At 26.7% G+C, this 57,671-nt stretch carries 48 protein-coding genes and 1 other RNA gene (1 of these 49 running past the window's edge); 13 read left to right on the plus strand and 36 right to left on the minus strand.

Translation table 4 applies throughout. The features are described 5' to 3' along the window. The first annotated feature begins 150 nt into the window (after window positions 1–150). Window positions 151–987, plus strand: coding sequence for a hypothetical protein (locus CJJ23_RS01925; protein ID WP_095334698.1), 837 nt, complete (start codon window positions 151–153; stop codon window positions 985–987). Window positions 988–1,070: 83 nt separating this feature from the next. On the opposite strand, the gene CJJ23_RS01930 is transcribed toward CJJ23_RS01925, so the two are convergent. The 6 genes from CJJ23_RS01930 to CJJ23_RS01955 all read right to left on the minus strand — a co-directional run bounded on the left by CJJ23_RS01930 (window position 1,071) and on the right by CJJ23_RS01955 (window position 9,770). Then, window positions 1,071–3,230, minus strand: coding sequence for a heavy metal translocating P-type ATPase (locus tag CJJ23_RS01930; protein WP_095334699.1), 2,160 nt, complete (start codon window positions 3,228–3,230; stop codon window positions 1,071–1,073). Window position 3,231: 1 nt separating this feature from the next. Further along, the gene (locus tag CJJ23_RS01935) at window positions 3,232–3,450 is read right to left on the minus strand and encodes a heavy-metal-associated domain-containing protein (protein WP_095334700.1); all 219 of its coding nucleotides are present in this window, start codon (window positions 3,448–3,450) and stop codon (window positions 3,232–3,234) included. 416 nt (window positions 3,451–3,866) lie between these two features. After that, a complete protein-coding gene (locus tag CJJ23_RS01940; RefSeq protein ID WP_095334701.1) occupies window positions 3,867–4,571 on the minus strand; it encodes a signal peptidase II in 705 nt (234 codons plus the stop codon). Between the two features lie 4 nt (window positions 4,572–4,575). Further along, on the minus strand, window positions 4,576–7,242 hold the full coding sequence (gene ileS / locus CJJ23_RS01945) for an isoleucine--tRNA ligase (RefSeq protein ID WP_095334702.1): 2,667 nt from the start codon (window positions 7,240–7,242) through the stop codon (window positions 4,576–4,578). A 2-nt stretch (window positions 7,243–7,244) separates the two neighbouring features. Further along, complete coding sequence (locus CJJ23_RS01950; RefSeq protein WP_095334703.1) at window positions 7,245–8,873, minus strand: CTP synthase; 1,629 nt, start codon at window positions 8,871–8,873, stop codon at window positions 7,245–7,247. A 162-nt stretch (window positions 8,874–9,035) separates the two neighbouring features. Next, complete coding sequence (locus CJJ23_RS01955) at window positions 9,036–9,770, minus strand: hypothetical protein (protein WP_095334704.1); 735 nt, start codon at window positions 9,768–9,770, stop codon at window positions 9,036–9,038. 82 nt (window positions 9,771–9,852) lie between these two features. Here CJJ23_RS01955 and CJJ23_RS01960 point away from each other — a divergent pair, with 82 nt between their 5' ends. Then, window positions 9,853–10,746: an ROK family protein gene (locus CJJ23_RS01960; RefSeq protein WP_095334705.1), complete on the plus strand. Its 894-nt coding sequence runs from the start codon at window positions 9,853–9,855 to the stop codon at window positions 10,744–10,746. Between the two features lie 86 nt (window positions 10,747–10,832). On the opposite strand, the gene CJJ23_RS01965 is transcribed toward CJJ23_RS01960, so the two are convergent. From CJJ23_RS01965 to CJJ23_RS02090, 26 genes are all read right to left on the minus strand, one after another. Further along, a complete protein-coding gene (locus CJJ23_RS01965; RefSeq protein WP_095334706.1) occupies window positions 10,833–12,092 on the minus strand; it encodes a hypothetical protein in 1,260 nt (419 codons plus the stop codon). 216 nt (window positions 12,093–12,308) lie between these two features. Beyond that, the gene (locus tag CJJ23_RS01970) at window positions 12,309–12,602 is read right to left on the minus strand and encodes an MMB_0454 family protein (protein ID WP_084232095.1); all 294 of its coding nucleotides are present in this window, start codon (window positions 12,600–12,602) and stop codon (window positions 12,309–12,311) included. Window positions 12,603–12,605: 3 nt separating this feature from the next. Next, window positions 12,606–13,172: an elongation factor P gene (locus tag CJJ23_RS01975; protein ID WP_084232094.1), complete on the minus strand. Its 567-nt coding sequence runs from the start codon at window positions 13,170–13,172 to the stop codon at window positions 12,606–12,608. Beyond that, window positions 13,172–14,224, minus strand: coding sequence for an aminopeptidase P family protein (locus tag CJJ23_RS01980; RefSeq protein WP_095334707.1), 1,053 nt, complete (start codon window positions 14,222–14,224; stop codon window positions 13,172–13,174). Before CJJ23_RS01980 ends, CJJ23_RS01975 begins: the two co-directional genes overlap by 1 nt. Window positions 14,225–14,338: 114 nt before the next feature. Then, window positions 14,339–14,491, minus strand: coding sequence for a 50S ribosomal protein L33 (gene rpmG / locus CJJ23_RS01985; RefSeq protein WP_084232092.1), 153 nt, complete (start codon window positions 14,489–14,491; stop codon window positions 14,339–14,341). Window positions 14,492–14,582: 91 nt separating this feature from the next. Next, window positions 14,583–16,109: a methionine--tRNA ligase gene (metG, locus tag CJJ23_RS01990; protein WP_095334708.1), complete on the minus strand. Its 1,527-nt coding sequence runs from the start codon at window positions 16,107–16,109 to the stop codon at window positions 14,583–14,585. Then, window positions 16,102–16,803 carry a tRNA1(Val) (adenine(37)-N6)-methyltransferase gene (locus CJJ23_RS01995; protein WP_095334709.1) on the minus strand — a complete coding sequence of 234 codons (702 nt, stop codon included), beginning with the start codon at window positions 16,801–16,803 and terminating at the stop codon, window positions 16,102–16,104. Before CJJ23_RS01995 ends, metG begins: the two co-directional genes overlap by 8 nt. 71 nt (window positions 16,804–16,874) lie before the next feature. Beyond that, window positions 16,875–18,374 carry a 2,3-bisphosphoglycerate-independent phosphoglycerate mutase gene (gene gpmI, locus CJJ23_RS02000; RefSeq protein ID WP_095334710.1) on the minus strand — a complete coding sequence of 500 codons (1,500 nt, stop codon included), beginning with the start codon at window positions 18,372–18,374 and terminating at the stop codon, window positions 16,875–16,877. 2 nt (window positions 18,375–18,376) lie between these two features. After that, window positions 18,377–19,117, minus strand: coding sequence for a triose-phosphate isomerase (gene tpiA / locus CJJ23_RS02005; RefSeq protein ID WP_095334711.1), 741 nt, complete (start codon window positions 19,115–19,117; stop codon window positions 18,377–18,379). Between the two features lie 63 nt (window positions 19,118–19,180). Further along, window positions 19,181–19,915 carry a hypothetical protein gene (locus CJJ23_RS02010; RefSeq protein ID WP_095334712.1) on the minus strand — a complete coding sequence of 245 codons (735 nt, stop codon included), beginning with the start codon at window positions 19,913–19,915 and terminating at the stop codon, window positions 19,181–19,183. 2 nt (window positions 19,916–19,917) lie between these two features. Further along, complete coding sequence (locus CJJ23_RS02015; RefSeq protein WP_143823611.1) at window positions 19,918–20,403, minus strand: dUTP diphosphatase; 486 nt, start codon at window positions 20,401–20,403, stop codon at window positions 19,918–19,920. A gap of 1 nt (window position 20,404) precedes the next feature. Beyond that, window positions 20,405–21,184 (minus strand): Nif3-like dinuclear metal center hexameric protein, encoded by a 780-nt coding sequence (locus CJJ23_RS02020; RefSeq protein ID WP_095334714.1) that lies wholly within the window; start codon window positions 21,182–21,184, stop codon window positions 20,405–20,407. Between the two features lie 2 nt (window positions 21,185–21,186). Then, window positions 21,187–22,689 carry an RNA polymerase sigma factor gene (locus CJJ23_RS02025; RefSeq protein ID WP_095334715.1) on the minus strand — a complete coding sequence of 501 codons (1,503 nt, stop codon included), beginning with the start codon at window positions 22,687–22,689 and terminating at the stop codon, window positions 21,187–21,189. An 82-nt stretch (window positions 22,690–22,771) separates the two neighbouring features. Further along, window positions 22,772–24,733, minus strand: coding sequence for a DNA primase (gene dnaG, locus CJJ23_RS02030; RefSeq protein ID WP_095334716.1), 1,962 nt, complete (start codon window positions 24,731–24,733; stop codon window positions 22,772–22,774). A gap of 39 nt (window positions 24,734–24,772) precedes the next feature. Then, window positions 24,773–26,119 (minus strand): glycine--tRNA ligase, encoded by a 1,347-nt coding sequence (locus CJJ23_RS02035; RefSeq protein WP_095334752.1) that lies wholly within the window; start codon window positions 26,117–26,119, stop codon window positions 24,773–24,775. A gap of 58 nt (window positions 26,120–26,177) precedes the next feature. Next, window positions 26,178–27,917, minus strand: a complete 1,740-nt coding sequence (locus tag CJJ23_RS02040; RefSeq protein WP_234805547.1) for a hypothetical protein — start codon at window positions 27,915–27,917, stop codon at window positions 26,178–26,180. Next, complete coding sequence (locus CJJ23_RS02045) at window positions 27,902–29,440, minus strand: MSC_0619 family F1-like ATPase alpha subunit (protein ID WP_095334717.1); 1,539 nt, start codon at window positions 29,438–29,440, stop codon at window positions 27,902–27,904. The genes CJJ23_RS02040 and CJJ23_RS02045 overlap by 16 nt, the downstream gene beginning before the upstream one ends. Window positions 29,441–29,456: 16 nt before the next feature. After that, window positions 29,457–32,498 carry a hypothetical protein gene (locus tag CJJ23_RS02050; RefSeq protein WP_095334718.1) on the minus strand — a complete coding sequence of 1,014 codons (3,042 nt, stop codon included), beginning with the start codon at window positions 32,496–32,498 and terminating at the stop codon, window positions 29,457–29,459. Next, window positions 32,485–33,087 carry a hypothetical protein gene (locus tag CJJ23_RS02055; RefSeq protein WP_095334719.1) on the minus strand — a complete coding sequence of 201 codons (603 nt, stop codon included), beginning with the start codon at window positions 33,085–33,087 and terminating at the stop codon, window positions 32,485–32,487. The genes CJJ23_RS02050 and CJJ23_RS02055 overlap by 14 nt, the downstream gene beginning before the upstream one ends. Window positions 33,088–33,120: 33 nt before the next feature. Beyond that, window positions 33,121–33,954 (minus strand): MSC_0622 family F1-like ATPase gamma subunit, encoded by an 834-nt coding sequence (locus tag CJJ23_RS02060; RefSeq protein WP_095334720.1) that lies wholly within the window; start codon window positions 33,952–33,954, stop codon window positions 33,121–33,123. Beyond that, entirely contained in the window at window positions 33,941–34,540 is a 600-nt protein-coding gene (locus CJJ23_RS02065; RefSeq protein WP_095334721.1) for an MSC_0623 family F1-like ATPase-associated protein, read from the minus strand. The genes CJJ23_RS02060 and CJJ23_RS02065 overlap by 14 nt, the downstream gene beginning before the upstream one ends. Window position 34,541: 1 nt before the next feature. After that, window positions 34,542–36,230: a hypothetical protein gene (locus tag CJJ23_RS02070; protein ID WP_095334722.1), complete on the minus strand. Its 1,689-nt coding sequence runs from the start codon at window positions 36,228–36,230 to the stop codon at window positions 34,542–34,544. Between the two features lie 87 nt (window positions 36,231–36,317). Continuing rightward, window positions 36,318–36,983 (minus strand): phosphate signaling complex protein PhoU, encoded by a 666-nt coding sequence (gene phoU / locus CJJ23_RS02075; protein ID WP_084232075.1) that lies wholly within the window; start codon window positions 36,981–36,983, stop codon window positions 36,318–36,320. A gap of 1 nt (window position 36,984) precedes the next feature. Continuing rightward, entirely contained in the window at window positions 36,985–37,818 is an 834-nt protein-coding gene (gene pstB / locus CJJ23_RS02080; protein ID WP_095334723.1) for a phosphate ABC transporter ATP-binding protein PstB, read from the minus strand. Next, window positions 37,799–39,775 carry a phosphate ABC transporter permease PstA gene (gene pstA, locus CJJ23_RS02085; protein ID WP_095334724.1) on the minus strand — a complete coding sequence of 659 codons (1,977 nt, stop codon included), beginning with the start codon at window positions 39,773–39,775 and terminating at the stop codon, window positions 37,799–37,801. The genes pstB and pstA overlap by 20 nt, the downstream gene beginning before the upstream one ends. Beyond that, on the minus strand, window positions 39,776–40,972 hold the full coding sequence (locus CJJ23_RS02090) for a substrate-binding domain-containing protein (protein ID WP_095334725.1): 1,197 nt from the start codon (window positions 40,970–40,972) through the stop codon (window positions 39,776–39,778). It abuts the gene before it with no gap. Window positions 40,973–41,175: 203 nt separating this feature from the next. Here CJJ23_RS02090 and ffh point away from each other — a divergent pair, with 203 nt between their 5' ends. The 6 genes from ffh to CJJ23_RS02120 all read left to right on the plus strand — a co-directional run bounded on the left by ffh (window position 41,176) and on the right by CJJ23_RS02120 (window position 50,654). Continuing rightward, entirely contained in the window at window positions 41,176–42,507 is a 1,332-nt protein-coding gene (ffh, locus tag CJJ23_RS02095; protein ID WP_095334754.1) for a signal recognition particle protein, read from the plus strand. Between the two features lie 97 nt (window positions 42,508–42,604). After that, window positions 42,605–42,946, plus strand: a complete 342-nt coding sequence (locus tag CJJ23_RS02100; protein ID WP_095334726.1) for an Mbov_0395 family pilin-like conjugal transfer protein — start codon at window positions 42,605–42,607, stop codon at window positions 42,944–42,946. Between the two features lie 3 nt (window positions 42,947–42,949). Next, entirely contained in the window at window positions 42,950–43,978 is a 1,029-nt protein-coding gene (locus tag CJJ23_RS02105; protein WP_095334727.1) for an Mbov_0396 family ICE element transmembrane protein, read from the plus strand. After that, a complete protein-coding gene (locus CJJ23_RS02110) occupies window positions 43,978–46,503 on the plus strand; it encodes an Mbov_0397 family ICE element conjugal transfer ATPase (protein ID WP_095334728.1) in 2,526 nt (841 codons plus the stop codon). The genes CJJ23_RS02105 and CJJ23_RS02110 overlap by 1 nt, the downstream gene beginning before the upstream one ends. Beyond that, window positions 46,475–50,263: a hypothetical protein gene (locus CJJ23_RS02115; RefSeq protein ID WP_095334729.1), complete on the plus strand. Its 3,789-nt coding sequence runs from the start codon at window positions 46,475–46,477 to the stop codon at window positions 50,261–50,263. The genes CJJ23_RS02110 and CJJ23_RS02115 overlap by 29 nt, the downstream gene beginning before the upstream one ends. 1 nt (window position 50,264) lies before the next feature. After that, window positions 50,265–50,654 carry a hypothetical protein gene (locus CJJ23_RS02120; protein WP_095334730.1) on the plus strand — a complete coding sequence of 130 codons (390 nt, stop codon included), beginning with the start codon at window positions 50,265–50,267 and terminating at the stop codon, window positions 50,652–50,654. Here CJJ23_RS02120 and mutM read toward each other — a convergent pair. After that, the gene (gene mutM / locus CJJ23_RS02125) at window positions 50,649–51,473 is read right to left on the minus strand and encodes a DNA-formamidopyrimidine glycosylase (protein WP_095334731.1); all 825 of its coding nucleotides are present in this window, start codon (window positions 51,471–51,473) and stop codon (window positions 50,649–50,651) included. The genes CJJ23_RS02120 and mutM overlap by 6 nt on opposite strands. Before the next feature lie 40 nt (window positions 51,474–51,513). Here mutM and CJJ23_RS02130 point away from each other — a divergent pair, with 40 nt between their 5' ends. Both CJJ23_RS02130 and CJJ23_RS02135 read left to right on the plus strand, forming a co-directional pair. Then, window positions 51,514–52,392 (plus strand): nucleotidyltransferase family protein, encoded by an 879-nt coding sequence (locus CJJ23_RS02130; protein ID WP_095334732.1) that lies wholly within the window; start codon window positions 51,514–51,516, stop codon window positions 52,390–52,392. A gap of 8 nt (window positions 52,393–52,400) precedes the next feature. Continuing rightward, window positions 52,401–53,699 (plus strand): hypothetical protein, encoded by a 1,299-nt coding sequence (locus CJJ23_RS02135; protein ID WP_095334733.1) that lies wholly within the window; start codon window positions 52,401–52,403, stop codon window positions 53,697–53,699. Between the two features lie 16 nt (window positions 53,700–53,715). On the opposite strand, the gene pgsA is transcribed toward CJJ23_RS02135, so the two are convergent. The 3 genes from pgsA to rnpB all read right to left on the minus strand — a co-directional run bounded on the left by pgsA (window position 53,716) and on the right by rnpB (window position 55,220). Then, complete coding sequence (gene pgsA, locus CJJ23_RS02140; RefSeq protein ID WP_234805548.1) at window positions 53,716–54,378, minus strand: CDP-diacylglycerol--glycerol-3-phosphate 3-phosphatidyltransferase; 663 nt, start codon at window positions 54,376–54,378, stop codon at window positions 53,716–53,718. Next, window positions 54,341–54,856, minus strand: a complete 516-nt coding sequence (locus tag CJJ23_RS02145) for an MHJ_0274 family protein (RefSeq protein WP_095334735.1) — start codon at window positions 54,854–54,856, stop codon at window positions 54,341–54,343. Before CJJ23_RS02145 ends, pgsA begins: the two co-directional genes overlap by 38 nt. 77 nt (window positions 54,857–54,933) lie before the next feature. Continuing rightward, window positions 54,934–55,220, minus strand: an RNA gene (gene rnpB, locus CJJ23_RS02150) — RNase P RNA component class B. Between the two features lie 38 nt (window positions 55,221–55,258). On the opposite strand from rnpB, the gene CJJ23_RS02155 reads away from it, so the two are divergent. The 3 genes from CJJ23_RS02155 to holA all read left to right on the plus strand — a co-directional run. Further along, window positions 55,259–55,756 (plus strand): MAG0490 family ComEA-like DNA-binding protein, encoded by a 498-nt coding sequence (locus CJJ23_RS02155; RefSeq protein WP_095334736.1) that lies wholly within the window; start codon window positions 55,259–55,261, stop codon window positions 55,754–55,756. 509 nt (window positions 55,757–56,265) lie between these two features. After that, a complete protein-coding gene (locus CJJ23_RS05330) occupies window positions 56,266–57,057 on the plus strand; it encodes a ComEC/Rec2 family competence protein (protein WP_420329859.1) in 792 nt (263 codons plus the stop codon). Between the two features lie 46 nt (window positions 57,058–57,103). After that, on the plus strand, window positions 57,104–57,671 hold the 5' portion of the coding sequence (gene holA / locus CJJ23_RS02165; protein WP_095334738.1) for a DNA polymerase III subunit delta. It continues 383 nt past the right edge of the window; the window shows 568 of its 951 coding nt (coding positions 1–568); its start codon is at window positions 57,104–57,106; its stop codon lies beyond the right edge, outside the window.

A 57,671-nucleotide genomic window follows, 5' to 3' on the forward strand; every position in this document is an offset into this window, starting at 1 on the left:
CAAAAAATTTTAGGTTGACAATCACCATTCAAATACAGACAAATTTAAAAAACTCTACTAATGCTTTACTCCTTAATATCATTATAAACATTGAATTAAATATTACAATTCAAGTTTATTTACTATAAAATTATTATTAGAGAAACAAAAATGAAAAAACATACTAGAGACATAGATTATTTTGGTAAACCAAGAAGCAATAGAGATCCTTATTCTCATATATCTGATTTGTTTAATGAAAATTTACAATTAACAAAATACAGAAATTTTTCTTCATTTAAGTCAGATTTAAATGCAAAGAAGTATCTTTCTAAAAAAAGAAATTTTAAAAAATTTATTTCGCTTTTAAAAGCAGATAAAAGTTTTTTATGAACAAGATATACCTTGTCATTTATTTTGCTTATTGTTGTAATTCTAACTTGGATTATCGTTTCAACTATGAATTGATTGAATGGTATGCTTACTGAATTTCCAACAATATCTGCAATTTCAATAAGAATTTTTTACCCACTTGCAACTTTTGTTATTTTTTATGCTCTTAGCTCATCACCAATACCTTTTACAATTTTAAGGCCTAATTATTTAAGACAATATTTTAACATGTCAGGTAAATATAAATTGTTTGATAGAAATTCAATAATCTATCATCAAATCATTTGTGCTAAAAATTACACTGAATTTTTAGAAATAGAAATTGATGATTTAACTTTTAGAAAAATTGAAATATTACTAACTATTTTTAGAGGTCTTCATTTTTCATATTTTTCTTGAATTAATTATCTTTTTAGAACCACTTTAATTTATTTAAAAAACAGTGCTTATACAAGATCAAAAGATGGAGTTATTACACTTTATTTGCAAAGTTCTAACTATGATATTGAAAAATTCTTAAATAAATATTTGTCAACTGCAACAACTATTTTAAGTATTATATTATGTCTTCTAGCAGTAGTTTTAATTGTTTTACATGTTAAAAACATAATTTAAAATTTCTCTAATTAATAATATTAAATATTTAATGAAAAAACCCTATTTCTCGGTAAAAAAATAGGGTTTAATTTTATTTAAAATTATTTTTTAGAAACTTTTTTCAACTTATAAATTAGTGAATTTAATAAAACCGAAATAGAACTTAATGCCATTAATAAGGAACCAACAATTGGATTGACAAATCCAAAAATTGCTATTGGTAAAAAAACTATATTGTAAAAAAATGCTCATGAAAAATTGATCTTTACAAACAATCTAATTTGACTAATTATCTTAATTGATAATGCTACATTTTCAATATTAGGATTTACTAAAATTACATCTGCAATACTTTTTGCAGCGTCACTTCCTTCGTTCATAGCAATTTTAAAATTAGCAGTTTCAAGTGCTAATAAATCATTTATGCCATCACCTGCAAAAGCAACATTTTGATATTCACTTTGTAATTTAGAAATTATTTCTGCTTTATTATTAGGAGTAACATTAGCAAAGATTCCATCAAAATTTAGTCTCTTATTTAATAGGTCTGCATTTTTTTGATTATCACCAGTAATCAAAAAAATCTTAATATTTTTTTTCTTTAAAGCAGCTAAAGCAACTTCAACATCTTTTCTTAATTCATCTTCAAAAAAGTAAATGGAAATTACTTTTTTGTTGATAGCAAAAACAATTTCTGAACCACTATTATTTGCTTTTATCTGTTGATATTTTTCAAGTATCTTTTGATCAAAATGATAGTTTAAATTAATAGCAGTTTTTCATGATATAGCATCATAATTATTACTTTGATAAGTAGCAAATAATCCTTGATTTGCTACTTCTTTTATCTCATCAAAATTAATTAAATTTTGATTTTTATTTTGTTCTTTTTGACTTAAATAATTAACAATTGATTTAGCTAAAGGATGCAGTGAATTCACTTCTAAAGATAATAAAAATAATTCTTCTTGTCCTTCATTTATGACATCTTTAACAAGGTGTTTTCCAGTTGTTAAAGTTCCTGTTTTATCAAAAGCAATCGCCTTGATAAGTCTCATTTTCTCGAATGATTCGATATTATTAATACTAATTCCATGGCGCGCTGCCTTAGAAGCACCGACTGCTAGAGCAAGGGGAATTGCTAGTCCTAAAGCACAAGGACAAGCAAGCACTAAAACTGAAATAAGCATCATAATTGACATTGAAATACGCATGCTCTCAGCATTAATATTATTAGGATTTCAAACTAATAAATAGTTAACATTAAGACCTTGATTATTGTAAAGATTATATAAATCATCTCCTAAAAAATAGATGATTAAAAATGCTGCAATTGCAATTACAAAAACAAGCGGTGTAAATCATTTTGCGATCTTATCAGCCATTTTTTGAATAGGTAATTTTTCAGACTGAATAGTTTCGACTTTTTCAATAATTTTATTTAAATATGAATCATCAGCGCTTTTAGTAACCTTAATTTCAATTAAATTATTTAAGTTAATTGAACCCGCAATTACTACATCATTAACTGCTTTTAAAACAGGTAAAGATTCGCCAGTTAAAACTGCTTGTTCAAATAAAGATTCACCCTTAATAATAATTCCATCAAGAGGCACTTGGGCACCTTTAGGAACTACAATTGTTTCACCTACTTCAACTTCATCTAAATCAACTAAAGTAAGTTGATTATTAATAATTTTATAAGCCTGAGTTGCACGCAAAGATTCTAAAGCAGTTAAATCAGATATTGATTTTTTTCTAATTACATTAGAAATCATGTCACCACTTAATAAGATCATAATGATCACAGCACCTGCTTCAAAAGCTACTTCCATAGTCATGATTTGGATGTTGTGTTCAGCATAAACAAATTTTAAAACCATTAAAATGAATGAATAAAATCAAGCAATCAAGGTGCTACTTGCTATTAAAGTATTCATACCGAGATTTTTTCATTTAAAAATCTCGTTATAAGAATTTACATAATAACTTCTACCTAGTCAAAACTGAATTCAAAAAGAAGTAATTGCCATGTAAACTAATAATGCAGGATGTTCAACCTTCATCATTAGACTCATATCATTAGTATCGTTATAATTAACTTTAGCCACGATCATTAAAATAAATAAGGTTAATAAAGAAAGAGCAATTACTCAAGCGAAAATAAATTCATATTTTTTGTTAATCACTTTGTAATATGCTCTAATAATTTGTTTAATCTTTTTCTTGAAAACAATTTTTTTACTAATTGTTTTTTGCATTTTATAACTCGTTATATTCTAGACCAGCTTGGTCTAGCATATCTAAAATTTCTGATTTAGAAATTTTAGATTCATCAAAATTAATTTTGACACTTTTATTAGCAATAATTGAAGTGACTTTTAGAACTTTTTGATTCTCTAAGTCCTTAAAAAGTTGCTCGATTGTTGCCACACAAGAACTGCAGTGTAGTTCTTCAATTGTTAGTTTTAATAGTTGCATATATTTCCTTTGCTTTTTTTATATTAACAGATTAAAAAATAAAACTTTATTTTTTAATCAATATTTAATGCAAAAAGTAACTTTTTTCTTGTGGTGGGTCAAAAACCACAAAAAACAAGTTCAAGCTACTATATAATTAATTTTGTGATCTATCTAAATCGCTTTGCAAAATATATCTTCCATACTATTGACAAAGTTATCGCATAGTATTACTCCATTGCGGAGATAAAAGTTGCTAAAGAACATAAGATATGAGAAAAAAGTTTTTATAAATGTTTCACTAATATGTTCTTAAGTGTGAACAGATCGACATGTTCGCATGCCTTAAGACAAAAAGAGTTTTAAGGGTCTTTTTTTATTTGCAAAAATTACAAAGACAATAAAAAATGCGAGACTAAAATCTCGCATTTAATTTATTATTCATCAGCAGAACCTGAAGTTATTTGACTTTTGAAATAGTCACTGCGTTCTTGATCTTCTTTAGTTTTTGAAGAATCTTTGCGATCAAAAATAATCGAAAGAATTGTGTAAAGTAAGACTGTAGCCACTCCCGCGATAATAAAACTATCTGCAAAGTTAAATGTACCTCGAGATTCATAACCGGGCACAAACACCATATCCCTTACTGCACCTCAAACAAAACGATCAACAGCATTTCCTAAAATTCCAGCAGTTAAGACTCCTAAAAATAGTAGTCTAAAATAATGTCATCATTTTAAGGCTGGATAAAAATAAACTATCGTTGTAAAAATAATGATAGCAATCAAACTTAGAGCCTGAATAGCATCAACATTAATTTCAGCAGAACCTGCAATCGTAACACTATAGTTAAATACTGACCTAATTCCAATTCATGAATAATTAATAGCTTGGGCTTCACCCGCTTCTCAACTACCACGATAGCGACCGTTTGCTGAATTTGAACCAAATTCAAATAGTAGTCCTTTAGTTACCAAATCAATCATTAAAAAGATTGCAAAGAATAAAAAGACAACTGCGTATGAAATAAGAATTTGTTTTCAGTGCTCTTTAACATGATTTTTATTTCATTGCAGAAAACGTTTTCAAATGGCTTTACCACCACCTGAAAAGTTTGCTGCTCATTTTTTAAAGTTAAACATTAAACTATTTTAATACATCTGCACAACGCTTGCATAAATTTTCATTATTTTTATTTAAATGATGATTTCAGCAGCGAGGGCATTTATAAGACTCTTTTACTTCTAATTTAAATGAATCTGCAAAGGTAACTTGAGCAACTAAAAATAACTGATCTAGGTTAAGTTCTTGAATTCATTTTGAAGGTGTTTCAATTGTGATAAAGGCTTCGTTTGAGCGTTTGATCTTTTTATCTTCAATTGCTAGTTCAATTTCTTTGAAGACTTTATCTTTTAGAGCAAAAAATTCTGCTCATTGTTCTTCATAGTTAGTTGTGATTTCAACTTCTTTGAAAAAGTCTTCTATATGAATACTTTCTTTTTTATTTTCTTTTTTAAAGAAACTATAAGCTTCTTCAGCAGTTGTTGGTAAGATAGGAGCAATTGCTATTAAGACTGTATCTAAGATATTAAATAAATTATATTGAATTTCTCTTCTGGTTTTTGAATTAGCTTTATCAGCATATAAAATATCTTTTGCATAACTTAAATAATATGAAGATAAATCAACTAAAAAGTTATTAACTTGTTTTGAAATATTGACAAAAGAAAATTCTTCATAAGCATGAATTACCTTATTTTTAAGTCTTTTTAAACGTTCATCAATTAATAAGTTAATACCTGTTAATTCGATGTTAGAATCATGTTCATAATCTTCTAAATTAGCTAGCATAAACCGAATTGTATTTCTAATTTTACGATATGATTCTGAAACTTGTTTTAATAGGTTCATTGAAATACTTACATCTGAAGAATATTCAACTGATGAAACTCATAGTCTTAAAATATCTGCACCTAAAGTTGAAGTAACTTCTTCAGGAGTAATTACATTACCTTTTGATTTAGACATTTTCTGATTTTTACCATCAAGCACAAAACCGTGAGATAGTAAAAACTTATAAGGTGCTGCTTTTCTTCAAATATATGAATTAATAATTGATGAATTAAATCAACCTCTAAATTGGTCAGTACCTTCTAGATATAAATCAAAAGGTTCTTGACCTTCATGTTCAACTTTGCCATCAACATGAACTCCAATGCTTGTTGAACCCGAATCAAATCAAACATCCATGATTGATTTTTCTTGTTTATAGCCAAGATTACGGTATTTTTCAGGCAATAATTCATCAGTTGTTTTTTCATATCAAATGTCTGAACCGTGTTTTTCAACTAAGTCAATTACATAGTCAAAAATTTCTTCATTATTAACTACATTATCATTTTGATCATAAAAAATAATAATTGGTACACCTCAAGAACGCTGTCTAGAAATTGTTCAAGAACCACGTTTTGCAATCATTTCACTAAGCCTTTTAACAACTCAATAAGGATAGCCCTTAACAAATTCTAAAACACCTAAAATACCTTGTTTAATTTTTTCAATATCAACAAATCATTGCGGTGTTCCACGATAAATAATTGGTTTATGTGTTCTTCAATCATGTGGGTATTGATGTTTAATAATTTCAAAATGAAGTAGTTGATTTTTATCTTGAAGTTTTTGAGAAATTACTTTATTTGCATCTTCATAAAATAGACCTTTAAACTCATTTGCATGTTCATTAAAAGTACCATCATCAGCAACGTGCATGATCTCAACTAATTTATTTTCTTTACCGATGATGAAGTCATCTTCACCAAAAAACGGAGCCATATGAACTAGTCCAGTTCCCGTTGTAGTTTCAACATGATGACCTGCAACAACCTTAGTTTTAATCTCTTCATTTAAAGGATGTTTATAAGTTAAACCTTTTAATTTTGTGCCTTTAAATGGAGTTGAAATTTCTACATTTTCTCACTTAAAAATCTTTAAAATTTCTTCAACTAAAACAGATGCCACAACATAGTTTTTATTATCATAAGTTAACTTTACGTATTCAACTTCACTATTAAAAGCAACACCTGCATTAGCAACTAAAGTTCAAGGAGTAGTTGTTCAAATTACTAAATAGTCTCCTTTTTTTAATAAGTCATTTTCACTGTCTAATTCAAAAGCAACATAAATTGAAGGAGATCTTTTCTCAGCATATTCAACCTCAGCATCTGCTAAAGCAGATAAAGATGAAGGTGATCAATAAACTGGTTTTAATCCTTTATAAACTAGATTTTTTAAATACATCTTTTTAAAAAGTCTAAGTTGTTGTGCTTCAAATTTTGGATCTAAAGTTTTATAAACTTCTTCGAAGTCACTAAGTAATTGTAATTTTTGAAACTGTTCTTTTTGATTTAGTAATTGTCCTTCAGCATATTCAGCTGCTTTTTTTCTTAAACTAACAACATCAATTTCAGTGTGTTTAATATTCATTTCAGTTAACATTTTATGTTCAATTGGTAAACCATGCATATCTCAGCCAGGAATATAAGGAGAATAAAATCCTGCCATATTTTTATAACGAACAATAAAATCTTTTAAAATTTTATTTAAAGCATGACCTATATGTAAGTCTCCATTTGCATAAGGAGGCCCATCATGTAAGATGTAAGGTTTTTTAGATTTATTTTTTTCTAAAACCTTTTTATATAATTTAGTTTCTAACCATTTAGCCCTAAAATCGGCTTCTTTAGCACTTAAATTGGCACGCATTGAAAATTGCGTGTCAGGAATATTAAGTGTTTCTTTATAATCTTTTGACATATTTAATTATTTTCTTCTTTCTCTTTTTCTCTAATAATTGCTTTTAAAAATTCCATAAATAGGGAATGTCCTTTTAAAGGACGATTTGTAAATTCAGGATGATATTGAGTTCCTAAATAAAAAGGATGATTTTTTACTTCAGCTATTTCTGCTAAATTAGTTTCAGGATTTATACCACTAAAAACAAATTCATCATCTTGTAAAATCTCTTTAAATTCTTCAGTAATTTCATAGCGATGGCGATGTCGTTCGGTAATTAAATCTTTTTCGTAAGCTTTATGAGCAAGTGATCCTTCAAGTAATTTAACATCATAATTACCTAATCTTAAAGTACCACCTAGATTTTTTTCTTTATCTTTACCTTCTAAAATATTTAAAACAAAAACTTCATCAGCACCACGAGTTGCAAATTCTGCACTAGTTGCATTCTTATAACCTTTTAATCTTGCTTGTGCAACTGACATTGCTTGCATCCCTAAACAAATTCCTAAAGTAGGCATTTTAATTTCTCTAGTATAAAGTGCAGTTGTCACTTTTCCTTCAAAACCACGTCTACCAAAACCTGGTAAAATAACAACTCCATCATAAAAAGTTTTTAGTAATCGCTTGTTATCATCATTAATACGACTAGAGTCTTTTCATGTTAATTTTAGTTCCACATCAGTATGATATGAAGCAATTTTTAAGGCTTCAATAATTGATTTATATGCATCATGAAACTCAACATATTTACCGATCATAACTAGATGAATTTGATGTGTTTTTTTAGCTTTAATTAAATCAATTAAATGTTCTCATTCACTAAAATCTGCTTTAATAGGTTCAATTTTAAAGTACTTTAAAATCACATCTGCAACACGAGTTCTTTCAAAATATTGGGGTGCAAAATAAATGTTTTCTAAATCAGGAATTGCAATAATTTCTTCTAGATGTAAATTAGTTTTGCTTGCAATTTTTAGCATAATGTCGTGTGGCACTAATTTTTCATTTCTTAGTAAAACTAAGTTAGGACTTAAATTACGAGAACGTAAATTTAACAATGATACTTGAGTAGGTTTTGATTTAAATTCATTTGATGAAGATAGGTAAGGAATATAAGTTACCATTGCTAGAAAAACATCTTCATAATGATTAAATTTCATTTTTGAAATTGCTTCAATAAAAGGATCACTTTCAATATCACCTATTGTACCACCCACTTCAATAATCATAAAATCAGGTTGATATTTTTCGGCAGTTTCATGAATGATTTTTGTAATTTCATCAGTTAGGTGGGGAATCACCTGAACGGTTTTTCCTTTGTAATCACCGTTACGCTCCTTTTCAAATAAGCGCTTATAAATACGACCACTTGTTCAGTTACTATCTTTAGTTAACTCAACATCAATGAAGCGTTCATAGTGACCTAAATCAAGGTCGGTTTCTCCACCATCTTTAGTAACATATACTTCACCGTGTTCATAAGGCGACATTACACCTGGGTCGATATTTAAATAGGGATCTAGTTTTAAAACAAAAATTGAAAAACCTCTAGCCTTTAAAATATTACCAATACTTGCGGCAGAAATTCCCTTGCCTAAACCAGAAATCACTCCACCAGTGACAAAAATATAACGTGTTTTTTTATCCATTGCTCCTCATTTTATAATTGATCAAATTTAAAATATAAATTAATATTATATATTTAAATTTAAAAATATTTCTAGCAGTTGTTAAAGAATTATTGACTTTTTTTCTAACTAATTTATTTACGAAAAAAGCCCTTTTTGGGGCATATTAGTTCAAAATAACTGTTATTTATTTTTTAATTCAATAGTTAAAATATTTTCGTTGATTGCATTTGCTCTGCATTGTCAATGTCTTTTAAATTCTTTTGCAGAACCAGTTAATAAAGGTTTCATAATTAAATGATTATTCAAATAAGTAAAATTTGCAAATGAACTTTCTACTAAAACTGTTTGCTTATCATCTTTTAAAAATTCAGCATTAGAGATATCTGAAGAAAAATCATAATTAATTCTTGCAAAATTTTCTCTTGTAAAAAACGCTTGATCAAGTTTTATTTCTTGAATATTTTCTTCAACTTCAATAATTGGATGAATTGCTAAAAATTGCGTAAAGCCACAATTAATATTGATTGATAATCTTAATTTACTTTTAATAACTTCAAATTTCAATTTAGCAATAATTAAATTATTGGTTTCCTCTTTTTTAAATTTAAAATCAACTTCACAAATATTTTTATTTCATCTAATTTGGTAGTCATTAATTTTTAAATTTTCACTCATGAAAAAATAATCCTGCATATACTCTAAAATGTAATGTGCAGCAACTTTAGGATCCAAAGTAGCAAAAAGTTTTATCGCAGAAAAAACTTTTTCTTCATTAAAAAAGATACTTTCAATTTCACCATCTTGAAAATTAATTTTTCAATTTTCAAGATTAATTTCTTTATTTAAATCAGATTGATTCTTTTCATAGTTTTTATTATTAATAAGTTTTTTAAATATTTCGAACAATTTTTTCACCCATCTTTTATTTTATTAACCAATCATATTTTAAATTAATATATAATTTTTAAAATATTTAATTTAATCAAAGAGGTAATTTATGACAGAACAATTAATCGTAGTTGATATTGGTGGTACAAAAACTAGAGTTGCAACAATTAAAAACAATGTTGTTGAACAACATTGAATTTTTGCAACCGAAAAAAATGATGCTGTTAAAACATTAGATGAAGTAATTAAAATAGCAAATCTTTTAGATGCAAAATATGCAGCAGTTTGTATGCCAGGACCAAGTGATTTTGAAAAAGGTATTTCGCTTGATACACCTAATTTAAGAGGTACATGATTAAACTTTAATGTTAAACAACACTTATTAAAAAATACAAAACTGATTGACATCTTTTTTGAAAATGATGCTAATGTAATGGCTTTTGGAAATCATAAAGCATATAATTTAAATGAAAAAGATGTTACTCAATTTTTTACTATTTCAACTGGTTTAGGTGCAGGTTTAATTATTAATAATAAAATCTTTTTAGGAGCAAATCGTTATGCCCAAGAAGTTGCAAAAGCACCAACTGCTTTTGATAAAACAAATACTGATTTAGGACCTGGTTCTTTAGAATATTATGTTTCAGGATCATGAATTGAAAAACAAGCTCAAAAACAAGGTTTAAATTTATCTACTAAAGAAATTTTTGAATCATATAAAAGTAATTTAGAAAGTAAAAAATTAATTGATAAAGGAATTGAAACCTTAGCATCTACTTTTGCAATTGCAATGGCTTTTATTAATCCTAATTATTTTATTATTGGTGGTTCAGTTGCTCATTATAATTGATGATATGTTGAAGCAGCTTTTGAAATGGCAAAATCAATGACAACAATTCAACAATATGAAAATGTAAAATTATTAATAGATAAATTTGCTGATGATTCAGCACTTATTGGTCTAAACTATTGATTAAAAGATAAACTAGAAAAAAAATATTAAATTCAATTTTTGAATTTTGAATTTAATATTTTATAAGTCTTGGCACCTTATTTATAAGGTGTTTTTTTATTGTTTTAGTTAATTATTTATTCGCTGTAGGGATTATAAAATACAACATTTAAATTAGTTTCTGCTAATTTAAAATCATTAAATTCAGATTTTTTGATCGGAATAAATAAGGTTGCATTATAAGAATCATGAGGTTCAATGGGAATGTTATCTCAAATAGTTTTCCCTTTGGTAAAAATTCTTGGATTTGTTCGTACAAAAGGTGAATCAATACGTCCTCTTTTATAAAGAGTTACATTGAAACTATTATTTTCAATTATTGCATTATAATCACTTGTGTATTCAGTGCCACTTTTAAAATTAGTTCTTCAATCAATTATAGAAATTAAACTTAGAATATTTTTTTTAAAAAAATCGTCATTAAATTCACTGATAGCTTTATCCAAAACTTCATCTTTTAAAGAATTTGGATTTAAAATATTTTTTAATTCATGGCTTGATTTTACTAGAATTGTAGCAAATTGATCATTAATAACTGGCCGATTCTTACTATTTTGAGTAGAATCTAGTGAATATTTTCATTCTGATTTTCTTTCATCAGAATGACCATGGGTTGAAAAATTTAGATATGAACCTGCATTATATTTTCTTTCATAATTTCAAACTGCACGTGTAGTTGTTGTAGTTATTTTTTTAACCTTATATTCAACATTGTTTTCTAAATTAAATTCATCATTATTAATTTCATAAAGAACGGGGTGATATTTAATTTTTCACTCATTGATGGGATCTTTTTGATAATTGTGTTCATAAACAATTTCAATTGTGTTATTATCAACAAAAATATTTTTTAAATTCTCGATGACATTTTTCTTTAGCGTTGATGATGAATTATCATTTATTATTTTTGCACCAATATAGCCACCAAAATCAACAATTAAAGTATTTTTACTAAACCATGTTTTGTTGTATTTGATTTCGATTCGCTTAATTAAGTTATTAATTAAATTTTTCCAGTATTCTAAATTAGAATCTGATTTTGATGATTCGTTATTTAAAAATTTGTCTTTTCATTCTTTTAAAAAACTTGACAATTTTTCTGAACTATTTATTGATATCGGTTTAATTAAAATGGATTTAATATCATTTGAATTGTTAATAGTATCAAAGGAATATTTATCTAAAGCAGTATATTTTATTGTTTTATTATCAATCACTGTTTTATTTTGCCCTAACTCTTCAGTAACGCTAGAACTGCATGCAACCACTATTAATGTAGGTGCTAAAACTAAACAGAATGCAGAAATAATTAAAATTTTCTTTCTTTTTAATAACATTTTGATTCACTTATTTCCTGCTCTTTTACTTTTAAAAAGAAAACATGTTTTCTTAAAATTTTCATACTTACAACCTTCTAAATATTTTAAAATCAATACCAAATTGATGTTTAAATTATATTCTTTTATTTTTTTTATTGGTTTAAACAACAAATAAATAATTTTTTTGCAAATAAAAAATCACGTTATTTTCATAGCGTGATCTAGTTTTAATTTTTAAATTATATTAAGTGAAATGTTTTCTGCTTTTGTACCAATTACTAATTCAACTTGTTCATCAATTCTGCGAAAAGCATGCTTAAGTTCTTTTTCAAAATTAGTAATATTTTTAAATTTAATTGTGACAAAGACATTGCAATTTCATAAGACTTTTGAAACTACTACATCAACTGTTTTAATTTCATAATTATCAAGTGGCAAAGCAGATAATTTAATTGCTTGCTTAATAGCATTAGGATTAATTTTGATCAATGAGTTATTATTATTTTTATACTCTAAATATTGATTCATATCTTAGGCTTTACCAACGTATTTACCTGTGTCACTTGAAATGGTGATCTTATCACCATTTTTAATAAACATTGGTGCATCTAGTTCATAACCTGTTTCCACTTTAATACGTTTTTGTGGATTAGTTGTGGTATTACCTTTATTAGCATCAGGTGCGTCAATTACTAATAAGTCCACCTTAACAGGAATTTCAATATCAAGTAATTCATCTTGATACATTCTTAATTTAATTGTGTCGCCTTCTTTAATGAAATTAAGTTCATATTCAGCACGGGCATAAGGAATTTCACGTGCTTCAAAAGTTTCAACATCCATTAAATAAATATAAGTACCATCATTATATGAATAAGTATGAGGTCTTAATTCAATAAAAGCAGCATTAACACGGTCACCACCTGTATAAGTTTTAACAGTTGTTGAACCACTTCTTAAGTTTTTAACTTTTGCTTTAACTGATGCTTGACCACGCCCTTGTTTTGAATGTTGAGCTTCAATGACTACGAAAATTTCGCCTCCATCTTCAAAAGTAACACCTGGTTTAAATTTATTTACATCGACTACTTCAGCCATTATTTCTCCTGTGACAAGTTTTTGTAACCTTTTTCAGTTACTAAAATATCGTTTTCAATTCTTACACCACCAAGATCTTCAATATAAATTCCTGGCTCAACTGTAATAATATTACCTACTTCTAAAATTGCTTTTGAACTTGAAGCCACATTAGGTAATTCATGTACATCTGCTCCTAAACCATGACCTGTTGAATGAGCAAAGTATTTACCATAACCTTTTGATTCAATATAGTCACGGCAGATCTTATCAATTTCTGCAGTTGCTACACCTTTTTTAACAGCTTCAATACCTAAACGAGCACTTTCAGCAACAATCTCATAGATTTCTAATAATTTTTTATTAGGTTTTTTATCTTTTGTATAAAAGAAGGTTCTAGTAATATCAGCTGCATAACCTTTATATTGGGCTCCAAAATCAAACTTGACAATATCGCCATCTTTTAGTTTTTTATTAGTAGGGTGATGGTGTGGTTCTGCTGAATTAGGTCCAAAAGCAACGATTGGATCAAAACTTTCTTTATCAGCACCTAATAAGCGCATTTCATATAAAAATAAAGCAGCAATTTCTTTTTCGCTAACTCCAACTTTTAAAGCGGCTTTTGCTTTTTCAAAAGCTTTAAAAGAAATCTCAATTGCTTTTTCTACTAATTTAATTTCTTCTTTAGTTTTAACAGCACGTAATTGTTGTCCTTCAATAAAAATTGAAGCAACATTTACACCTTCAGAATGATTTAATAAATGTCTTAATCAATCGTATTCTGAAATTTTTAAATAATCTTTTTCAAGTAAAACTTTTTTATAGTTTTTCTTAACAAAAAACTCTTTTAAAGATTTAGCATTTCATAGTTTAACACTAACGTTTTTAGCGTTTTTTTGAGCATATTCAATGTAACGTGAATCTACAAATAAATAGGCTTTAGTTTTTTCAACAATTAATAGCCCTGCAGTTGTGTCAACTTCAGCAAATCAAAGTCTTGATTTGTCACTAAGTGAGATGTAAGCATCTGCACCTGTTCTTACTAATTCTTGATCTAATTTTCTTCTGTCCATATATTTCCTTTCAGAAGTGTCTTTATTTATATAATCTTACTATAAACAGACACTTTTTTATATGATTATAAACAAAAGGTAATTAAAAAACGCCAATCGGCGTTTTTTAACGATTTATTTTCGTTCTCGGTGCTTTGTACTCTTATTACATTTTGGACAATACTTGTTTAATTCAACTTTTTCGATTGTCTTTTTCTTATTCTTTTTCGAAATGTAATTATGCATTTTACATTCTGTACATTCTAAAGTAAAACCGTCACGTGGCATAAATCCTCCTTCAATCTTTCAGTGGTTATTATATTAACACATTTAATAATATAAATTTAAAAAATATTTTGCTTTTCATAATTGTGAAAATTTATTTCAATCTTGTGAATAAATTCTCATTTTTTCTAAAAATATGTTTTTTGAATTTATCTCGTTTTGAAATTTTTTCAAATTCAAAACTTTTTAAGTTTCAGTTTTTAGCTAAAGTTGCTATTTTTTCAGGTAAGAGAATTTGATACATTGCAGCCATTGCATAAATTCCATTGAAAATTAATAAAAGAATTTGTTCAAGCAATTCATCATCTGCTTTTAACTTTCAAAGTTCATATTTATCAATGATTAAATTTAATTCATTACCTAATTTTAAGACTTCTTCAAATGCTAAATCGAAATTAAATTCATCAGCATGTTTTGAAAATTTTGCTTCAAGTGAATCGATTAATTCATAATATTTTTCAAGTTCATCAACTTTCTTATAAGCCAATGTACGTGTGAAATTATTTTCACTCATTTTTTCAGTTCTACTGATCAAATTACCAAAAACGTTAACAAGTTCAGTATTTACCGCATTTGTTAATAGCTCTTCACTAAAGATTGAATCTCTGCGAATTGATATTTTTGTAACAGTAAAAAACTTAACTAATTCAGCCGAAAATTTCTCAATTACAGCAATTGGATCAACTACATTATTTTTAGATTTTGACATCTTTCCAGTAGGTGTAATAATTCACCCGTGTGTCACTATTTTAGTAGGTGTTTTTACTCCTAAAGACTTTAAAAAGATAGGTCAATAAATGCAGTGAAAGCGAGTGATTTCCTTACCAACTACATTGATTCTTTCGGTTGCATTTTCTCAATATTTTTTGAATAGCGAATCATCTTTTGCATAAAAACCTAAACTAGTTAAATAACTAAATAAAGCATCCAATCAAACATAAATAATGTGTTGTGAATCTTCCACAATCGGAATTCCTCAATCAATTTTAATACGTGTGACTGATAAATCTTCTAGTCCCTCACTTAAGAAATTAGCCTTCATTTCTTTAATAATATTTTCACTAGTTATATGATCTAAATTCAAAAATTCATCAATTAAAAAATCTTTTAATTTATCTAATTTAAAAAAATATGATTCATCAGAAATTTCAACTAATTCATGATTACTAATAGGGTGATAAAACTTACCATCTTTTTCAATTGCATTTGTTTTAGTTACAAATTCTTCATCACTAATTGAATAAAGACCTTTATAAAATCCTTTATAAATATAACCTTTATTAAACATATCTGTGAAGATTTTTTTGACTGCTTTAAAGTGATGAAAGTCACTTGTTCTGACAAAAAAATCTGTATCAATTTTTGCTAGTTTTCAAAGAGCTTTGAAATTATCTGCTTGTAAATCAACAAATTTTTGGGGAAGCATTTTATTAGCAATTGCTGCATTAAAAATCTTTTGACCATGTTCATCAGCACCCGTTAACATGACTGCGTCAAAACCTTTTAAACGCTTATAATTTCTAAGAGCTCAAACTAACGAACTAGTAAATAAATGACCAATATGTAAACTACCATTTGGGTAATAAATTGGTGTTGTAATTAAAACTGTTTTTTTACTCATGTTCCACCTTTTTTGGAATATATAATTCCTTAATATTTTCTAAATAAGAATGATCATTTATATCTTCTGGATGAAGATATAAATTTTCTAAATAGTGCTGACCATAGCCACTGTTATATCGACTTTCAAGCATTACAAATTTTGCTTTTTCATGAATTCTTGGATAAATAAATTGAATTCTTTTGGGCTCAAATTTATATTTTCTTAGTAGCGTAACTAAGTCAACAAAACGCTCTACAGGTATTACAAAATTTAAGTAGCCTTTTTGTTCAATTATTTTTGAACTACCTAAAATTATCTGTTCTAAATTTAATTTAACCTCATGAGTTGCAATTAATTTTGATTCAGATGAATTAGGAATAATTGACGATTCCATCGGATAATAGGGGGGATTGACAAAAATCATTTGATATTTTTGTCTAACATTTTTTGCATGCTCTTTATAAAATAAATTAAAATCCTGATTAATTAAATTAATCTGTTTTTTCATTTTATTAAATTCCAAATTTTTTTCTGCAATTAAAATTGCTCTCTTTTGAATTTCAACTGCATCTATTTTTAAAGCTTCATTTCTAGCAGCTAAAAAGATTGCAAGAGCCGCATTATTTGTTCCTATCTCTAAAGCATATTTTATTTTTTGATTTAAAAAAATAAAGTTTGCAAATAAAATTGTGTCAACTGAATAATTAAACATTTGCTTGTCTTGATAAACTTTTAATTTGCCATCAAAACCTAAATTATTTAAGACTAATTCATCATCATTAATTATTTTATTATTAATGATTCCTCATTCATTTCAGATGATTTTTTAATATCTAAATAATCCAAAATAGTTGGCGAAATATTTGCTAATTTTCCAGGTTTTAATTTTAAAGATTTATCACTTGTAATTAACATTACAGGACTATCTGTATGCTTGGTTGAAGGGTTACCATTTTCATCTTCAGTAATTTCTGCATTACCATGATCTGCTGTAATAAAAACGGTAATATTATTTTCTAAAGCAAAATCTCATAGTCTTTTAATTTGACTATCTAAGAAAGTAACTGCTTCAATTGTTGCTTTTAAATCGCCTGTGTGTCCGACCATATCAGGGTTGGCATAATTTAAAATTGTCAGATCAAAAACTTTAGCATTTTTAATTACTTCATCAGTAATTCCTTTTGCTGACATATGGGGTACATCTGCAAAAGATTCAGCTTTAATTGAATCAACCATAATACGTTTTGAGTTTTTATAAGAGATGTCAATTCCACCATCCATGAAATAAGTTACATGTGCATATTTTTGTGTTTCTGCTACACGTAATTGCTTTTTATTTGCTTGTTCCATTACATAGCCAATTGGTTGTGTAATTTTCATTTCATCGAAAGCAATAATTGTATCCATGTTTTCATATTTCATCATGCTAACAAATTTTTCAATTTTAACTGGAGCATTATTTTTATAATCGTAAATTTTACTTGGTCTAAAAAAGTGAGTTAATTGGCGAGCACGGTCAGGTCTAAAATTGAAGAAAATAATGCTATCATGATCTTTAATCATATTTGCACTTTTATCAAATGCAGGTTCAAAAAATTCATCAGTTATTTGCTTTTGATATTGACTTTCTACATAGTCTAAGGCGTTAGTAAAAGTGTTATTAGATTTACCTAATAAATTGTCATATGCTTTTTGATTTCTTTCAAAAATTTGGTCACGATCCATAGCGTAGAAACGACCTGCAACTGAAGCAATTTTATAGCCATATTGATCACAAATTGCTTGCAATTTAACAATTGATTCTTTAATTGAAGCAGGTGCCACATCACGACCATCACCAAAAACATGGACTGAAACTTTTTTCAGTCCGTATTCATATGCAGCATTTAAAACACCAAATAAATGTGCTTCTAGTGAATGCACTCCACCAGGACTTAAAAGTCCCATTAAATGTAATGTTGAATCTTTTTCTTTTACAGAATTAAACGTTTCTAAAAAAGCTTCATTTTTTAAGAACAAATTATCTTGTAATGATTTATTGATTAAAGATAAACCTGTATAAACAATTTGTCCTGCTCCGATATTAAGATGTCCTACTTCTGAATTACCCATTTGACCTCTAGGTAACCCGACTGCTTCACCACTAGCATCGATTAAGACATTAGGATAGTCTTTAAAAAGATGATCAAAAGTAGGTGTGTTTGCTAGTTTAAAACCATTACCTTGAGATTCTGCTCTGATTCCTAAACCATCAATTACTACTAATATAACTTTTTTGTTCATGATTACTTATTAAGTGTTAATAACTTAATGAAATCTCCTGCTACTAATGATGCTCCACCAACTAATGCACCATCGATATCTTCTTGTGACATTAACTCTGCAACATTTTTTGGATTAACTGATCCACCATATTGCACGATAGTGTCTTTACTTGTAATACGTTTAATAAAACTTGCCATATTTTGTGCCTCTTCAGCAGTAGCAGTTTTACCTGTACCAATTGCTCAAACGGGCTCGTAAGCAATAATAATTTTGCTTAAATCTAGATCACGAAGTGATTGTTTAACTTGTTTTTCAACAACTTCTTTTGAAATACCTGCTTGATATTCATCTAATGTTTCACCAACACAAATAATTGGAGTTAAACCACTAGCGATTGCTAATTTAGCTTTTAAATTAACTTCTTCGCTAGTTTCATGGTGGTATTGTCTTCTTTCAGAATGACCTAAAACAACCATGTCTACATCATAACTTTTTAAGATGTTCGCTGAAATTTCACCTGTGTAAGCACCTTTTTCATGTGCTGATGAATCTTGAGCGACAACTTTAAATTGCATGCTTCTTAGTGAAGGCATGTGTAATTTTGAAAGTGAAACTGCAGGTGCTGCAATTCCAAAAGTTGTATTTTCACTAATATTGTGTTTATGGCTTTTGTAAAGTTCAATAAATTCAGCAGCAAAACTTTCAACTTCGCTGGCAGTTTTATTCATTTTTCAATTGCCAATAATGTATAGTTTTTTCATAAATAACCTCTTTAAATAAAATATTAAAATATATTCCTATTATAGTGCTATTTACAAATAAAATTACTCGAAACTTAAAGAGATTTTTAAAACTTGCTTATCTAAAATCACTTCAAAAAAATGAATGTTAGCTCCAAAAAAAGTTTTAAGATTTTTATAACTATATGGTTCAGGATCATAGTTTAATAAATCATTCAAAACTTTTAAAAAGATATTTTGATTTAAATCGAAATATTTTTGCTCTCAATATTTATTAGTCATTTGTTTTGGAATATTAAAATTGAATCTAATTTGATAGGGGCTAAGATAAACTTTATTTGCTGCTCTAGGTGTTCAATATGTAATTGAAAAAAGATGAATTAATAATCAAGTCAATTCCTTTAAAATTGCTTCTACTTCTGAATCGTTTTTAATTTTTTCAAAATTTTTATTTATTAATTTAGTAGTTAAGAAAATGTAAATATTTTCGTAAAGTTTTAAAAATGTTAAAAGTAAAGACCCACCAAAAGTTTCTCTTGTGGTATTTCTACCAACACGATTTGAAGTTGACAAACGAAAATTTACATCGTTATAAGGTGATATCAAACTTGCTAATCTATTTTGATCTTCGATAGATAAATTTTCAAAATATGATTCAGATATTTTTAAATTAGGCTTTAGATATTTCTGCAAAAAAGGTCTTTCATCAAAAAACCTTTTTATCTCTTCATCAATGTAATCAAGTTCATAATATTTTTTAATTTCATTTGTTGAAATATTTTGAACCTGATTTTTTCTTATTTTTTTGAAATCGTTCATGATTAATAATTTTGCTTTACACGATTTTGATTAACTAAATTCTTTTTGAAATATTCAGTTTCAATTTCTCGATCACTTATTCCAAGCAAACTTGCTAATCCTAAATAAAGTTCATAAGTTAATTTGATTATTTCTTTATCAGGTTTTTCAATCATGATTAAAATATTTTTATAAACTTCTAAAAATTGTTTATTAATATCCTTTGAAAAAATAATAGGATTAAATTCTTCTCCTGCTTCAAAATTAAAAACATAGGTATTTAAAAAATGAATTCCATCTGAATATTCTTCAAGAATTTTTTTACGATCTATGTTTTGATTTTTCTTTCAATATTTAAATGTTTGAACTTCGTTTGCTAGTTCTCCTAATTCAACTAAAAGGGCAAATCCAATTTTTTCTCTGACATCATGAAAACTCGCAATTCCTGCGTTTTTCAGTATCATTTTGTCAAGTTTATTTTGTTCAGTAAGTAATTTTTTTACATTCATTTTAATTAGTTCTTTCTCATTTTTCAAATGTATATGTTTCAACTTTTATATTTGATAATTTTAATTTATTTAAAATTATTTCTTTCATATTAAATATAAAGACTTCTTCAATTCTATGCGAGACTTCAATTACATTTAATTTATTTTGATTATAAAAAATTCATTCATTTCATTTTATATCACTAGTAATTACTAAGTCATCTTTTGATGCTAATTCAGATATTTCTGAGTAATCACCTGAGCCTGCAAAAATTATTAATTTTTTAAAAATAAAATTTTGATCTTTTAAATTTGAATTTAAAATTTTGAAATTTTTAAGATGTAATTTATTTTCAATTTCATTTATATCTTGGTTTAAATAAATTGAGGTAGAATATTTTGATTCAATTTTTATTTTGAAATTATTATCATCAAAAATCTGTTTTGCAATTTGAAAACTGGTTCCTTCTTTATCCACATCATAATTTGTATGAAGTGAATACAAAACTATTTTATTTTTAATTGCTTTCTTATAAATTTGTTCCTTATATGGATAAGCAATGAAATCTCTTTTTCGATAATTATTAAAAATAAAAGGATGATGAGAAATAATTAAATTTAAGTTATTTTCAATTGCATAATCAATTACTTCATTCGTAATATCAAGACATAACAAAATGCCTGATAAGTAATTATCAAGCATTTTTTTGTTTCTAAAAGCGAGCCCTGAAAAATCTCATGGCTCTTGATTTTCTAAAGGATATTTAATTTCAAGTTTTGAAATCAATTCTTCTATTTTCAAAATTAGTCCTTCAAATACTCTCTTAAAATTTTACGTTTTTTAGTTGATCTTAAGCGGCGTAAAATTTTATTTTCCATTTGTCTTACTTTTTCACGAGAAGTATTTAGTTGTACAGACAATTCATTAAATGAATGAACACGATATGGTTTTCCAAATTCGTCATTTCCAATTCCATAACGTTTTTGAATTACAACCTGTTCTTCTTCAGTAAGTTGTTCTTTAATTAAATCTAACAAGTGATTTTTTAAGTCTTCATTATTTGCGTGATCAAATGGCGAAATAACTGAATCATCTTGAATGAAATCACTAAAGAATGAATCATCTTCTTTTCCAACAGTTTTATCTAATGAAATAGGATCAATATTAATTTTTCTAATGTATCTAACTTTTTCAGCATTAAAGTCATTACCGTATGCTACTGCAATTTCTTCATCAGTTGGCATTTCACCTTTTTCTTGTTGCAATTCACGCTCGATTTTAATAATTTTATTAATTGTTTCAACCATGTGAACTGGAACACGGATAGTTCTAGCTTGATCAGCAACCGCTCTAGTTATTGATTGGCGAATTCATCAAGTTGCATATGTTGAAAATTTGAATCCACGAGATTCATCAAATTTTTCAACAGCTTTAATAATTCCTGAGTTACCTTCAGAAATTAAATCAATAAATGGTAAACCACGATTTTTATATTTTTTAGCATTGTTAATTACTAAACGAAGATTTCTTTTAATCAAGGTATCACGTGCTCTTTTACCACGTAAAGTACCTTTATATTTTTTCATATTAATTGCAAGTTGTTTTTCTTCTTCAGCACTTAAAAGAGTACCGTATTTACCAATTCAGCGCATGTATCATTTAACAATGTCATTGGTTTCAGTTAGCTTAGATTTAATTTTTTTCTTCTGAATTCTTTGAATTCTTTCTTCTTTAATATTTTCTTGACTAATTGAAGAAAGGTCACCTTCGCTATCTTCGAATAATGATTCTTCAAGATCTGCTAATTCATCTTCTTCAGAATCTTCATTTTCAGTTTGGTGTAATTTAGTTAGGTGGAATGGATCATCTAATGATTCTTCAGAAATAATTTCATCTTCTTCGTGAAGATCATCAAAATCATCATCATTTTCAACTTCTTCTTCTAGTTTTTTTATTTTCTTAATGTCAATATCGTCTAAATCATCTAAATCTGGTTCAGGAATTTCATCAGTATCTGATAGTAAACTTTTACCATCTGCTGAAAAAAGTTCCTTCTCGATGTCATTTTGGTCAACATCATCTAGATCAGTAAAATCTGCTAAATCATCAATGATTTTAGCATCAATTAATTGTGTAAAAATATTATCAACGACATCATCATCCAAATCTAGTTTGTTTTTTGATAAGTATTCCATAACATCGTCTTGTGAAAGATAATCAGTCTTTTTAGAACTCTTTATTTTTTTTAGTTCCTTAATGATTTGACTATCTGTTTCAAATTGATTTTTATCTTTTTTATTAGGCATTCGACTCCTTAAGTTTAATTATAAATAATTAAATTGTTAAAAATTATATAATATAATCATTTATTTTTTGTCTAAAAATTTATTATAATTTGCTCATTTTTTCATGCAAATATTGCACTCTTTTTCGCAGTTCTTTGAAGACATCTTGAGGATGTTCTTCATCCTTCATCATTTTGTATTCTTCAGCTTTTAATGATATTTTTTTCTTAGTAATTTCAATTTCATTATTTGCTTCGGATTTATAAATGTTGTCTAGATAATCGAAAAATTCCTCTTCATTTTTTCATGAATTTTTTCTGTTAGTGTCTTTATTAAAATTTAAATATCCAATCTGTTTATAAAGTTCATAGGCTTTTGCAGCCTTTTGTTCTAGCAAATTTATAATTGCTTGCGAACCTGCTGCATGATAACCTTTTTCAATTATTTGATAAATAAATCTAACCAGTAAATCTAATTGCATAGGGACAAATTCAAAATAATTAAAAGCAATGTCTTTTGTTTTTTTTATTTCTAAATACTCTTTGAATATTTGTAATAATTTTGTATTAGAAATTAACAATCAAATAATTCTTGAAAATAAACTATTCTCAACTGTTCTTTCTTGAATTAAAATCTGCTTAGATGTTATCTGCTCTTTATCTGTTTGCAAATAATTATTTATATGTACATGCGTATTTATATTTTGGACATTGTTTCTTTGATATGAATTATTATTTACCTCAATTAAAATACTTTGATTTGTTTGCAAAAAAGATTTATAAAATTGAATCGTTTCTCTAGGTGCTAATCTAAGAAATTCTGAAAATTCTTTTTGAAAATTTAAAATATTACTTGAGTTATTAAAATGATATTTTCTTCTTAAATGCTTGTAAACAAAATCAATTCCGGAGATTCTTTTTTCAATCAAATTTTTGATTAAAAGTGCCCCATTTTCAGTATTTACAAGTGTATCAGCATCAATTTTATCATATCTTAAATTATCATCTTCGACTGTAAAAATTGAATCATATTTAACATTAGGATTTTGTAATTTATTTTTTCTGAAATAAAAAATTACACTTACTTTTTTTGAATGAGACAACAAGGTTTTAATTACATTTATAGTTGCATTTACACCTGCTAAATCATTATCTAAAAATAAAATTATCTCTTCATCTTTAATTAATTTTATATGTTCAGAAGTTAGGTTTGTCCCCATAATTGCAACAACATTTTTAATGCCTATTTTTCATAGCGATAAAACATCTAAATAGCCTTCTACAAAAATAACCGACTTCTCAGTTTTAATAAAATTTTTTGCTCTAAAAAAATTAAATAAAACTTGTGACTTTGAAAAAATTAAATTGTCACTGCTGTTAATATATTTAGGGTTTTCATCAGTAATTGTTCTTGCACCAAAACCAACTAAATTATTTATTTCATCATGAATTGGTATTACTAGTCTTTCACGATATGCATCCAAATACGTATTTTTAAAATTTTCTTTAATCAGTCCTGTAATTAAAAAATATTCTAAATTTTTAGTTTTACTTAAAACATATTTATTTAAATTTCCATCTGCATAACCTAGAGAAAATTCAGTAACTAAATCTTTATCTATTTTTCTTTTCTCTAAAAATGATTTTAAAGAATCATTTTTCAAAATATTATTATGCATTTGTTTGTAAAAATATGAAGCAGCAATATTGTTTGCTAGCAAGGCACTTTCTTGCTCTTTGGTTAAGACTTTTTTAATTTCTTCAGTATTAGAATAAGCGTTTCCAATATCAATATTAAATTCTTGAGCTAACATTCTGACTGCTTCAGGAAAAGAAACTTCATGTTTTAGCATCACATAGTTAAAGATACCTCCTTTTTTTCCACATGATCAACATGTGAAAATATTGTCAGATGCTTTAATACTAAATGAAGCATTTTTATCATCATGAAAAGGACATAAACCGATATAAGAATTACCTTTGTGTGTTAGGTTTAGATCTTTAGAAATATAATCTGATAAAGATGTAGTTTCATAAATCTTATTTTCTAACTCTTTATAGTTCATTAAGATCTCCTCCTAAAAATATAAAATTACCAAAAAAATTTAGATACTAATTTTTTTGATAATTTCTTCTAAAGTTAAACGTTCTTGTTGCATGCTGTCACGTTCTCTCAATGTATATGATAAATCATTTTCTGAATCATAATCAACAGTTAAACAATATTTTACACCAAGTGCATCATAACGGCGATAGCGCTTTCCAATTGAACCTGTTTCATCAAAAACAACTTTTATTTTTTGTTTTTGAAGATCTTTTTTAATTTTTAAAGCAAGTTCTGATTGTTTTTTAACAAGTGGCAAAACAGCAAGTTGAATTGGACTTTGCCCAAAAGGAAGTTGAAAGTTAATTCTTGTATCTGTTTCTGAAATAATTTCCTCACTAAATGCTTGACATCATAAAGCTAATAACAAACGGTCCAGACCGATTGAAGGTTCAATTACATGGGGAATAAATTTTTTATTGCTATGTGGATCAAGATATTCAAAATTTTCCTTTGAAGCTTCTTGGTGTTTTGATAAATCAAAATCACCACGGTGAGCCACACCCATTAATTCACCTCAACCTCAAGGAAAATTAAATTCAATATCACTAGTTGCTTTTGAATAGTGAGCTAGTTCTTCATCTGAATGTTTTCTTATTTTTAGATTTTTTTCATCCAATCCTAACGAAATTAAAAAATCGTATGATTTTTTGATGTATTCATCAAAAATTTGCATTGAAGTTTCAGGAGAAGTAAAAACTTCTAATTCCATTTGTTCAAATTCACGAGTTCTGAAAACAAAATTTCCTGGAGTTACTTCATTACGAAATGATTTTCCAATTTGTCCAATTGCAAGTGGTAAATGCGTACGAGTTGAGCGTTGTACATTTTTAAAATTAATAAAAATCCCTTGTGCAGTTTCTGGTCTAAGATAAATTTTATCTTTATTATTTTCAATTACTCCTTGATAAGTTTCAAACATTAAATTAAATTTTCTAATTTCACTTCATTCAACTTTTTTGTTTTCAATAGTTTTAATATTATCTTTAATAATTTTTTCTAAATCTGTTTCATTTAATTTAGCAACATTAATATGAGGCAAATGTTCTTCAACAAGATGATCTGCACGATAACGCTTTTTACTAATTTTATCCTCAATTAAATAGTCACTAAAATTCGATAAATGACCCGATGTTTTTCAAACAAGTGGGTTCATTAAAATTTTAGAATCAATTAAAAAGGCATTGTCATTTTGACTAATAAAAAAATCTTTTCAAGCACTAGCGACATTATCTTTCATTAATGAACCGTAAGGTCCATAATCTCAAGTGTTTGCTAGACCTCCATAAATTTCACTACCTTGAAAAACAAAGCCAATTGCTTTCAAATGGGCAATTAGCTTTTTCATAAAATCTGGTGAATAAGTCTTCATCAAATACCTCTTTAATTTATTTTAATCTTTAAATTTATTTTTTCTTTTTACTTTTAGTTCTTTCTTCAACAACCTCATCAGCTGCTAAAGCTTGAATTTTTGTTTTTTGAATTTCAGCTAGTTTTACATCTAGATCACGGTAGTCTTTAATATAAAGAAAATCAGTTTCATTGATATCTAAATATTTTCCATTAATAATTCTTTCTACAGTTTCTAAAGTGGCTTCTTTACTTACATAAACTCCAGGTCTTTTGGTAAAGTTTTCGGCAACGTGAAAATCCTGTGTAAAAAATGCACTCAGTTGTAAAGCTTTTTTAACAATAATCTGATTAGATAATTCTAGTTCATTAATTCCTAAAATTAAAATCATATCTTCTAATTCACGATAACGTTGAAGCATTGATTTAACTTCAGTTAATAAATGAAAATGTCTTGTTCCAATTTTTTTCTGTGATGTATTTACCGAGTTAGAAGATAAAGCATCAATCGCTGGAAAATAGTTTTCTCCGGCAATACTTCTTGAAAGTAAAAGCGTTGCATCTAGGTGCGCAATGATCGCTGCTGAAGCAGGATCATTGATATCATCCATTGGTAAAAAGACAGTCTGAAATGAAGTAATTGAGCCGTTTTCGTTAGCCTTAATTCTTTCTTCAACTGAAGAAATTTCACTAACTAAAGTTGCTTGATATCCAGCTTCTGAAGGCTTTCTTCCAAGTGAAAAAGATAGCTCACTTCCTGCTTGTACATATCGATAAATATTATCGATAAAACATAAAACATTTTTTCTCTCAACATCTCTTGCATACTCAATTGCACTTAAGGCAACAGGTACAATTCTTTGTCTAGCACCTGAAGGTTCATTCATCTGTGCAACAAACATTGTGGTCTTATCTAGCAAATTAGATTCTTCTAATTCGATGTATAATTCCTTACCTTCACGAGTTCTCTCGCCTGTACCTATGAAGAAACTTTTTAAATTTTGTGTCTTCTTAGAAATGTTAAAAATAAGTTCTTTTATTAAAACTGTTTTACCTACTCCAGCACCACCGAAAATCCCGATTTTACCGCCCTCAAAGATAGGTAAGAAGAAATCAATAATTTTAATTCCTGTTTCAATAAACTTATTTTCGATATTAAAATTATCTTTACTTTTTGCTAAAGAATTAATTGAAATTTTTTGAAAATTATCTTCAAAAATTTCGTTTGCATAACTTGAAGCAAGTGAGTCTGCAGAGATTTTATTTTCCACATATTCTAAATCATCACCTAGTTCATCAAACATTTTCATGTGCGGATTTTCTTCTTCATCTTTGACGTTACTAAAAAATTCTTCAGTATCCACTAGTCTTTTTTCTAGATCAAATTCTTGTGGTTCTTTATCTAAATAAAATTCACCACTTCCAAAAGTTTCATGTGGATTTAAAATATTTCAGTCAATACTTTTATCAGTTTTATCTGGTTTTTTAGTCTCAATTTTTCTACGTTTTTTGACATTTAAATTTTCGCCAACAACATTGAAAATATAACCATTAGTTCCTGGCCCTACCGGCACCATAAAACCTTTTTTAGTATTAATAATTACATCACCAATAGCAACATTTTTATCAATTCAAACTAGAATAGTTCTCACTGTTGAATCATTTAAAATCTGCTCAACTATCATCGCTGTTTTTGAATAAGTTGATTTTAATAAAACTCCAATTTCAGGTAAATGTTCTGGTGCAAACTTAACATCAATTACGTCAGATGAAACTGCTACTACTTGTCCGTTCATACAATGTCCTTAATTTTTTGATAATCTTCAGGAATGATAGGTAATGAATTTGCATTGAAATTAACTTCATAATTATCATCTTTTAGTTTGTCAAATTCAATCATTAAATTACTAATATAAGCCTTTAATAATTCTTCATCAATTTCCGTTTTGGCTGATGAAACACCTTCCATTAAAGCATTTCCTGTAAAAGTATTATATAAAACATAACGAATAAAACGTACTCTTTGAGTTGTATCTGACAAATTTTCTAAAATTTGTCAGTCAATAATATAAGCTAAAATTAAAATAAAGGCTCTTGAATAAGTTACATATTCTTCTTGTTTTAAAACTCCAAATAAGGCTTTACCTTTTGAAATAATTTCTTTAATAGCATCAGAAAAATCATAGTTAGTTCCAGCGAAGCGATTATTATGTTGATAATGCGTATAAATTCTTAAAATCTTACTACTAATCTTGGCAAGTACTTTTGATTGTACTTTGCTTCCTGTACGAGAAACTGAGCGATTAATATCAACTGCTGGCATAATTCCTGCTGCTTGCATGTCACTATTTAAAACAATTTGTCCATCAACAATTGAAATTACATTTGTTGATAATAATGATGTCACATCATTATTTAAAATCTTGACAATCGGCAGCGCCGTAATTGTTCCTGGAGTTTTGAATTTACCTGCTCTTTCTAATAAAGATGAGTGACTATAAAATAAGTCACCAGGAAAAGCTTCTTTTCCAACAGGTTTATTAATTAATAAAGCTGCTTCTCTTAAAAAGTTAGCATGCGAAGTTAAATCATCAAAAATAATTAAAACATCTTTGCCAGTTGCACGAATATTTTCAGCATGAGTCATCGCTACATATGGAAGTAAATATTGCTCATAAGAATTATCGCTAGGTGCATATAAAATAATCACTTTGCGCATCATATTATTTTTTGCTAAAGTATTATAAATAGTTTTTAAATCAGTTAATTTAGTTCCGATCGCTACATAAATAACTCTGATATCGTTATCTTTTTGATTCAAAATAGTTGTTAATGCTAAAGATGTTTTACCACTTTTAGCATCACCGATAATTACTTCACGTTGCCCTAATCCAATTGGAATTAAAACATCGATTGCAAAAATTCCTGTTTCTAATGGTTGATCAAGAGGTTCTCTTTCCATCATGTTGGAAGCGATATTAAAAATAGTTGATGAAGCAGGGTAAAATGATTTATCTCTTTCAGGATCACTGCGGCGACTTGTGTAAATTGTTTTACCTCTGATGTCGATAATTTTATGGTAAAAACCACGGCTGGTTTTTACTTGAAATTCATTTAGATGAAGTTCAACACTGTCACCTGCTTTAACTTTTTCAATTCCGTTTTTATCAACTAATAAAAAGGCTTCATCTTCATCAGCACGAATTAACATACCCTCAACTTTTTCTTCACCTAGATGAAAAATTTGTCCATAACTGTATTTAAATTTGCCACCGATTTTAACGATGTAGTCTTTAATAGATTTAATTTTTAATTTCATTTCTTACGTTCTCTTTCTATAAAATTCCTGCAATTAAAAGTGCTAAGATCACAATTCCCCCTGCAGAAAAAGTTGCAATTGCATAGGCAAATGTACGAACTGTATTACGGTTTAATTTCATTTTTAAACCTTTTGTAATACGACCTCTAAAAGCCACAATTAAAGCCAAAGCAGAAATAGCGCCAAGCACACCAATTCCTACATAGCGACTAACCACAACTGCATAGTCAGCAACTTTTTTAAAGTTACTTGTATTAATATTTGCAATTGTTTCTAATAATTTTAAAGCTTGTTGTGCATCAATATCACCGTTACTTCATAGTGCAGCAACAGGTAAAGCATTATCAACAAATTCTTTTAATTTATAACCTTCTAAAGATGAAGTTAGCGAGTCAATAACCTTAGCTTCTGATTCGCTTAAATTTTTAAATAACGATGAAGCCGATGAAGGATCAATTCCTGCTTCAACTAATTTTTCAACCATTTCTTTTTTAGCAAATTCAAAAGCATTTTTAGTTGATTCTTGAATTGCTGCAGCTGTATTATTTGCACTATATAATTGCATTAAATTTGAAATATAAGTTGTTCTAAAATCTAATAAAACTGAATTTTTATGTTCATCTTTTATTTCATCAACTGATTCAATTTCCGACTTAACTAAAGTCTGAGCAACACTAATTTTATAAGTTAATTCAATTTCACTTTTATGTTCACTTAATTGTTTTGCAAATAGTTCACCATATGAAGATCTCATAGTGCTATGTGCTTCATTTTGAGTTGCTCTAAAATAATTTAAATCTTCATCTTTTAAACTATCGGTGTCTAAAGTATTTTTATCCTTAATAGGATTTACAACTACAGGATCACTTGGTTGTGGTTCAGGATTTGTTGGTTGATGTTGTTCAAAAAATTTCTGTTTTGAAAATGGCTCACTAGTGATTGTATAACTACGTTTATAAGTTTCATCATCTGTTAAATTTACAGTTACATTATGCACAAAATAAACTTCATCTTCATTAGTAGTTGTACTAGCTAGGCTGACTTTTTCTAATGTGTAATTATATCTTTCATCAGTGTTTTTTATTTCAAAATATTTAGTTGCATTTTCACTGTTTAGCTCGGTAAAACCAGTAAATTTAGCATCTTCTTTAATAGCAGGTAATAACTCTGGAGCCTTTTTAAGTAAGGCTGTTTTATAGTCTAAATTATTTATATAAAAAGTAACTATTGAAGGGTTATAATTTTCTATATCAGTTAAATTTTTGAATTTAATTTTGACAGTATTTTTAATAATTTTATAGTCATGATTTTTAGTAAAATCTTCATCAGTATTTACTTTAATTTCTTCAATTGTAAGTCCTAAATCAGCTATTACTTGTTGCACATCAGGTAGTAATGTTAAATCAGTTTGCTCAACATTATCATAAGTTAAAACTGGTTCTGAATTAATCAGTGTATAAAAACTATCTTCTGTTAATTCTTCTTTTGTAAAGAAGGTTTTTATAATATGTTCAATGGTTTGCTCAGGTGTTAAAACTCTATTAATAATATTATTTAAAGTTAATTTAAATTCATCTTTTACATAATTTCCTAAAGTCAATTTGTTATACATTACAGGTAATAATACTTCGTTATCACCTCTTGTTGTTTTTTCAACTTTATAATCTGTTGCTTCTAATTTTAAACCATATTTATTATTAATTCTGACTTCTTGTTTTATAACTCCATGCATTAAATCTTTGCTATAAAAACGTCAATCAAAAAATGTTCTTACACCATCTTTAATAATTGCATAATTATGTTTCGGAAAATCATAACTAAAGTATGTATTTAAATTATCATCTGCAGTTACTTCTTCAACTTTAGCTTTATCTTTTTGATATTGATCATTTAATAATTTAAGAATATTAGTATAAATAGTTTTAAAATCTAAAAAGTCAAAAGCCAAAGTATTTTCATTACTGATAGTTGTCATTTCTGTAATAACTTTTTCATAATCAGCCTGAGTTAAAATAGCACTATAACCTGTTTTATTACTTCATTGAAAATCAGATAAATCTGTTGTTGAGTTTGTAAAAGATTTAAAGTTTTTATATAAGCTTGCATAATCAGGATTTTCAACTAATAAAGGAGTGATTAACTTATCTTCTAAATTTTTAAAAACTGCTAGAAATTGATTTTCAATTTCTTCACTAGTCATCGTGTTTAAAACGGTTTCTATTTTAGCAGATTCAGTTATTGTATAAAGTGTTTTATCAAAATTATCTGCAGCAATTAAAGTTGTTAAAGATGCAATTAATTTATCTTTAAAACTTTTATAATGAGCTGAATCTTCTAGACTTAAATTATAAAGTAAATAAGTAAAATTTCATTCTGCTGTTTGTTCCTTGCTAGTTGGAAAACTTGATTTAATTGATTCATATCTAGTTTTTAGTGCTGAATTTAAATGAGATAAAAATTTAGTAATTTTTTGATCTAATGACAGATTTGTATAATCTAAATCACGCTTAGAATTTTCATTTGCGTTAGATTCTTCGCTAGATGTGCCTGAAGATGAATTACCTTGGTTCTCTCCTGAATTTGAACCAGATGTTTCACCTGTTGAGCCATTTGGATCGCTTTGCTCTCCTGAACCTGTGCTAGCAGAATCACTATTATCTGAGTCATCGCCTGAAGAAGATGAACCACCTTCAATTTCATCTGGATTTTTAGGATTAACTGTATCAGTAGAGTCTTTTTCTTCAGATGAAGTTGCTGTATTTGAATCACCATCTGCAGAACCTGACTCAGTATTACATTCTCCTGATGCTGTATTTTCACTATTTGAAGTGCTAGAAGATGAATCTGCATTATCACTGCTATTTTCATATTTTCCCGAGGTTTCCCCTTCACCATCACCATCTTTTGGGTCACTAGTGTCACCATCATCTTCAGATACTTCTTGAAAGTTCGTTGAATTAATTTGATTCAGATTTGCTGAAATAGCAACAACAGATACTGCTGAAACTAGAGTTGTTGCAGATAAAAATAATAATCCTATTTTTTTACTCTTTTTCATTTTTCTTCTCCATTGTTAGGTTGTGATTTTTCATTAAGGAATAGTGAAGGCTATTTCGCCGTGATTCAGCTGCTTCAATTATTTCTCTAGTCGTTAGACCTATTTCTTCTTGCGATGAATATGCAAGTTCAATTTTTTTGGTCTTTCGATAGATTTCATTTAAAACATTTTTTGAATAATAATGACCGTTTGAATTATTTGCAATTGGAAATAATCTTGTTGCTTTTCTAAAGAAATAAATTAAAAATTCATCATCATTATATTCCGCAAAAACTTCATCAATAATTAGATATTTTAAGTTTTCTTCTCAAGGCGTTTCACTAATTTTTAATAACACAGTCGGTGCCGTTAAAACACCTTTACCACCTGAAAAAGATAATGATTGAACATTAAGACTTGTTTGTCATCACAAGTAATATGGTTTTGAAAAATCAATGTCTATATTTGCTTTATTTCATTGCTTAATATTTTTGAATTTAATCATTACTTTTTTAGGCAATGTAATATGACTTTTTAGAAAAGGAAATTTACTCAATTTACGACTAAATGAGTAACCTATTTTTGGAAAATTAATTTTCAAAAATTTCATAATTTCCTCTTTCTTAATTTAATAAAATTTTAATTATTGAGTTGTGATGATAATATCATCCGTAGCAACTTTTCGTTTTTCTTTTAAGATGTCATTTGCTAGTTTTTCAATTTTCTTTTCAACTGATTCAATCAAAGATTTGATACGAGAAATTTTTTGTTTTAAAGAATAAAAACTAGCTTCCGTAATTGCTGCTGCAATTGTATAATCTAAATAAATTAAATTTAAATTATCAATAAAACTTGAAAGGTTTGGATGTATTGAATAATTTTTAATATCAATAGTTTCAGGTGCTTTTGCAACACTTAATTTATTTTGTTCAACAGGCAAAATAATTAGCCTATTATTTTCAATTTTATTAGATGGAAAAATCATTTCAACACGGTTAATTACTTTTGAAACATATAGTTCATAAATTAAAGTTTTAATTCTTGAAACATATGAAACATCAATTCTTTCATACTCATCATAAACTGGGATTTTAGCTTTTTTAGATCATTCACAAGCATAATCTCCCATTGTAATTAATAAGTCATTTTTTGTAATTGTACTTAAAATTAAATTGTCTGTATTATGAAAACCAATTGATGAATATTTTGCTTTTTCAGCAATATAAATAATTAATTTTTTTTGCTGTTCAGGCTTTTCATTTTTATTCAAATTTTCAAAAAATGATGACTTAATATTATACTCACGATTGATCGATCAATAAATTTCTTTTAGCCTTGCTGCTTCAGCAAGTTGGTTTTGAAGATTATCGCTAAGCACCTGATATTGCCCTAAAATCTGCAGAAAATTCAAATTTACAAGACTTCTAATGTTTTGATAATTCTTCATTTTTTTTGCTAATTGACTATATGTTTGCATGAATGAATTTTTCTCCAAATATAGTAATTTTTTTATTGTCAGCTCTTTTTAAAATTACGAATTCATCATTGAAAAAGAAGAGTGCATTTTTTTCATCTATTAATAAATTAATGTAGTTACAAATGGTTTTAAAAACAAGAATTTCTTCTCTTGTTCCTTCATTAGATAAATTTAAAATATATGTACTTGAATCTATATTTTCTAAATCAACAATTTCTGGAATATAAATTTCTTTGCTTTCTTTTCAAGATAAAACTCAATCACCAAAAATAATTGGAACACGGTTTTCGATTGCTTTATCGATCTTTGCTTTGACACTATCAAAAACAGGATCAGATAATTTAAAATGAGTTTTAAAATAAACAGGAATTTTTAAATTATTTATAGTCGTTAAAAAATTCATTTTATTAGAAATTACGTCATTAAATTGTTCAATTTTTTTGCCATGTATTTGAGAAATTTCATTAACTATTTTTCTTCTTTTTCGATTTGAAAAACGACCCTTATTTTTTAAATTATATTGGCCATCATTATCATCGCTAGCAGTAAAAAAATCAGAAATTTTTGTAAGTATTTTTTTAAACATTTTACACCTGTCCTTTAGCTAAAACTTTGTTTTTATCTTTGCCATTAATTTTGAATCTAGTCTTCTTATTTTTGCTTTCATTTGCTAAAACATCTTGTTTTAATTTTTCAATATAGTTTAAATTATTTGCATATACTTTGCTCTTCATTAAACCAATACTTACAAATAATTTAATTAAAATTATTAAGAAAGATATTGATGCAAAAACTGCTAATAAAATATAAATTAAGACTCAAATATTTAATGTATTAAATATGAAATTAGCAATTACTCCCACAATTGTTGAAGCCGAAATATCTGATGTACTAATTGCTTGATCAATTGATGCAAAGAAGGGCAGAAAAGCTAAAACAGATGTGAATAAACCTAACGTAACATTGAACATGAAATAGAATCATCTATTGGCTTTTCCTTGTCTTACAAGTTGCCTTTTTGCAAATAAGGCAAATAATAATAAAGGTAAAATAATTACTGATGACATGAAAATATTAATTCCACTAAAGGCAGTTGCTCAGCCATAAACACTATTAAAAATTAGGTTAATATTGGCAATCATAAAAACTATAAAGGAAATAGTTATGAAAGTAAATAAAGATGAAAATCTAGTTCTTCGATTTGAAAAGAAAAAAACTGTAAATAATACTGAACAAGATAAGGCTATCCCTAAAAAGATATAGTTATTTGTATTAATATTATCTGCAAAACCTGCTCTTTGGTCAAACTTAATTGCAAAGTTAATAGTCGATGCAAAGAAATATAAAACTGTGTAAGCAAAACCTAAACTAGCACTTGCACTAGTAGTTTGGTGAATAGTTACTTTTTGAATCAAAGTATAAACAGCAGGAATTAATAAAATTATTAAAACAATTAATAAGAAAATAATTCTGATGATTGAAGTAGTAACTGCTGCTTGAGTGATTGTTCCAACAGGAATAAATCAAAGCACAAAGTTAGCAACTCTTCTTACAAATGTTGCAGTATCGCCGATAGTTGATAAGACAAAAATTGCTAAATAAACAATTGCTAAAAAAGTAGAAACAATTTTGCTTTTTCAATATTTTCTTTTTCCTGGATCAACTTCAAGTAATTTTTTATAAGAATAAATTGTGTGAGCAAATTCAATTATAAATAAAACCAATAAAGGATATTTAACTCAATGAATTGATAAAAATTTCAAAATTGTGATGGCAACATCACCTTCAATTTGCGTATTATTATTAAACTGTACAGTTATAGATTGAACCTGACTAAGACCTGATTCATTTAATCAAGGAACGATTAAGGGAATTACATAAACGGCTGAACCAAAAAAGATGTAAACTAAAAACCAAATAATGTAACTTTCAAAACGGCGATGTTCTGAAAAAATCCTGCGATTGGCTGTATAAGTTGCATACATTAAAAAAGAAAAGGCTAAACTGGTGTTCAAAATTGCAGCAACACTTGTTCAGATCGACTGCATTGCACTTTCACTAGTTTCACCACCAATATTTAGATTTCCTAAGATGTTACTTACACCATTACTGATGACAAAAAAACTGACAAAAATAAAGATTGCCAAAAAGCCATAAGTTAGATAGCGAAAAATGTTCTGCCATTTATACAAATTTGCAGAATTAATTGCTTTAATATCCACTTTTTGCAGAAAAATCGAGTTTTTGCCATCTCGAATATCGTCTCATCTTGCCATATATCTCTTATTTATAAACTATTAATAACGAAAATGGGTAAATTAAATAATTTATATATTAATTTTATCAAATTCATTAATGTCGTGTTAATTATCGTAAAAATGAGAATTTTTTATATAAACAAATTTTTCAGTTATATTAACGACATGATCAAGAATTCTTTCAATATTTTTGAAAGCAATGATGATGTTGTAGAAATTATCAAATTTTTTGTCATCAATGATTGAATGTAAAGTTTTCTTGATTACTAAATAATACTGCTTTTCAAAATCTTTTTGCTTCAAAATTGCAAATTCATTTGCTTGCTTAGCACTCTTATCCTTAAGAATTTGCAAAATTTCAATAAAATAAGATAAAGCCAATCTTTCAATTTCAAATAGCATTTTTAAATGTTGTTTATCAGGTTCAGATCTTTTAATTAAGTTAATGACATTGATTGCATAATCACAAATTCTTTCTAAGTCAGATGAAGAAGTGATGGTTGTAATTAAATATCTTAAATGATTAGCTTGAGGCTGATCTTTTTGAATAATTCAAACAGTTTCTGACAAGATATCTGCTTCTAAAGTGTTTGAGCGTTTTTCTAGCTCAACAATTCTTGCATAAGAAAGATTGAATTCTTTTTGCTTATCTTGCACTAAATAATTTATTGCGTGCAAAAGTTCCTTATGAATATTAATTGCTAATTCATAATAACCATGAAATATTTTGCGTAGTTTTTTCTCTGAATCTACTAGACTTTCGTAATTCATTTTAACCTATCTTTCCGTTAATGTAATCTTTTGTTTCTTTATGTTTTGGGTTAGTGAAAATGTCTTTGGTACTACCTTTTTCAATTAAATGACCCTGATAAAAGTAAAAAGTTTCATCACTAATGCGTTGTGCCTGTGCCATTGAGTGAGTCACAATAATAATTGTAAAATCATTTTTTAGCTTATTAATCAGTTGTTCAATTTTAGCAGTAGCAATAGGATCAAGTGCCGAAGTAGGCTCATCCATTAATAAAACTTCTGGTTTTAAAGCAATTGCCCTGGCAATTGATAAACGCTGCTGCTGTCCTCCACTTAAAGAACTAGCTTTTTTATCTAAAGTATTTTTAACTTCATCTCAAAGGGCTGCACTTTCTAATGAGGTTTGCACGATTTTATCAAGCACTTTTTTATCTCTAATGCCATGGATCTTTAAAGCAAAGGCAACATTTTCATAAATCGACAAGTTAAAAACTGTCGGTTTTTGAAAAACCATCCCGACTTTTGTCCTTAATTCAATGTTTGTTAATGATTTACTGCGAATGTTTTTGCCATCAAAATAAATGTCACCTTCAGAACGAGCATCGGCTGTAAAATCATTCATTAAATTAAAAGCACGAATAAAGGTGCTTTTTCCTGAACCTGATGGACCAATAAAGGCCGTTACTTTATTTTTCTTAATATCGACATTTAAATCATGAATTGCTTTTTTAGCACCATAATAAATGCTAAAATCACGAACTTCAAAAACATGATTTTGCTTATCAAAATCTTGTTTTACATCAATTACCTTAACTGGTTTTTTACTTTTTATAATATTAGATAGTTGCTTGAGCATGGCTTACCTTCCTTTTTTGAAACAGTTTCTTGATTTTATCTTTATGTTGAAATGATAAGGGGATTATTAACTGAGAAATTAAGACAAAAACTAAAATTAATAAAATCGCCATAAATGAAGCTTCATACATAATGTCTTGAGCATTGGATGCAGGGTTAAATAACTGAGCAAAAATTCTTGTTGTTAAACTTTGACCCGGAAGTAAAAAGTTAAAACGGTTTGAGCTAGTTAATCCTGCTGTTAAAAATAATGGAGCTGTTTCTGACATGATACGGCTAATTGCTAAAATTATTGCTGTGATGATTCCTTGCAAGGCAAGTGGCAGTACAATCTTAAAAATTGTACTTACTTTTGAAACTCCTAAAGCATAGGCATTAATTCTAACATCGTCAGGAACGCTTGAAAGTGATTGTTCAATTGTTCTAATAAAGGTTGGAATGATAACAATTACAATTGTTAAAATACCTGCAAGCAGTGAATTTGAATTGGGCCCACCTGCTGCTAGACCCAAAGTTTGTAAAAAGAATGTAACACCAAAAATGGCAAATAAAATTGATGGAGTAGAACCTAAAGCATCTACAAAAAACATCACGATGTTTCTAAATCTAGGACTTTTTGTATACTCAACTAAATAAATTGCAGCAAATAATGTGAAAGGAAAAGCAATTAAAATTCCTATTACTACAATTACGATCGTATTAACTATAGCCCTGCCTGTGCTATCTAAATCGAATGATGTAATTGTTTGAGTTGGCAATGAAATTGCTTGTCCACCTCTTACTAAGATAAAAATCAAAATTCATCCAATAAATAAAATTACAAATGAAAAGGCTATAAATTCAGTTGTTATTTTAGTTCACTTATTAATTAAAAAAAGCTTTTTACGATTAAACCTTTGGTGAATAAATTTAGATGAATTAGTATCATTTTTTAAAGTTAATTTTTCAGAGTTTTTAAAGAAGACATACTCAAAAAACATGATCAAATGCTCAGGAATATAACTTAATATTTTAATAACTTTGGTTTCTATTTTTCTTAAAAATTGATACTTACTTTTCATGTTTTTGTTTTGTATAAAAAATACAAATAAATTTAAGATGATGACAAATACTAATAATAAAATACCAAATGCATTCAATAAACTTCGAGTTGCCATGGTTGCATTTTCCCCAAAATAGTTGAATGAAATTACTGCTCCTAAGGTTTTTAAACTTGTAACAAAAATGTTTTGTCCAGAACTAAAAACAGCATTAAAATTTTGTGACACTAAAATAAAATTCAATGCCATAGTTTCACCAATTGATCTTCCCATGGCAATGATGACTGCGACAATTATTGCTTTTCTAGATTCTTTTAAAACTATTTTATAAATACTTTGGTTTTTAGTTGAACCTAGTGCAAAAGGATTTAAATATAATTCTTTTGGAACAGCATCTAAAGCATTATAAACTAATAAAACAATGGTTGGTAAAACCATAAATGAAAGCATAATAATGGCGTTTAAAACACTAAACGTTAAAGATGTATTTAATAATAAAGTTAAAAATTCTCCTAGTGAAGAAGTAGCAAATAAACCAAAGACAACTGAAGGGATTGCCGACAATAAATTGACAATAATTAATAGTGGTTTAACGTATCTTTTATTTAATCTAAATTTTAAAAAGATGGCAGATTTTATACCTAGTGGAGTAGCTATTAATAATGATCCAAAAGTTACTAAAATTGTAATAGATAATGGTAATCAAATTGATGCTTGAGAAGTGCTTGGGGTTGCACTTAAATTAAACGAATCTGAAAAAATAGTTGAACCATATTCTTTTCATCCATCAATTGACCTTATGAAAATAAATAGTACTAAAACTATAAAAATAAGAATGACTAAAAGAGTCAAAATCTGAGAGAAAATTGAAAATGATTTATCTTTAATTATTCTGTTTTTTGTCCTGTGATTTTGCATCTAAAACGCCCCAAAACTGCCGTTTTCAGCATCAATTTCATAATCAGCAGAGTTTCAAAAAATTTGTCTATATTGATTATATAATTGTTCGATTGTTAAACCTTCTAAATTAATATTTGATGAATTTTTAAACATCGTAATTTTTTCTTCTAATGATAATTCAACAACTCCTAATTCATTAAAAACATTATTAACTAATTCTTTATTTTGAGAATTAAATACACCATTAAAAAATATGTAATCTATAAAATTTTTAGTTCCTTCTGCAGCATGTTTTAAACTAATCATTGTATTAAAAGGACGAACCCATTTATATGTTCCTTTTTCAATATTTTCTAATGTTGCAGAAACTGTATTATTATTAATTTCTGACTTAGAATTTTGGAAGTAATTTATCAAGGTAAAACCATCGTTTTTTATTTGTTCTAAATTATTTAAAACATATCCTGCTGATAAATAAATCACGCTTCCATTTTCATTTCCTTCAATTTTAAATCTATTATAAGCTTCAGCATTTGCTTCTGCAGTTATCTTAGTTTTTAATCCATAATCGCCACTAGTTAAAATTGTTTTAACTGATGAAGAAAGAGATTCTTTTGGCTTAATATTTGAATCTTTTAAAAACGCTTCAGCAGTTCCACTTGAATTTGCACCACCACTTCTAGCAAAAGGAATTAAATTTATATTATTTAATAAATCTAAATTTTGTTGGTCATCTTTATTATAAAAGTTACTTAGTTTAACATCTTCATTACCAGCAAAAGCAGTATATAAATTATTTATATTATCCTTATTAATTGAAAAGTCATCAGCATTTAAATTGCTTGGTAATTTCATTAATAAAACAATACCATCTTTTCCAAGAGTAATAGTTTTAATTCTATTTTCTTTTCAATGACTTTCTAAAGATGTGCCTCTAACGGCTGATGCAGGACTTTTTGAAGCATTACCTAAAGTTGTTCCGTTTTCTGCAATTAAAGCAATTCCAAGACCAGAACCACCTGCTTGAATATTGATTTCTGCTTCTTTATCATAATTTTGATAAGCACGTCTTAAAGCTGCCATAAATGGTAGAACAGAGGAAGAGCCTTTAGCATCAATTACATTTTGAGGAATACATGAAACAGCTAAAATTGTTAATGAAAATAGTGCTACTGGAGTAAGCATAAAAAGTAATTTCAATTTGTTTTTTTTCATTTGCACCTTGAAACTTTATCAAACAAATGATATATTAAAAACAATTATTTTAATAATTTATTCTGACTATTTTTAGACTATTTTTTGTCTCAAAGAACACACCTGACAATCATAAACTTTAAAAAAAATAACTACCAAACATCGGTAAAAAATAAAATCAGATAAATTTCAATAAAATAATTTATAATGAATAAATTATGTCAATGTTAAATTTTTTAGGTAATAGAATACAAAAAAGTATGTCAAAAATGGGTTCAAAAACAACCCTTAATGAATCAGATATCGCTGAAGTAACTAGAGATATTAGAGTCGCTTTATTAGAAGCTGATGTTAACTTAAAAGTTGTCAGAAACTTTGTCAATAATGTCAAGGAAAAAGTTTTACAAGAAGAAATTATTGGAAAACTAAATCCTTCACAAATGATGATTAAAATTGTTAAAGATGAATTAGTTAGAATTCTAGGTTCAAAAGAAAGTGAAATTAAAATCGAAAGTCGACCTTTCAAAATTATGATGGTAGGTCTACAAGGTTCAGGAAAAACTACTTCAACTGCAAAATTAGCTTTTCATTTGCGTAAGAAAAAGGAAATTGAAAAGCCTTTACTAATTGCAGCCGATATTTATCGCCCTGCTGCTGTTGAGCAACTTAAAATCTTAGGAAAACAGATTCAAATTGACACTTTTGATAAAGGAGTTGATTTCAAACCTGAAGACATTACTAAAGAAGCACTTGATGTTGCTTATGAAAATAAAAACGACTTATTGATTTTAGATACAGCAGGTCGTTTATCAATTAATGAAGAATTAATGGTCGAACTAGAGAATCTGAAGAAGATTTTTAAACCAGATGAAATTTTATATGTGCTAGATTCACTTAGTGGTCAAGAGATCTTAAATGTTATTAGCACTTTTCATGAGCGTTTAAAATTAACAGGAGTAATTATTACTAAGTTAGATTCAGATGCACGTGGTGGAGCTGCTTTAAGTATTAAAGAAATGCTAAACATTCCTATTAAATATATCGGTACTGATGAAAAAACTTCAAATCTTGATGTTTTCCATCCTGATCGAATGGCTGATCGTATTTTAGGTATGGGTGATGTTTTAACCTTAATTGAAAAAGCTGAAGAAGTTATCGATGAAAAAGAAGCTAAAAAGATGGTTAATAAAATGTTTAGCGGCAACTTTACATTAGATGATTTGATGCAAAACCTTAATCAAGTTAAAAAGCTAGGAAAAATGAGCAAGTTAATTAAAATGATTCCGGGTTTAGCAGGAAAAATCAGTGAAGAGCAAATTAGTGAAGCTGAAGAAAAAATCAAACTATTTGAAATCTTAATTTCTTCAATGACATTAGAAGAACGCAAAAAACCACGGCTTTTAAAAAATGCGTCTCGTAAGCAAAGAATCATGAAAGGTTCAGGTAAAAGCGCTCAAGAATATAATCGCTTAATTATCGAGTTCGATCGCATGTCAAAACAGATGAAATTGATGGCTGACAAGGCACGAAACGGAAAAAACTTAATAAATTTTTAAAAACAACTTTTTACTACCCCTTTAGGGGTAGTATTTTTTTAAAAAATTTTTTCCTTTTGGGGTCAAAAATTTTATTGCTAGAGTGAAAGGAGGAGACATGATTGTAACACAAGCATTAGCCAGAGGCGACCTTAAGTTATTTGGCGACCATATTAAAACAACTGTCAATGCTGTTTTAGGTGCTTTTAGTGGAGCTATAGCAATTGCTTTAATTGTATTAGTAATATTTTACTTTGTTAAATTAGCAGCCAATGCTAATAACGTTGAAAGACGCGCGAGATACATGAATAGCATTAAATGAGTTGGAATTAGCTTTGTCGCTGTTTTAATCATCTGAGGAGTTAGTTCGATTGCAATTAACTTAATGGAAGCTAAACTATCAGCAACACCAAATACAAACAGCTTTCTTCAAGCATTATATATTCCGAAACTGAGGTAAACAATGAGTATTTGAAACCTAGGCGAGACTTTACAATATATTTTATTTTTAGTCTTTTGACATCTTTTTATCACTGTGCCTTTAGCAGTTTTGTATGGCATTGAAAAACTGTTATCGTTTGTCAGCAGTATCTTTACAAAAAATATTGTTTTCAGTTCTAATTCAACTGCAAGCAATATCCACCCATCAACTTTTTTTCTGTTTTTCTTTTTTATTTCACTTTTAATGTTTGCAGTTATTTTTGTTGGTATTTATTTAAGAACAATGGTAAATCAGAGTCAGAACAATTTCATCAGGATGAAATATGCTCTAAAAAACTCTTTTGTCTTCTATTTACTAATTATTGCAGTTCCCTTTATCCTGTTTTTTGCATTTTATTTATTCTCTAGTCTTTTGGACAGTATAAACGGGGATATCTTTACAGGAGGAAACAAAATGTTTTCTCACATGTTCTATGAATCACTTAAACCACCACAAACATCTATGCAAGATTGATTAAAAGGAGCAAATGACGGCGAATTTAGAGTGCCTGATTTTGATCTTTGAAGAGCAACTAGGTGAAGTAACTTGTCTATAGTTATGGTTGGAGTGTTATCTTATGTAGTAAGTTTTTTCTTGATTAAGTTAGTAGTTTACATAATGAGATTACAACTTAAAATATCTTACTTTGCAATGACTAGCCCAATGATGATTGTCTGAGTGACTAATAATGAACCTTCAAAAATTAATTACTTTAAAGAAAGAATTATTTCCTATTCGATCAAGTTATTTTTGATTTTAGTTCTTTTAAAATTTACATCTTTAATTAATTCAATTCTATTTGCTGAAGTCGATAAATGAACATCCATGTTATCACAGAGAATCACTATTAAAGGTTTATTACTTGTTGCTTATCTGATGTCAATTACTAAATTTTCAGAAGCACTCGTTAAAAAATTCAAATACAGAAACATGTTTAAAACAAGTTCGTGAAACCTAAAAACTAAATACATCGAACACTATAAAAATTATTACGCAAAGGAAATTAGATAATGCTCGTACCTAAAGTATCCAAAAAAATTGATCTAAAGATTCATAGAAATATTCATCTTTTTGATCTACTTTATATGATTTTGACTTTGTTATTATCTTTCTTTATATTCTGATATATACCCGATCTAAATAACATTGTTAAAATTGCATTAACTCTAGTTTTAGCCTTACCACTTTGATCGTTAATAATTAGAAGTAAAAAACATAAATGTAAACTTTATGTTTTGCTTTGAAGAATGTTTAACTTTCAAACAGCAATTAAAAAATACGATAAAGAAAAAGATAACCTTGAATTAGATAAAAAATATTCAATCGAAAAAGATACAGTTTATTTTAAACAATTCAAATTTTCAAAAAATTATATAAAAATTTTTGAAGTCAATGGTTTTGAATTGGAAGGTTATTCCGAAAGAGAAAGGGATAAAAAATTAATTAGCTTTAAAAAAGTTATTGAAGAGAATTTTAAAACAGTAACAATTATCAAGCTAAGAGAAAATGAAATTTTAGAAGAGAATAATTTATTTTTTAAAAAAATAATTGCTCCACAAAATAAGCAATTATTAAGTTCATATAAACAAGATTTTCAGGAATTATTAAAAAATAAAAATAAGATAAATAAATATTATATTGTTATCTCAAATCCTGAATTATCTGAACTAAATTTTGACATCAAAAAATTAGAAAGCAATTTTAATATTTTAAATTTTAAAAGTCGTTTATTAACTGTTTCGGAAACTTTGAATTTATTATTAAAAGTAAATTTAAATATTAATGAAGGTTTAAAAAATGACGACAATGATGAAAAAAATATACTGTCAAGTTTTAATAAAATTGTTTCTAAATTAAAAGTCAATTATTCGAGTTCACAAATAAATTTGAATAATCAATTTATTAAAATTCAAAAAATTGAATCGCTTCCATTTGAATTAAATCATGGTTGAGCAAAAAAGATTTTTTCTTTAGATTGTGATGTAGTTTGACATCTTAATAGATTAGGAGAAGAAGATTCAGCAACACTAATTAATAGATCTTTAAACAATACAAAAGTTAATTTAACAAATTCAAAAGTACAAACTGAAATTGATTATGAAAAATACAAAATTGAAGTTTTAGAAAAATTATCCAAACGAATTATTAGTTCTAACGAAAATTTATATTCATCTTCAATTTTCTTAATTAATAAAAATTTTAATCAGAATGATTTGAAACAAAAAACTCGAGAAATACGGCAAAAACTACATACTTTAGGTATTGATGTTTGAGATGGAGATTTTCTCCAAAAAGAATTATTTTCATCAATTTTCTTTCATTCTGTCTTAAATGTAAAAACAAATAATCTATACTTACCCAGTTCCACAACAGCAGAATCATGACCATTTTATACAAGTAATTTTAATGATGGAAACCTTTTATATTTAGGAAAAAGTATGATTGGAGAAAATGTTGTATTTGATAAATTTAATTTATCTAATGGTAGAAAAAATAGTAACTCAATTATTTTTGGAACTAGCGGAAGTGGCAAAAGTACTTTTGCAAAAAAAGTTATTTCTTACAACTTATCGATAAATAATAAGGTAATAATAATTGACCCCGAAAATGAATACAACGAATTTACAAAAGCACATAATGGTTCAAGATTGAATTTATATGCTGATGAAAATATTTCTTTTAATCCTTTAGAAATTAGAAATTTTTCAGATGATTATCAAAAGGATTTTGCTATTCATATTGACTGGTTAAAAAAATGATTTATAACTTTATATCCTTCAATTGATGACTATGAATTATTTTTTTTATTAAAGATATTAAAGAAAATTTATTTAGATTATGAAGCTAAAATTATTAATGAAAAAGACTTTCCTTTAATCGATAATCTAATCACATATATTGATGAAGAAGATGACAAATTATTAATAAGTAAAATGCTTAAAAATGATTTTCAAAATCATGGTAAGTATCAAAAACTTTATAACCAAAAATCATCTATTACATTTGATAAAAATTTAACAACTATAAATGTGAAAAATATTTATGAAGCTAATGATAAAAATATTTTATTAAATAGTTTTTTCACTATTTTAAATTATGTTCAAAGTGAAATAAATAATCAAAGAGACAAAAATAATAATTTAATTGTTTTTATAGATGAAGCGCATTTACTAGTTGATGAATCAAATTTAATTGTTCTTGACTTTCTATTTAAGATGTCAAAGACAATTAGAAAATATAAAGGTTCATTAATGCTAGCAACACAAAATCCTTCAGATTTTATTTTATCAAATGAAGCTGCGAGAAAATCAAAAGCAATAATTTCTAATACACAATTTAGTTTCTTTTTTAATTTAAAAAGCATGGATATAGAAATTATTGATGACTTTTATAAATACAGTGGAGGTTTATCTGAAGATGAAAAACTCTTCCTATTAAAGGCTGCAAAAGGTGAAATTATTTTTGGATTTAACCCACACGAAAGGAGAAAACTTCTTGTAAATTACAATGAAACTGAAAAGAAATATTGTTTTTAGTAGCCTTGGTTTAATCAGTATTGGTTTAATATCAACTGTCTCAATAAGTGCAAAACCACCAGCAAAAAGAAATGATTTGATAGACCCCTTCGCTTATGTGATTCCTAGAGATACCACATTCTATAATAAATATCATTGATTCATAGATACAAAGCAAACTGAAGAAAATTTTTCTGCGACACTTTATGCTAGAAATTTTGACTATGATGTAAGAGTTTATTCTGGTAAGGAATTTGAAACTTATAAAATAGGCGAAATTAAGAAAGATCAAAAATTTATTGAAATAGAAGTAATTCCAACAAATAGAAATATTACTAAAATTGAAATATATAATAGGAATCTTTATACTGCAGGTAAAGTACTTACTAAGTCTTTCCAGTCAAATGACATAAATTTAGCTAAAAAAAGATTTAATGAAACAAATACAGGATACAAATATGAACATGTTGGAGATCCACAACCCGAATATATTGTTTTAAAACTAGACATTTCTCAAGGAAGAAGCAAAACATATTGACTAGTAAATAAATTAACGATTTACCAAGAGACTATCATTTCCTACATACCACTAATGAGTGAAAGTGTAAAAGAGTCATTATTAAAAATGATTGATGCATTTCAAAAAAGAATAACTATAGGTGTTAATCCATCTGATACATCAAAAAATCTAAAATCAGGAACAGGGAATAAGTTTAATAGACTTCAAGAGCATTTTGAAAAACTATTATCTGAACTAAAGGACAGAAGTAAATTTGTAATAAGTTATGAAATTACTTATGAAAGTGCTATTACTACTAAAATGAAAGTCAAGATAGGTTTTACAGATTATAAAATTAGTGATTATGTAACTATTGACTCATTTTTTGTTGATTGAAGTTATGGTGTTATGGAGAATAAACAAGAAATCATAAAGAATCTTGATATCTACTATAAAAAAAGCAACTGAATGTCAAAACTATATAGTAATGAAATTCCACATGTTACTAAAAACTCTGATGGCATAGAGGAATGGCACTCATATCAATATCCCAAGATAACTTTTTCAACTAATGAAAAAAAACACGATGTGCTATATATAGATGATCAAAAAATCAGTGTTTTAAACAGCATGTTTGAATATGACATTGAAGAAAATATGGGTGAACACGAACAGGTTAACTTAAAAATATCATCGGAAATGTTCCCTAATGCACACCAACTTATTTTTAAAAAATATCCATCATCAGGATATTTTAGATACAAATGATTTGGCTGAAACCCGGCCATCAATGCAGATCAGAGTTTATTAATTACACCATATATCGGGCCACAACAAAATATTGTTAATAAAGTATATAACCCAAATATCAAGCCAGATACAGGTTTAGAATCATCACTTTATTGAGTAACTGACGATATTTTTTTTCATAACAGTTACTTAATTGACCAAACTTATAAAAATCTTAAAAATGGTGGTTTTGTCGAAGTTGTTCACAGCAGAAAAGGTATAGTTATTAATTCAGATATAAAATATAATTATTTAAAACATAAAATTTATGGCGAAAAAAATGATTGAAAGTTTATCGAACATGAAAAAATTAAGGATGAAAATAATAACTACATTTCATCAGAAAAAACACACGTTTTTAATTTGGGAGTTGATGATAAGCAAGTTCAAAAATATACAATGATTCATATTGGCAATGACAAATCATTTGAAAAACTAATTCATTCAAAAAAATTTATACCTGTTGATTTTTCAATATACGGAAAAATTTTAAAAGATTATTTAGTCAATAAAAAATCCTTAAAAATCGATTCTCTTAATGAATTAAGTTATGAAGAACTAATGTCTTATTGAACTAAATACGTGACAGATTTTGATCCTAAAAGTGCTGTCCCGATAGCAGGAGATCTAGAAAGTACTTCTTCTTCACCGACTATCAGCTCACAAAGAGGAGGGTTTTTACCAAATAACACTAAAGCCCCTCTTAGCTTTAATGACTTACGAGAAATAGAAAGTAAATTGAGAGAAAACACCAGCAATCCCAATGACCCCACAAGAGGTATTGGACATACAGATGCTATTAACAGATTATTAGAAAAAAATCCAGGTGATACATCTGGTTATATTGATAATGAATATGCAGAACAAATAATTAGGCAAGTTGAAAATGATTCTAAGGTTCTTAAGTTTTTAAAGAAAAAACTAGAAGAAAATAACTTAATAAGTTCTGATGAGGCAATCAGAACAATTTGAGAAAAAATTAATCATATCAACTTTTACATAAGCGACACTTATGAACCCTTCATTATTGAAAAGCAATTTCCATATAAAGAAATATTTGATATGGATGAAGATGTTTTTTCTAACTATTTTAGAATTAAAGGTAACAATTTAAACTCAGCACCTTTTTCAATTGTCTTTGAAAATGAATATGGAAAAGAAAGAAGAACAAATGAAAAATTTAAAAGTGATTTATTTGTTTCTGAACTATCAAATAAAATTAGAGCTAATAGTAAATTAGAAAAATTTGATGAATTCATTAGTGAAGAAAAATTAGAAATAAAATATTGATATTTTATATCCAACAAAAAGATTTATGTTCTTGTATGACAAAAAAGTTTAACTGATACAAAAGTAAAAAACGGTGAAGAATTTATTTTTCTAGAAAGAGATTATATTGATAATTTACCAGTTTCAATTGATAACACAACTCTCTATAATATTCAAATACCTGATTTAAATTTAAATGGCATTAACACTATAGATGGTATTAAAGATGAAATTGATAAACATATAAAAGAGCATATTGAAAAAGATTTATGACAATATTTTGATTACAAGATTGATGGTAACATCGATGATATTGTTAACTTCGAATTGGAAAATGAAAATAATAAATATTTAAATGTTAAGGTATTTTCAAAAGATAAACAACAGTACTTTTATGCAAGTTTTTATCTATATAATTTTGTATTTAAAAAAGTTAATTTAGAATACAAAGATCTTGAAAAATTAGATATTGAAAATATCGATACAAATGCTTTAAATAACGTTGAATTAAAAAACCAAATTTGAACCAAAATCACAGACAGGTTGTCAAATTTGAACATTATTTTAGGTACAGATATTGAAATAGAAAACTTTGAAAATTTACAAACTAACGAAAATGTAGAAGGAATTTTTGAGTTCAAAATCAAGCTAATTCCTAAACAAAAATTTTTCATAAATAGCAAAAAAATTTTAGTCAAAAATACTGTTTCAAAAGAACAAAACTATCAATTTGATTTATCATCTTTAGCTATATCAGAGATAAAAATCAATGCAACAACTAGTCACGATGCTGTTCAACAGATAGTTACAAATTTACAAACTGAACTTGATAAATATAAACTTGTAAATGGAAAAGATGTTTATCTTGAAGATGTCAATAATTCAGAATATATTGGATTTCTTCTAGGTGTAAACACAACTGACACAAGCATATATTTAAAATTAGTTTCAAAGTCAAGAAATATTTTAAATGATAAGTTTATCAAAATAACTAACGAAGCAGTTATTACATCAAGTTCAAATAAAACAATTGAAATTGTTTCAAATGAAGAATTAAATGAAATGATTTCAAAAACAAAAAATAATTCACTTGCTGAATCAAATTCACAAGAAGATACTACTTCAAAATTATATTGAATAATTCCGATAACTATTTTATCAATCATTTCAATTGTTGTAATTTCAAAAGTAGTTCATAACAGATTAAAAAGAAAGGCTGTCTAACATGGCTCCATTATTAACCCCACTTAAAATTAAAAGTTATTTTAAATTCAAAGAAAATCAACAAACTGATGAAATCATCATTATAAGTGAAGATGAAAAAAGTTATTTCTTTAACGAATTATTTACAGATGAATCATTAGGAAACTATTCTTTAAAAACACAAAAACAGAATTACTATATCGATAGATATATTAGTTATGAAATTGAAAAAATTCATTTAGATAATTTAATTCTAAATGAAATTATTGAAGGTAATTTCTTTGAAGAAAGAATCAAAATAAAACTACTTCACACAATTTATGAATCATTAGACAAAAATATGGATGACCATACAATTGTTCTGCTTAGACCTAAAAAAATAGTTGAACAAGCAAAAGCTGAGCAATTATAATTTTTGCTCTTTAGGACAGTAATAAGAACTGCGACCATTAAGTGAAAATTTCTTAATGATTGTATTACATCTACGGCACTCTTTTTTATCTCTTAGATGTACTTGTAAAAAGTTTTGATAATTTCCTTCCTGTTTATTTAACGATGAATAAGAATCAATTGTTGAGCCGCCTAATTTTGTGGACTCATCCATTATTTGTGCAGCAAATTTTAAAATGTCTTTAACATTTTTTAAAGATATTTCACTAGCAAGTTTACTAGGGTGAATTTTGCAGGCTCAAAGAACTTCATTTGCATAAATGTTTCCTAGACCCGCAATTTTGCTTTGGTCTAATAAAAAAGTCTTAATAGCTTTTGATGATTTTTTAGTTAATTTAAAAAAATCATTAGGATCAATTTCTTGGGGTTCCTTAGCAATTAATGATAAAGGTTTTGTACTTAAAAGATTACTTTTATTTCTAATATGAAATGTTCCAAACGCTCGATAATCCTTGTATTGAAGTTGTGAACCATCACTGAAATATCAAATCACGTGAATGTGTTGTTCTAAAAAATCAGGTGGTGTATTTCAAAATAAATATTGACCAGTCATTCTTAAATGACTCAGCATATAAGTATCATCACTAAGTTCAAAAACTAAAAACTTAGAAATATTGGAAACACTTTTTATTTGTTTACCAATTAAACTATTTCTAAATTCCTCTTCATTTATTTCTTGAATAAGTTTTGGCTTTCACACTTTGATATCAACTATTATTTTATTTGTAACTGCTTCATTTAATTTGAAGGAATTAACTCTAACTTCTGGCAATTCAGGCATTCTTAAATTTTAAAGTAATTTTGCTAAAATTTAAATTAATATGAAAATTGCTATCATTGCTGAATATAACCCTTTTCATTATGGACATATCAGACAATTAAATTGATTAAAAACTAAATATCCTGATTCTGAGATAGTGATTTTTCTTAGTGATTATTTTACTCAAAGAGGAACAATTAATATTCTCGATTTTGAAATCAGAAAAAAATTTGCTTTTCAATATGGAACTGATCAAGTTATTAAATTAACTGATGAAGAAGTTGTTCAAGGAGCACCATTTTTTGCAAGCAAAATAATTTCTAGGTTTGAAGAAAATGCTATAACTCATATTAGCTTTGGTTCTGAATTAGGAAGTTATGAAGAATTAAAAAAACTTTCTGATCTTTTAAAAGAAGAAATTAATAATGGTGAATATAAAAATTATTTTTCTTTACTTAAAGAAAATAAAAATGTTTTAATTAAATCAAATGACATCTTAGCAATTTCTTATATTCAAGCAATTGAAAAATTAAATCTTAACATTTCATATTTAATTTTAAAAAGAAATGTTGATTATAATTCTGATGAAACGATTGATAATATTACAAGTGCAACTAATATTCGTAAAATGTTTTTAGAAAATAAAAACATTGAAAAATATACACCTGCTTTCAATCATTTAAAAAATGAAAAACAGGTAATGAAAAATTGATATTTTATCTTCCAATCTCTATTTTTGAATAATTTAAAATATAGTTATTTTTATATTAAAAAAATCAATTTAGAACTATATAATTTATTTAAAAAACATATTTATGCAAAATCTTACAATGACTTTGTCAAGGCATGTACTTCAAAATATACGCCTGCATCTTTTGTAAGAAGAGCAATGGTAAATTTTTATTTAGAAATCAAAAAAGGGAAAGGTATTGATTATTAATCAAGAGTATGAGTAGTGTTAAAAAAGAAATAAAAAAACCTTCAAATAAAAAGGCGAACAATCTTGAATCTTTACTAAAAGAAAACCAGAGTCTGAAAGCTGAAAATCAATTAATAAAAAACGGTTTAAACACATTAAGACAAAAAGTTTTAAACCAGGAAAACAACCAAGCTAATTTAACTAATGACTTTAATTACATCTATAACAAATTTAGAATTTTCAGTAATGTCAATCAGGAAATTTTGGATGAATATGAACGTTTAATGAATCCTGATAAAGAACCAGTTAAAAAAGAACCTAGTCAACTAGAAATTCTAAAAACTGATCTAACACCAGTTTTAAATGCAGGTAACAATGTTAAAATTAATAATTCCTTTTTTGATTTTAAAAATAAAATCATTAACACTGCAGAAATTAATTTAAATAATTTAATTGATCAAGATGATGAAGATCGTGATTATGCTTCAATTATTAGTATTACTCATTTCTTTGTAAAAGACCCTATTTTAGGCAAATATAAATGAGTTTCAAAATTCTTTGATCCTGAAATAGAATCAAATCATAATTTTAATAATATGAGTTTTCAAGAGTATGAAGCTAATTTCTTCACACTTGAAAGACTGAATTTTATTAACAATGTTTCAGATGAAATTAATTCATATATTTCATATGATATTCTTTCATCAGCAGAATCTTTTAATAAGTTTGTTAAGAAAATGATTAAGATGGCTGGAATTTTAGAAAAATTTTTCAGCACTGAATATTACAATAAAAAAGAAAATTCTTTAGTTGAACAAATTAAAGGTTATTTATATGTTTTGAAAATGTCTTTAAATAGTCAGATTTCAAAAGTAATTAAAAATGACTTATATTTCTCACGTGTTTCAAGAGCTTCACAAATTATTGAAGGCTTAATTAGATCGACTGCTTTACTTATTCATGAAAATCATTCAAGTGAAGTAACTAAAATTAAAACACGCTCATTAAACGATTTATTAATAAGTCGTAAACCTGATATCTGATTAAGTATTTTTTCAGATGATATCAGATTAATACTTAAAAATTTCCTAGTTAAAAATCATTATCAATTTGATGATTCTCGTGCACTAAGAAATGAATTTGCTCACAATACAAGTTGAGCAAATGCTCAAATTGCAACTAATCCAATGAAACCAATAATTCAAATTTTTGGAATTTTCTTGTTTGTTTTTAATCACTTATTTATTAATAAAAAGCTACTTAACTTTATTCATACTGAAAATACTAAAGAGTTAATTTTAAATGAAATAAAAAATAAAAAACAGTAAGTTTTTTATTCAATGTTTAGTTTGATTTCTTAGATATTTTTAAGTATTTAAATAAAGGTTTTAAATATAAATATCCTGAAATATAAGACATAATTAGAGCCACAAAAGTTGGTATATTTATTAACGCTACAAATGCCATCATACTAATATTTAGATTTATTAATAAATCATTACCATAAAAAGGAATTGCAATTGCAAATAAAATAATAATTGCAAGTGTTTGGAAAACCGTTTTTAATTTACCTCAAATTGATGCTGCCACTTCTACACCTTTAGAAGCCATTAAATTTCTTGCACCATCAACAACGATGTCTCGCAAAATAAATAAGACTACAACTCATGCAAAAGTTAAATTTGTAATCGCTAAAAAGATCAATGTTGTATTGATCATTATTTTGTCAGCAATTGGGTCAAATAGCTTTCCAAAAATAGAAACATTTTTATATTTGCGTGCTAAATATCCATCAAAAAAATCGGTTATCATTGCTATTATAAAAATTATAAAGTTGACTGACCAAATTGATTTTAAATCAATTACTAAACTGCCAGGATAATTAATTCGATAAGCAATTAAAGAAAATAAAATAATGTAAGGTATAACAATTAACAATCTGAAAATTGTTAAATAGTTAGGTAAATTTTTATTTGCTATCAGCATAAAGAAGTTTTGTTTTTTCACTATATTGTTCAACAAGATCTTTTAGATCAACTGTACCTAAAATACTTTCATTTTGATCTTTGAATCATTTAATAGTTTCAGGTATCTTCTTATTTCACATGTTACTTTTGTAACCCATTAAAGTATTTAGTTCGCTTACAAATCGGCGATATTTCTTATCAGGCAAAAAGAACATTTTAAAGATTTTTGTATCAGTTAATTTGTCAAGATATTTATCACTTCTTGTGACAATCATACTCATTTTTAAATTAGTTTGATTTTTAAAAAATTTGTCCATGATTACATCATTTTCATTAATTAATGAATTGATTTCAATAATGTATTGGAAATATTTTTTATTAATTTCATGCTCAAGTTCATTAGTTTTCTTTTTTAGTTTGCGCTTACGTAATTCTTTTTTAATAAAGTTGTAAGCAACAAAAGCAAAAATTAAAAATAAAATTATCGCTACTAAGATATATAAGACTACGTTATCCATATTCAACTCCTTTATTTCTCGGTTTATATATTTTACACAAAAAAATTAAAAAAATAAAAAGCACCGAAGTGCTTTACATCTATAAGCCGCTTTCTGTTCAACCTTTAAGGGTTGCGTCAATTATTTATCTAACATGCAATTTTACAAATTGCATGTTCCGATAACATATTCAGTTATATGTTTTCGATTCCCCTACCATAATTTGGGTTTCTAGCTCGTGGAGTTTACCGCGTTTCATATTTCTCGTCTCTGTGGCACTAGTCATCTAAGTCAGGGTTTATTAGACCCTGCACGAACACTACAAGCATCGCAGCTTGTGCTAGAGCGGACTTTCCTCTAGAATTACTAGCAATTGACCGATGCTTTAACATTATACATAAACTAATCAAGTGAAAGAAAATTATGAAAAAAATTTATAAAGCAATAATTGCTTCAATAATTTTGGTTGCAATTTCGGCAACCGTTGGTGTTTATTTTTTTAAAGACCAAATTTTCCCTGTTGTACAAAAAGAAACTCCAGCTGAAAAAGATAAAGTTGTTGTGACATTTATAGGCAATGTAGAAAAACCTGGGAAATATATTTTTGATAAAGATACTAGTTTAAGAAAAGCACTGAATACCGTTAAGATTAAGGCTAATAGTGCTATGAAAGGTTTAGATTTAAACCAATTATTAACAGATGGTAAAAGTTATACCATTTTAAAAAATCTTAAAGAAAATAACCACTTTTCTGATATTTCAGAAGTTGCCTTAAAAAAGTTGGGGCTTAGAAGTAATCAAATCACGGAGCTATTAAAATACAAAAATAGTAAAACTACATATACATGAGAAGAAATTGAAAACCTACCTGGAATTGGTTCAAAATCAATTGAAAAAATCAAGGAGATTTACATAATCTAGTTTTTGTTTTTATTGCCCTGATATTACCAATTTTATTTTCGCTACTTGAACTATTTTTAAAAATAGGTTTTCTAGTTTTTATAATTAATTTATTTTTTATTTTAATTACGTTCAGAAAAAAACATCTTCTTTATGTTTTGATTTTTTCTTTAATTATTTGTTTTCTAATTTTTATTATTTTAAAAATTAGAACAGATAGTTTTGAACAAAATATTAATGGTGAATTTAAAGTAATTAGAAAATTTAAAAACTCATATATTCTTCAAAAAGGAATTAATAAATATTTTATAAAAACAAAAATTAGTTTCGAAGAATATGAGATTTTAAAAGTAAGCGGCAATTTAGAAGCTATTAATATCGATGATTACAATTTTAGTAATTTTTTAAAATCCGAGAATGTATTTCATGAAATAAAAAACTTTGAGATAAATAAAATTTCAGATTCATTTTCTTTCAAAGGCGAATTAAAAAAATACTTTGCAAGTGGCTCTGAAATCTACCAAAAATATATGTCTCTTTTTTATTTAGGAAAAGTAAATAATTTGAATGAATTTGAATATCAGCAATTTCAAAATTTGCAACTTTTACATTTAGTTATAATTTCAGGTTTTCATTTATCAATTGTAAAATTTGTCTATTTTAAAATTTTCAAATTATTCAGGTTGAAGCAAAAATATATAGACTTATCTTTTATTTTGGTAGTAGTTTTTTTATTAATATTTTTTGAATTTCATATTTCAATTTTTAGATACGCAACAGTTTATTTATTAGCCATAATTTTTAAATACTTATTTTCAAAAAAAATAAACCATTATTTTTTAATTTTAATTTCATTAAATTTATTCTTAGTTTTTAATCCCTTTTATTTAATCAGAGATGCTTTAATTTTCAGTTATGGTTTATCTTTTTACATTTCATTTTTAAATAAAATGAATTATAAAAATAAAATTACAAAGTTTTTAATAATGAGTTTAACAACCTATTTTATGGCTGTTCCTTTAGTAGTTTTAATTACAAATAAGTTTATTATATTTGCTTACTTTTTTACCTTATTAGCTACACCTATTATTGGTGCAATTTATATTTTTTCAGCACTATTTTTCTACCTTAGGGATTTTCTCACTATTATATTCGAAATGTTTGATTGACTGATAAATAGGTTTCTTGAAATTAATTTCTACATTGAAATAAGCAATGTTTACAAATGATTTTACTTGCCTTACTACATAATTTTTTCGTTTTCATCAATTTTAATAATCAAAAACATTAAACCTAGAATTAAGCACATAAAACTTGCTTAATTTTTTAATACTTTAGCCAACAAAATGGCTTTAAAAATCTACCTTTATGTATAATAAGAACATGATTATCTTTACGGGGGAAGATGAGTTTCTAGTTAATGAAAAAGTTAATAAGTTACTTACTGAAAAATTTAGCCAATATAACTTAACAGTTCATTCACTTGATATTGATCTTGATTATTTATTTAATGAAATAACACAATCAGACTTGTTTTCTGAAAAAAAGATTTTTTGGTTAAAATCACCTACTTTTTTGCAGTCTAAAATAATTAAAGATGCTGATTATTCAAAACTTTTAACTATCATAAAATATAAACAATATCCTTTAATTATTTCTGCACCATTTATTACTTCAGAAAATAAGTTACACACTTATTTAAAAAAGAATTTTAAAGTTGAAAACATTAAAAAATTAGAAGGTTTTGAATTAAATAAATATATTTATGATTTTGCAAAAGCAAATGGAATTGATCTAGATCATAAAATGATTAATCATATAGTTACAGTTTTACCTAATGAAATGCAAATAATTGTTAATGAAATTTCTAAGTTGAGATTTATAAATAAAAAAATAACTTATGAAATGATTGATGACTTTTTTTCATCTTATGCAA

It is taken from the genome of Mycoplasmopsis agassizii (assembly GCF_002276225.1).
GTDB lineage: Bacteria > Bacillota_I > Bacilli_A > Mycoplasmatales > Metamycoplasmataceae > Mycoplasmopsis_B > Mycoplasmopsis_B agassizii_A.